The 57,671-nt window shown below is 68.0% G+C and carries 41 protein-coding genes (1 of these 41 running past the window's edge); 23 read left to right on the top strand and 18 right to left on the bottom strand.

Going from position 1 to position 57,671, the window contains the following annotated elements; translation table 11 throughout:
- A protein-coding gene (locus DIE22_RS11305; RefSeq protein ID WP_124605108.1) for a sugar efflux transporter crosses the window boundary here: on the top strand, window positions 1-916 show its 3' portion. The gene continues 380 nt to the left of window position 1, outside the view; the window shows 916 of its 1,296 coding nt (coding positions 381-1,296); its start codon lies beyond the left edge, outside the window; the stop codon is at window positions 914-916.
- Window positions 917-967: 51 nt separating this feature from the next.
- Here DIE22_RS11305 and DIE22_RS11300 read toward each other — a convergent pair whose 3' ends face one another.
- From DIE22_RS11300 to DIE22_RS11290, 3 genes are all read right to left on the bottom strand, one after another.
- The gene (locus DIE22_RS11300; protein ID WP_124605107.1) at window positions 968-2,128 is read right to left on the bottom strand and encodes an arabinogalactan endo-beta-1,4-galactanase; all 1,161 of its coding nucleotides are present in this window, start codon (window positions 2,126-2,128) and stop codon (window positions 968-970) included.
- A 311-nt stretch (window positions 2,129-2,439) separates the two neighbouring features.
- Complete coding sequence (locus tag DIE22_RS11295; protein WP_124605106.1) at window positions 2,440-3,528, bottom strand: aldose epimerase family protein; 1,089 nt, start codon at window positions 3,526-3,528, stop codon at window positions 2,440-2,442.
- 27 nt (window positions 3,529-3,555) lie between these two features.
- Window positions 3,556-4,749 carry a DNA-binding transcriptional regulator gene (locus DIE22_RS11290; RefSeq protein ID WP_124605105.1) on the bottom strand — a complete coding sequence of 398 codons (1,194 nt, stop codon included), beginning with the start codon at window positions 4,747-4,749 and terminating at the stop codon, window positions 3,556-3,558.
- A gap of 269 nt (window positions 4,750-5,018) precedes the next feature.
- Between DIE22_RS11290 and xylA the strand changes: the two genes are divergently transcribed.
- From xylA to DIE22_RS11265, 5 genes are all read left to right on the top strand, one after another.
- Window positions 5,019-6,341 (top strand): xylose isomerase, encoded by a 1,323-nt coding sequence (gene xylA, locus DIE22_RS11285; protein WP_124605104.1) that lies wholly within the window; start codon window positions 5,019-5,021, stop codon window positions 6,339-6,341.
- Window positions 6,342-6,345: 4 nt separating this feature from the next.
- Window positions 6,346-7,824 (top strand): xylulokinase, encoded by a 1,479-nt coding sequence (xylB, locus tag DIE22_RS11280; protein WP_124605103.1) that lies wholly within the window; start codon window positions 6,346-6,348, stop codon window positions 7,822-7,824.
- A 110-nt stretch (window positions 7,825-7,934) separates the two neighbouring features.
- Window positions 7,935-8,963: a D-xylose ABC transporter substrate-binding protein gene (gene xylF / locus DIE22_RS11275; RefSeq protein WP_124605102.1), complete on the top strand. Its 1,029-nt coding sequence runs from the start codon at window positions 7,935-7,937 to the stop codon at window positions 8,961-8,963.
- 70 nt (window positions 8,964-9,033) lie between these two features.
- Window positions 9,034-10,593 (top strand): D-xylose ABC transporter ATP-binding protein, encoded by a 1,560-nt coding sequence (gene xylG / locus DIE22_RS11270; protein WP_124605101.1) that lies wholly within the window; start codon window positions 9,034-9,036, stop codon window positions 10,591-10,593.
- On the top strand, window positions 10,590-11,789 hold the full coding sequence (locus DIE22_RS11265; protein WP_124497435.1) for a sugar ABC transporter permease: 1,200 nt from the start codon (window positions 10,590-10,592) through the stop codon (window positions 11,787-11,789). The genes xylG and DIE22_RS11265 overlap by 4 nt, the downstream gene beginning before the upstream one ends.
- A 64-nt stretch (window positions 11,790-11,853) precedes the next feature.
- Here DIE22_RS11265 and DIE22_RS11260 read toward each other — a convergent pair whose 3' ends face one another.
- A complete protein-coding gene (locus DIE22_RS11260) occupies window positions 11,854-12,756 on the bottom strand; it encodes a LysR family transcriptional regulator (protein WP_124605100.1) in 903 nt (300 codons plus the stop codon).
- Window positions 12,757-12,856: 100 nt separating this feature from the next.
- Between DIE22_RS11260 and DIE22_RS11255 the strand changes: the two genes are divergently transcribed.
- Window positions 12,857-13,732, top strand: coding sequence for an aldo/keto reductase family oxidoreductase (locus tag DIE22_RS11255; RefSeq protein WP_124605099.1), 876 nt, complete (start codon window positions 12,857-12,859; stop codon window positions 13,730-13,732).
- 104 nt (window positions 13,733-13,836) lie between these two features.
- Here DIE22_RS11255 and DIE22_RS38165 read toward each other — a convergent pair whose 3' ends face one another.
- The 9 genes from DIE22_RS38165 to DIE22_RS11215 all read right to left on the bottom strand — a co-directional run bounded on the left by DIE22_RS38165 (window position 13,837) and on the right by DIE22_RS11215 (window position 23,685).
- The gene (locus tag DIE22_RS38165; protein WP_185640597.1) at window positions 13,837-14,007 is read right to left on the bottom strand and encodes a hypothetical protein; all 171 of its coding nucleotides are present in this window, start codon (window positions 14,005-14,007) and stop codon (window positions 13,837-13,839) included.
- Between the two features lie 24 nt (window positions 14,008-14,031).
- A complete protein-coding gene (locus DIE22_RS11250; RefSeq protein ID WP_124605098.1) occupies window positions 14,032-14,229 on the bottom strand; it encodes a hypothetical protein in 198 nt (65 codons plus the stop codon).
- Window positions 14,230-14,342: 113 nt separating this feature from the next.
- Entirely contained in the window at window positions 14,343-16,301 is a 1,959-nt protein-coding gene (locus tag DIE22_RS11245) for a phosphatase PAP2 family protein (RefSeq protein WP_124605097.1), read from the bottom strand.
- A 139-nt stretch (window positions 16,302-16,440) separates the two neighbouring features.
- Window positions 16,441-17,961, bottom strand: coding sequence for a GGDEF domain-containing protein (locus DIE22_RS11240; RefSeq protein ID WP_124605096.1), 1,521 nt, complete (start codon window positions 17,959-17,961; stop codon window positions 16,441-16,443).
- A gap of 204 nt (window positions 17,962-18,165) precedes the next feature.
- Window positions 18,166-19,638, bottom strand: a complete 1,473-nt coding sequence (locus DIE22_RS11235; protein WP_124497440.1) for an NAD-dependent succinate-semialdehyde dehydrogenase — start codon at window positions 19,636-19,638, stop codon at window positions 18,166-18,168.
- Between the two features lie 108 nt (window positions 19,639-19,746).
- Window positions 19,747-20,238 carry an Lrp/AsnC family transcriptional regulator gene (locus DIE22_RS11230; RefSeq protein WP_006749694.1) on the bottom strand — a complete coding sequence of 164 codons (492 nt, stop codon included), beginning with the start codon at window positions 20,236-20,238 and terminating at the stop codon, window positions 19,747-19,749.
- Between the two features lie 85 nt (window positions 20,239-20,323).
- Entirely contained in the window at window positions 20,324-21,724 is a 1,401-nt protein-coding gene (locus tag DIE22_RS11225) for an aspartate aminotransferase family protein (RefSeq protein WP_124605095.1), read from the bottom strand.
- Window positions 21,725-21,885: 161 nt separating this feature from the next.
- Window positions 21,886-22,812, bottom strand: coding sequence for a glyoxylate/hydroxypyruvate reductase A (locus DIE22_RS11220; protein ID WP_124605094.1), 927 nt, complete (start codon window positions 22,810-22,812; stop codon window positions 21,886-21,888).
- A gap of 12 nt (window positions 22,813-22,824) precedes the next feature.
- Window positions 22,825-23,685: a GNAT family N-acetyltransferase gene (locus DIE22_RS11215; protein WP_124497443.1), complete on the bottom strand. Its 861-nt coding sequence runs from the start codon at window positions 23,683-23,685 to the stop codon at window positions 22,825-22,827.
- Between the two features lie 479 nt (window positions 23,686-24,164).
- On the opposite strand from DIE22_RS11215, the gene DIE22_RS11210 reads away from it, so the two are divergent.
- Complete coding sequence (locus tag DIE22_RS11210; protein WP_124497444.1) at window positions 24,165-24,833, top strand: haloacid dehalogenase type II; 669 nt, start codon at window positions 24,165-24,167, stop codon at window positions 24,831-24,833.
- Window positions 24,834-25,032: 199 nt separating this feature from the next.
- Complete coding sequence (locus DIE22_RS11205) at window positions 25,033-26,571, top strand: methyl-accepting chemotaxis protein (protein WP_124605093.1); 1,539 nt, start codon at window positions 25,033-25,035, stop codon at window positions 26,569-26,571.
- A gap of 118 nt (window positions 26,572-26,689) precedes the next feature.
- Here the strand turns inward: DIE22_RS11205 and DIE22_RS11200 are convergent, their stop codons facing one another.
- Window positions 26,690-26,902, bottom strand: a complete 213-nt coding sequence (locus tag DIE22_RS11200) for a hypothetical protein (protein WP_185640596.1) — start codon at window positions 26,900-26,902, stop codon at window positions 26,690-26,692.
- Window positions 26,903-27,224: 322 nt separating this feature from the next.
- Between DIE22_RS11200 and DIE22_RS11190 the strand changes: the two genes are divergently transcribed.
- The 10 genes from DIE22_RS11190 to DIE22_RS11145 all read left to right on the top strand — a co-directional run bounded on the left by DIE22_RS11190 (window position 27,225) and on the right by DIE22_RS11145 (window position 39,875).
- Window positions 27,225-28,808: an ABC transporter substrate-binding protein gene (locus tag DIE22_RS11190; RefSeq protein WP_124497447.1), complete on the top strand. Its 1,584-nt coding sequence runs from the start codon at window positions 27,225-27,227 to the stop codon at window positions 28,806-28,808.
- A 79-nt stretch (window positions 28,809-28,887) separates the two neighbouring features.
- The gene (locus tag DIE22_RS11185; RefSeq protein ID WP_124497448.1) at window positions 28,888-29,841 is read left to right on the top strand and encodes an ABC transporter permease; all 954 of its coding nucleotides are present in this window, start codon (window positions 28,888-28,890) and stop codon (window positions 29,839-29,841) included.
- Window positions 29,842-29,871: 30 nt separating this feature from the next.
- Entirely contained in the window at window positions 29,872-30,831 is a 960-nt protein-coding gene (locus tag DIE22_RS11180) for an ABC transporter permease (RefSeq protein ID WP_124605092.1), read from the top strand.
- Window positions 30,831-32,705 carry an ABC transporter ATP-binding protein gene (locus DIE22_RS11175; RefSeq protein WP_124605091.1) on the top strand — a complete coding sequence of 625 codons (1,875 nt, stop codon included), beginning with the start codon at window positions 30,831-30,833 and terminating at the stop codon, window positions 32,703-32,705. The genes DIE22_RS11180 and DIE22_RS11175 overlap by 1 nt, the downstream gene beginning before the upstream one ends.
- Window positions 32,706-32,903: 198 nt before the next feature.
- The gene (locus tag DIE22_RS11170) at window positions 32,904-34,181 is read left to right on the top strand and encodes an NAD(P)/FAD-dependent oxidoreductase (RefSeq protein WP_124605090.1); all 1,278 of its coding nucleotides are present in this window, start codon (window positions 32,904-32,906) and stop codon (window positions 34,179-34,181) included.
- 149 nt (window positions 34,182-34,330) lie between these two features.
- Entirely contained in the window at window positions 34,331-34,786 is a 456-nt protein-coding gene (locus tag DIE22_RS11165; protein WP_124497470.1) for a helix-turn-helix domain-containing protein, read from the top strand.
- A gap of 119 nt (window positions 34,787-34,905) precedes the next feature.
- Window positions 34,906-35,640, top strand: coding sequence for a cupin domain-containing protein (locus DIE22_RS11160; RefSeq protein WP_124497452.1), 735 nt, complete (start codon window positions 34,906-34,908; stop codon window positions 35,638-35,640).
- A 2-nt stretch (window positions 35,641-35,642) separates the two neighbouring features.
- Window positions 35,643-36,968: an NAD(P)/FAD-dependent oxidoreductase gene (locus tag DIE22_RS11155; RefSeq protein ID WP_124497453.1), complete on the top strand. Its 1,326-nt coding sequence runs from the start codon at window positions 35,643-35,645 to the stop codon at window positions 36,966-36,968.
- Window positions 36,969-37,152: 184 nt separating this feature from the next.
- Window positions 37,153-38,622, top strand: coding sequence for an aldehyde dehydrogenase family protein (locus DIE22_RS11150; protein ID WP_124605089.1), 1,470 nt, complete (start codon window positions 37,153-37,155; stop codon window positions 38,620-38,622).
- A gap of 65 nt (window positions 38,623-38,687) precedes the next feature.
- Window positions 38,688-39,875 carry a M20 aminoacylase family protein gene (locus DIE22_RS11145; RefSeq protein WP_124497471.1) on the top strand — a complete coding sequence of 396 codons (1,188 nt, stop codon included), beginning with the start codon at window positions 38,688-38,690 and terminating at the stop codon, window positions 39,873-39,875.
- A 48-nt stretch (window positions 39,876-39,923) separates the two neighbouring features.
- Here DIE22_RS11145 and DIE22_RS11140 read toward each other — a convergent pair whose 3' ends face one another.
- Window positions 39,924-42,143 (bottom strand): LamG-like jellyroll fold domain-containing protein, encoded by a 2,220-nt coding sequence (locus tag DIE22_RS11140; RefSeq protein ID WP_124497455.1) that lies wholly within the window; start codon window positions 42,141-42,143, stop codon window positions 39,924-39,926.
- Between the two features lie 422 nt (window positions 42,144-42,565).
- On the opposite strand from DIE22_RS11140, the gene DIE22_RS11135 reads away from it, so the two are divergent.
- Together DIE22_RS11135 and DIE22_RS11130 are read left to right on the top strand one after the other, a co-directional pair.
- Entirely contained in the window at window positions 42,566-44,173 is a 1,608-nt protein-coding gene (locus DIE22_RS11135) for a glycoside hydrolase family 28 protein (protein WP_260426650.1), read from the top strand.
- Between the two features lie 242 nt (window positions 44,174-44,415).
- Window positions 44,416-46,620, top strand: coding sequence for a TonB-dependent siderophore receptor (locus DIE22_RS11130; RefSeq protein WP_124605088.1), 2,205 nt, complete (start codon window positions 44,416-44,418; stop codon window positions 46,618-46,620).
- 24 nt (window positions 46,621-46,644) lie between these two features.
- Here DIE22_RS11130 and DIE22_RS11125 read toward each other — a convergent pair whose 3' ends face one another.
- Window positions 46,645-47,460, bottom strand: coding sequence for a response regulator (locus DIE22_RS11125; RefSeq protein WP_124605181.1), 816 nt, complete (start codon window positions 47,458-47,460; stop codon window positions 46,645-46,647).
- 1,018 nt (window positions 47,461-48,478) lie between these two features.
- Between DIE22_RS11125 and DIE22_RS11120 the strand changes: the two genes are divergently transcribed.
- Window positions 48,479-52,093, top strand: a complete 3,615-nt coding sequence (locus DIE22_RS11120; protein WP_124605087.1) for a YadA family autotransporter adhesin — start codon at window positions 48,479-48,481, stop codon at window positions 52,091-52,093.
- Window positions 52,094-52,213: 120 nt separating this feature from the next.
- On the opposite strand, the gene DIE22_RS11115 is transcribed toward DIE22_RS11120, so the two are convergent.
- Window positions 52,214-53,599, bottom strand: a complete 1,386-nt coding sequence (locus DIE22_RS11115; protein WP_124605086.1) for a TolC family outer membrane protein — start codon at window positions 53,597-53,599, stop codon at window positions 52,214-52,216.
- A gap of 7 nt (window positions 53,600-53,606) precedes the next feature.
- Window positions 53,607-56,780 carry a beta strand repeat-containing protein gene (locus DIE22_RS11110; protein WP_260426655.1) on the bottom strand — a complete coding sequence of 1,058 codons (3,174 nt, stop codon included), beginning with the start codon at window positions 56,778-56,780 and terminating at the stop codon, window positions 53,607-53,609.
- Here DIE22_RS11110 and DIE22_RS39300 point away from each other — a divergent pair.
- The coding region (locus DIE22_RS39300) for a hypothetical protein (protein ID WP_409410185.1) at window positions 56,752-57,671 on the top strand (920 nt) is incomplete at its 3' end. The genes DIE22_RS11110 and DIE22_RS39300 overlap by 29 nt on opposite strands.

Below are 57,671 nucleotides of genomic sequence, written 5' to 3'. Positions count from 1 at the left end.
GCAGATCTTTGCGTTCGCCCGCGCGGTGCTGCCGGTCGACGACGATGCGCAGCGCGAGCTCGCGTCGGCCGCGCTGCGCACGATGCTGTCGATTGCGTGGGTGTTCGGTCCCGCGCTCGGCGCGCTGATCCTCGCGCAGAGCGGCTTTACGGGGCTCTTTCTAGCGGCGTCCGCCGGCTTTGTCGGGTGCGCGGCGATCGTCGCGCGGATTCCGGAGCCTGCACAAAGGCCGGCGGCGGTTCATGTGAGTGCGGTCGAGCGCGCTGCGGCGCTGCCGGCCGATGCGGCGGCTGTCGTCGTCGCGTCGCGCGCGACCGTGCGGCGAACCCTCGTCGCGCTCACGCTGATGGGGCTTGCCGCGAACGCGACGATGATCGTGCTGCCGCTGTTCATCGTGCGCGGACTCGGCGGCACACCGACGAATGTCTCGGCCGCGCTGGGCCTTGCCGCGCTGCTCGAGATTCCGATGATGCTGTGGCTCGGCATCCGTTCGACGCGACTCGACAAGGCACGCTGGCTGACGGCGTGCGCGGCCGTGCATGCCGCGTATTTCATCGGGCTCGCGGCGGTGACACAGGTGGGCATGATCCTGCCGCTGCAACTGCTGAGCGCCTGCGTGGTCGCGATCACGTCGTGCCTCGGGTTGACGCGCGTCTGCGACCTGATGCCCACGCGCCCCGGCACCGCGACTGCGATGTTCTTCAGCACCGCGCGTGTCGGCTCGATCGCGTCGGGCGTGCTGTCGGGCGCGTGCGTCGACCTGTTCGGCTATCGCGCGACGTTCGCGGGGTGCTGCGGGCTTGCGCTCGTCGCATTCGCGCTGCTCGCCCGGGACGCGCGCGGCGAGCGGGGCGGTGCGCGTGATGCAAGCGGCACGACGGCGTCTGCCCGACGCCGCTTCGATACACCGCACTGACGCGGGATGCGCCGGTGCGGTGATGCCGTGATGGCGTGATGCCGGGATGGGTCAGCGCCGGCGGTACGCGTCGAGCGACGACAGCGCATTGCCGTGGAAGTCGAACAGCGTGTTGTTGTCCCACTGATCGCCTGCGCCGACCTTCCAGCCGACACCCGGCGTCGGGATCCATTCCGGCTCCCACCAGAACACGCCCTTGCCGCGCTTGCCGGGCACACCCTTCACGATATCGACGACCGCCGCGAGGAACTGCGCCTGGCCGGCAGGCGACGGCGGGAACGGGGTCGAGCCGGTGTTCGTCATCGCGTTCGGTTCCGAGTCGCCGTCGCTGGTGGTCCACGGATACGCGGTCTCGACGACGATCAGCTCCTTGTCGTAACGCACCGCGAGGTCGTTCGCGTTGTTGCGCAGGTCGTCGAGCGAGCCTTGCCACTGCGGGTAATACGACAGGCCGATCACGTCGAATGCGACGCCGCGCTGCGTCGCGCTGTCGAACCACCAGCGGCTTTTCGCGTTGTCGCCGCCGCTGTCGATATGCAGCATCACCTTGATGCGCGGATCGACGGCCTTCACCGCATCGCGGCCCGTCTTCAGCAGCTGCGCGAGGTTGTCCCACTGGTCGTAGCGGCCGAGCGGCCACAGCATGCCGCCCGTGATCTCGTTGCCGATCTGCACCCACTCGGGCCGCACGCCGGCGCGCTGCAGCTGGCGCAGCACGTCGGTCGTATAGGCCGACAACAGCGCGCAGGTGTCGGCGAGATTCTTGCCGGCCCACGCGTGCGGCGGGTATTGCTTGCCGGGATCGGCCCACCAGTCGCTGTAGTGGAAGTCGATCAGGATGCGCATGCCGAGCGCGGCCGCGCGTTTCGCGAGTGCAACGACATGGGCCGCATCGTTGTAGCCGGTCGCGGCGCTCTGGTTCGCGGGGAAGAAGTCCGGATTGCCGGGATCGTTCCAGACCTTGATGCGGATCGAGTCGACGCCATGCGCGTGCAGGATCTTCAGGCAGTCGCGCGGCTGCCCGCGCTCGAAGTACCGCGCGCCGTGCGCCTCGAGCTCCGGCAGCGTCGACACGTCGGCGCCCATCGCGAACGGCGCGCCGCCCGCGGTGCGCGCGACGCCTTGCGCGACGGCCGGCAGCGCACCGGTCAGGTCGACGCATGCGAGCGCCGCGGTCGAGACACTCCAGCGCAACATCGATCGTCTGTTCATTGTCATCCTCCATCCAGTGTCGGGCCCGGTCGATCGATCGCGAGATCGCGGGCCTCGGCGGTTTAAGCGCTTAAATTTTCGGCCTCGACATGAGGCCGGAACGAGCGTAGCGCAGCCGCCGATGCCTGCGCAAAGATCGCGTGCGTTGCCTACTATCTGGCGATGAGGCGTGCGGATGACGGAAGTCGAGGGGACCGGATTCGCTCGCGGTTCATGCGCCGGAGCCCGGCGTGAGGCGGCAATGATCGTGTGCGGCGGATGCGTGCCGACGGCATGCCGGAACGGCCGCGTGCAGGGCCCGCGGGGGGCCGCTACCCGCGCACGCCGACCCGATACCGCGTCGTCTGGCGATAGGTGTCGCCCGGGCCGAGGATCGTTTCGTCGCGCAACGTGTCCATGTTGACCTGGTTCGGAAAGAACCCGGCTTCGACGCACAGCGCCGCATGCTGCACGCACGACACACCGCCGCTGGCGCGCACGCCGTCCAGGTAGTTGCCCGTATAGAGCTGCAGCCCGCGCTGATCCGTCGACACGGCGAGCTCCCGGCCGCTTTCCGGATCGTAGATCGATGCGACGGGCCGCACGCCGCGCCCAGGGTCGCGCAGCACATAGCAGTGATCGAAGCCGCGTCCGCGCGCGAGCTGGGCATGCGGCCAGTCGAGGCGGGCGCCGATCGGCGCGCTCTGCCGAAAATCGAACGCGGTGCCCGTCACGTCGGCCGTGCCGGTCGGGATCAGCGCGTCGTCCACTTCGACGAATGCGTCGGCATCGATGTGCAGCAGATGGCCGCGCACGTCGCTGCCCGCGCGTCCGCTCAGGTTGAAGTAGCTGTGATTCGTCAGGTTCAGCGGAGTCGGCGCATCGGTGCGCGCCGCATAGTCGATCGTCAGCGTGCCGTCGTCGTCGAGCGTGTAGCGTACCTGGACGCTCACGTTGCCCGGGAATCCCGCATCGCCTTCCGGCGAATCGAGCCGCAGCGTCAGCCCGCCGCGCTCGTCGATCACGTCCCAGCGCGCGCGATGAAAGCCGCTCGCGCCGCCGTGCAGAAGGTTGCCGTTCTCGTTGCGGTCGAGCGGGTAGTCGATCCCGTCGAGCGTGAAGCGCGCCCCCGCGATCCGGTTCGCCCAGCGGCCGACCGTGGCACCGAGGTAGGCACCCGATTCGACGTACTCTGCCGGCGTGTCGTGGGCCAGCACGATATCGGCGAAGCGCCCGGTGCGATCGGGGGCGAGCCATGAGACGACGGTCGCGCCGAGATCGCTGACGACGACGCGCATCCCGTGCGCGTTGCGCAGCGTGTAGCGCCGCACCGGATCGCCGCCGGGCAGCGCGCCCCACGGCTCGGAGGCGATTCGGGCGACGTCGGCTGCCGGGCGGGAAGAGTCGGTATCGATATGCATGAGTGGGTTCGCTCGTGGGCGGTGAATTCAGTGGGCGGGCGTGGTGCGTTCCTGGTATTCGCGCGGGGTGCAGCCGAGCTCGCGGCGGAACACCGCATACATGTACTGCAGCGACGTGAAGCCGCAGCGGATCGCGACTTCCGCGCTCGACGCATTGCGGCTCGCAAGCAGCGCCTGGGCGGCCTCGAGCTTGTGACGCAGGATTTCCTGGTGCACGGTGCGCTGCAGTTCGCGCCGGAAGTGCTCTTCGAGCAGCGAGCGCGACACGCCGACATAGTCGGCGACCTGTTCGGTCTTGATCCCCTGGCACGCGTACTGGCGGATGAAATGCCGGGCGCGCATCACGTGCGGGCTCGCGAGCGGCTGGTGGCGGGTCGATTCGAGCACGTTGATGCCGACCGGCGGCACGAGGATGCGCTGCCCGGGAAAGCGCGCGCCGCGCAGCATCCGGTGCAGCAGGTGCGCGGCGGTGCGGCCCATTTCCTCGGTGCCCTGGATCACCGACGACAGCGGAATGCGCGTCAGCGTGCGCGTGAGCGGATCGTTGTCGATGCCGATGATGGCGACCTGTTCCGGCACCGCGATGCCGGCGATCAGGCACGCCTGCAGCAAGTGGCGCGCGCGCGCATCGGTGACCGCGATCACGCCGACGGGTTTCGGCAGCGCATGCAGCCAGCCGATCAGTTGCTCGATCGCGTGATTCCAGCCCGACGCGCTCGTCGACAGCCCGCGATAGATCGGCGCATCGAGCCCGTCCGCGCGTGCGAGCCGGTCGAACGCGAGCTCGCGCTGCTGCGCCCAGCGGTTCTCCTGCGCGACCGGCAGGCTGTACATCGCGAAATGCGCGAGCCCCGCGCCGATCAGGTGCGTGTACGCGAGCGACACGAGCTTCGGGTTGTCGGTCGCGATATAGGGGACGTCGTCAGGATACTGTGCGGGATCCTCGTACGACGAACCGACCGCGACGATCGGCAGCCGCGAACCGGCGAGCGCGTCGGCGACGGCCGGATCGTCGAAGTCCGCGATGATGCCGTCGCCGTCGAAGCGCTCGATGCCGGCGAGCCGGCAGCGGAAGTCGTCTTCGAGAAACAGGTCCCACACGACGCGCGTCGTGTGCAGGTACTGGCCGATGCCGCTGATGATCTCGCGGTCATAGACCTTGTTCGCGTTGAACAGCAGCGCGATGCGGTGCGGTGTCTGGGCGGAAGGGGCGCGGGTCATGTCGGTCTCGGGGCAAGCGCCGCCAGGGCGCCGTGCCGTTGTCTCCGGGCGCGCGCCCGGGGCGGCGGCGCGCGATCGTCTGGTGTCCGGCGATTGTAGGACGGAACGCGCGCCGCGCGAGCGCGGCTGGCAAGAAACATTAAGCGTGCTGCGCAATTTCGCAATTGCCGGCCGGCGGGCGCGCGGGCACGATCCAGCCAGATCGAATTCGGCCGCGTGCGTCGTCACGACGCGCGTTGCGCCGCAACAAGACCCCGCACGGAGACGCCATGTCGTATTTCGAACACATTCCCGCGATTCGCTACGAAGGTCCGCAGTCGGACAACCCGCTGGCTTACCACCATTACGATCCCGAGAAGCGCGTGCTTGGCAAGACGCTCGCCGAGCATCTTCGGATCGCCGTGTGCTACTGGCACACGTTCGTATGGCCGGGCCACGACATCTTCGGGCAGGGCGCGTTCCGGCGGCCGTGGCAGCAGCCGGGCGACGCGCTCGAGCGCGCGCGGATGAAGGCCGACGCGGCGTTCGAGTTCTTCACGAAGCTCGGCACGCCGTTCTATACGTTCCATGACACCGACGTCGCGCCGGAGGGCGACAGCCTGCGCGAGTACGCGGCCAATTTCGCACGGATGGTCGATTATCTCGGCGAACGCCAGCAGGCGAGCGGCGTGCGGCTGCTGTGGGGCACCGCGAACCTGTTCTCGCACCCGCGCTTCGCGGCCGGTGCCGCGACGAACCCGAACCCCGACGTGTTCGCGTGGGCCGCGACCCAGGTGTGCCATGCACTCGACGCGACGCACCGGCTCGGCGGCGAGAACTACGTGCTGTGGGGCGGCCGCGAAGGGTACGAGACGCTGCTCAATACCGACCTGAAGCGCGAGCGCGAGCAGTTCGCGCGCTTCCTGTCGATGGTCGTCGAGCACAAGCACCGGATCGGCTTCAACGGCGCGCTGCTGATCGAGCCGAAGCCGCAGGAGCCGACCAAGCACCAGTACGACTACGACGTCGCGACCGTGCATGGCTTTCTCGTGCAGTACGGACTGCAGAACGAGATCCGCGTGAACATCGAGGCGAACCACGCGACGCTTGCCGGTCACTCGTTCCATCACGAGATCGCGAACGCGTTCGCGCTCGGCGTGTTCGGCAGTGTCGACGCGAACCGCGGCGACGCGCAGAACGGCTGGGACACCGACCAGTTCCCGAACAGCGTCGAGGAGCTGACGCTCGCGTTCTACGAGATCCTGCGCCACGGCGGCTTCACCACCGGCGGGATGAATTTCGACGCGAAGGTGCGGCGCCAGAGCGTCGATCCGGAAGACCTGTTCCATGGCCACGTCGGCGCGATCGACGTGCTCGCGCTCGCGCTCGAGCGCGCGGCGGTGCTGGTCGAGAACGACCGGCTCGATGCACTGCGCCGGCAGCGCTATGCGCGGTGGGACGACGCATTTGGCCGCAAGATCCTGTCGGGCGGCTATACGCTGCAGTCGCTTGCGGACGATGCGCTCGCGCGCGGCGTGGACCCGCGGCATGCGAGCGGTGCGCAGGAGCGGCTCGAGAATATCGTGAACCAGGCGATCTACGGGCTGCGCTGACGCCATGTATATCGGACTCGATCTCGGCACGTCGGGCGTGAAGGCGGTACTGCTCGACCGCGACGGTGCGGTGCGGGCGAGCGCGAGCCGCCCGCTGACGGTGAGCCGGCCGCGGCCGCGCTGGTCCGAACAGGCGCCGCGCGACTGGTGGGATGCCGCCTGCGGCGCGCTCGCCGCGCTCGTCGCTGAAGCCCGCGCGGCCGGCATCGATCCGCGCGACATCCAGGCGCTGGGGCTGACCGGGCAGATGCACGGCGCGACGCTCATCGACGCGCATGGCGACGTGCTGCGTCCCGCGATCCTGTGGAACGACGGCCGCGCGGATGCGGAGTGCGTGGAACTCGAGCGGCTCGCGCCTGCGCTGCGTACCGTAGCCGGCAACGTCGCGATGCCGGGCTTCACGGCACCGAAGCTGCTTTGGGTGCGCCGTCACGAGCCCGACGTGTTCGCACGCATCGCGTACGTGCTGCTGCCGAAGGATTATCTGCGCTACCGGCTGACCGGTGCGTTTGCAACCGATCCGTCGGATGCCGCCGGCACGCTGTGGCTCGACGTCGCGAAGCGCGACTACGACGACACGCTGCTCGCCGCGTGCGGGCTGTCGCGCGCGCAGATGCCGACCGTGTTCGAGGGCAATCGCGTGACCGGCACGCTGCTGCCGGCCGTCGCGCGCGCGCTCGGACTGCGCGAGATTCCGGTGGTGGCCGGCGGCGGCGACAACGCGGCCGGCGCGGTGGGCGTCGGCATCGTGCGGCCCGGCGATGCGCTGCTGTCGCTCGGTACGTCGGGCGTGTATTTCGCGGTGTCGGACGGATTTCGCGCGAACCCGGAATCGGCGGTGCACAGCTTCTGTCATGCGTTGCCCGATACGTGGCACCTGATGTCGGTGATGCTGAACGCGGCCGGCTGCATCGACTTCACCGCGCAACTGACCGGTTACGACGGCGTCGCGGCGCTGCTCGCGGATGCCGACGCGAACGCGCGCGACAGCCGCCCGTGGTTCCTGCCGTACCTGAGCGGCGAGCGCACGCCGCACAACGATGTGAATGCGAAGGGCGTGTTCTACGGACTCACGCCCGACACGCAGCGCGCGGATCTCGCGAACGCGACGCTCGAAGGCGTCGGCTTCGCGCTGCTCGACGGCATCGACGCGCTGCATGCGGCCGGGCTCGCGCCCGACGACATCACGGTGATCGGTGGCGGTTCGCGCAGCGCGTACTGGACGCAGATGCTCGCCGACCTGAGCGGCCGCGCGCTGACGCTGCGCGCGGGCGGCGAGGTCGGCCCGGCGCTGGGCGCCGCGCGCCTTGTGCGTCTCGCGCTCGAACCGGATGCATCGCTCGACGACGTGTGCCCGCAGCCGCCGGTCGTCGCGGTGCGCGAGCCCGACTTCGCGCGGCACGCGTGGTATCGCGACGCGCGGCGTCCGACGTTTCGCGCGCTTTACCGCGCACTCGAACCGGTATTTGCAGCGGGTGCGTGACCGGCCGTGCGCCGGTGCGGTCCCGTGTTTTGCAGTGACTCGATGCGGGCGGCCCATTCCGGCGGCCGCCCGGCGTTCGTGAGGTGGTTCCATAATAAGGAGTGGAGACGATGAATTCCGTGACGCGTCGTACCGTATTGAGTTCCCTTGCCGGCGCCGCCGCGCTGGCGATCCTCGCGCTGGGCGCACCGCTCGCGCATGCGAGCAAGGACAAGCCCGAGATCGGCTTCTGCATCGACGACCTGCGCGTCGAGCGCTGGTCGCGCGATCGCGACTATTTCGTCGCGGCCGCGACGAAGCTCGGTGCGAAGGTGTCCGTGCAGTCGGCCGACGCGAGCGAGGCACGTCAGATTTCCCAGATCGAGAACCTGATCTCGCGCGGCGTGGACGTGATCGTGATCGTGCCGTTCAATTCGAAGACGCTCGGCAACGTCGTCGCCGAAGCGCGGAAGGCCGGCATCAAGGTCGTGTCGTACGACCGCCTGATCCTCGACGCGGACGTCGACGCGTACATCTCGTTCGACAACGAGAAGGTCGGCGAACTGCAGGCGCAGGGCGTGGTCGACGCGAAGCCGAAGGGCAACTTCTTCCTGCTCGGCGGCGCGCCGACCGACAACAACGCGAAGATGCTGCGCGAGGGCCAGCTGAAGGTGCTGAAGCCGGCGATCGACCGCGGCGACATCAAGGTCGTCGGCCAGCAATGGGTGCCCGAGTGGAGCGCGTCGACCGCGCTGCGGATCGTCGAGGACGCGCTGACCGCGAACAACAACCGGATCGACGCGATCGTCGCGTCGAACGACGGCACCGCGGGCGGCGCGATCCAGGCGCTCGCCGCGCAGCACCTGGCCGGCAAGGTGCCGGTGTCGGGGCAGGATGCGGATCTCGCGGCGGTCAAGCGCGTGATCGCCGGCACGCAGACGATGACCGTCTACAAGCCGCTGAAGCTGATCGCGAGCGAAGCCGCGAAGCTCGCGGTCGATCTCGGGAAGGGCACGAAGCCGGCGTTCAACGCGCAATACGACAACGGCAGGAAGAAGGTCGATACGGTGCTGCTGCAGCCGACGCTGCTGACCAAGCGCAACGTCGACGTCGTCGTCAAGGACGGCTTCTACACCCAGGCCCAGCTCGCAAGCCAGTGACGGCACGACGGGAACGACGCACGCGGCCGGCCCTGCGGCGGCCGCGTGCTCACTGCGAGGCGATGAACGTATGACCGAACCCTTGCTGACGATGCGCGGCATCGTCAAGGCATTCGACGGCGTGAAGGCGCTCGACGGAATCGACCTGAGCGTGCGCCCCGGCGAGTGCGTCGGCCTGTGCGGCGAAAACGGCGCCGGCAAGTCGACGTTGATGAAGGTGCTGTCGGGGGTCTACCCGCACGGCACGTGGGATGGCGAAATCCGCTGGGAAGGCGCGCCGCTCGTCGCGTCCGGCGTGCGCGACACCGAGCGTGCAGGCATCGTGATCATCCACCAGGAGCTGATGCTCGTGCCCGAGCTGTCGGTGGCGGAGAACATTTTTCTCGGCAACGAGATCACGTTGCCCGGCGGGCGCATGCACTACGCGGAGATGGTGCGGCGTTCTGAAGCGCTGCTGCGCGAGCTGCGCATCGACGCGATCAACGTCGCGCAGCCGGTGATGAACTACGGCGGCGGCCACCAGCAGCTGATCGAGATCGCGAAGGCGCTGAACAAGCAGGCGAAGCTGCTGATTCTCGACGAGCCGTCGTCGTCGCTGAGTGCGGCCGAGACACGCATCCTGCTCGACATCGTGCGCGACCTGAAGCGGCGCGGCGTCGCATGCGTGTACATCTCGCACAAGCTCGACGAAGTCGACGCGGTGTGCGACACCGTGACCGTGATCCGCGACGGCCGCCATGTCGCGACCGAGCCGATGCGCACGCTGAGCACCGACCGGATCATCGCGATGATGGTCGGGCGCGAGATCCGCAATCTGTATCCGCGCGAGCCGCACGAGATCGGCGACGTCGTGCTGGAGGCGCGCAACGTGACCTGCCACGACGTGGCGAACCCGCGCCGCAAGCGCGTCGACGACGTGTCGTTCAGCGTGCGGCGCGGCGAGATCCTCGGTGTCGCCGGGCTCGTCGGCGCGGGCCGCACCGAGCTGATGCAGGCGATCTTCGGCGCGTATCCGGGCGCGAGCACGGCGACCGTGCGGATGAACGGCCGGCCGCTCGCGATCCGCTCGCCGGCCGATGCGATTCGCGCCGGCATCGCGATGGTGCCGGAGGATCGCAAGCGCCACGGGATCGTGCCGCAGCTCGGCGTCGGCCACAACATCACGCTGTCGGTGCTGCGCCGTTTCGCCGCGCACGGGCGGATCGACGCGGCCGCCGAACTCGACGCGATCCGCACCGAGATGCAGCGGCTGTCGGTGCGTGCCGCGCATCCGTTCCTGCCGATCGCGAGCCTGTCCGGCGGCAACCAGCAGAAGGCGGTGCTCGCCAGGATGCTGCTGGCCGACCCGCAGGTGCTGATCCTCGACGAGCCGACCCGCGGCGTCGACGTCGGCGCGAAAGCGGAAATCTACCGCCTGATCTTTGCGCTCGCGAAGCGCGGCGTCGCGCTGATCGTCGTGTCGTCGGAGTTGCCGGAAGTGCTCGGGCTGGCCGATCGCGTGCTCGTGATCGGCGAAGGCGAGCTGCGCGGCGATTTCGTCAACGACGGTCTCACGCAGGAACAGATCCTCGGCGCCGCGCTGAAGCCCGCGCGGCGTCCGGCCGAACCCATTGCAGCGAGTGCGTCATGAATACCGAACTGTCTTCCTCTTCCGCCGTGCCGCCGGACGCCGACGCGCGCCGCGCGCACGGCCATCCGCTGCGCCAGGTCTTCGTGCGCTACAAGGTGCTCGCGCTGCTGTTCGCGGTCGCGGCGATCTGGGTGTTCTTCTCGGTGCTGACCGACGGGGCGTTCGTCACGCCGCGCAACGTGTCGAACCTGCTGCGGCAGATGTCGATTACCGGGATGCTCGCCTGCGGGATGGTGTTCGTGATCATCGCGGGCGAGATCGACCTGTCGGTCGGCTCGCTGCTCGGGCTGCTCGGCGGCGTCGCGGCGATCCTCGACGTCAATCGTCACTGGCCGGTCGCCGCGACGGTGCCGGCCGTGCTTGCGCTCGGCGTGCTGGTCGGGCTGTTCAACGGCTGGTGGTCGACTTACCGGCGCGTGCCGTCGTTCATCGTCGGGCTGGGCGGGATGCTCGCGTTCCGCGGCATCCTGCTCGGCGTGACGGGCGGCTCGACGATCGCGCCGGTGTCCGAGGGCTTCGTGTTCATCGGGCAGGGCTATCTGCCGCGCGCGGCCGGCGACGGCCTCGCGCTGCTGCTGTTCGCGCTCGTCGCGCTGCTGGTCATCCGGCAGCGCCGGACGCGGCACCGCTACCGGCTCGCGGTCGCGCCGCGGTGGCAGGACGTCGCGAAGGTCGTCGGCACCGGTGCCGTGCTGTTCGCGTTCGTCGCGACGCTCGATCGTTACGGCGGGATTCCCGTGCCCGTGCTGCTGCTGCTCGTGATGCTCGGCGCGTTCTCGTGGGTCGCGACACAGACCGTGTTCGGCCGGCGCATCTATGCAGTGGGTTCGAACCTGGAGGCGACGCGGCTGTCGGGCGTCGACACCGATCGCGTGAAGCTCGCGATCTTCGCGCTGATGGGGCTGATGTGCGCGTTCGCGGGCATCGTCAACACCGCGCGGCTCGCGGCCGGCTCGCCGTCGGCCGGCACGATGGGCGAGCTCGACGCGATCGCCGCGTGCTTCATCGGCGGCACGTCGATGCGCGGCGGGTCGGGCACCGTCTATGGCGCGCTGATCGGCGCGCTCGTGATGGCGAGCCTCGACAACGGGATGTCGATGCTCGACGTCGACGCGTACTGGCAGATGATCGTCAAGGGCGCGGTGCTGGTGCTGGCGGTGTGGATCGACGTGGTGTCGCGTTCGAACCGGCGGTGAGGGGCCGCGGGGGCCGCGCGGGCGTGATCGCCGCTGGTCGAGGGGACGGACGGCTCATGGCGTTCTACCCCGCATCCGCCCTGATGAAATCGACGAACGCCCGGAGCGGAGCCGGGACGAAACGCCGCCCCGGATAGTACAGGTACGGGCCGGAGAACGGCCGCCACCATTCGTCGAGCACGGGTTCGCGCGCGCCGCTCGCCAGGTGCGGACGCAGCCAGTCTTCGTAAAGATGCACGATGCCGAGCCCCGCACAGGCGGCATCCACGACGAGATCGACGGCGCCGCCGATCTGCACGACGAGCGGGCCCGACGGCTCCACGCGGACCACTTCGCCATTGCGCTCATACTCCCACGCCGGCATTGGGCCGCTCGCGAACCGGCCGCGCAGGCACGCGTGATCGAGCAGGTCGCGCGGATGGGCCGGCCGGCCGCGCCGCTCGAGATAGGCGGGCGCCGCGGCAGTGGCGAAGCGTTGCGAGCGCGGGCCGATGGGCACGGCGATCATGTCCTGTTCGAGGCGCTCGTCGTAACGGATGCCCGCGTCGCAGCCGGCCGCGAGGATATCGACGAAGCTTTCGTCGGCCACGACCTCGAGCCGTATCTCCGGATACGCGTCGAGAAAGCGCGGGACGATGGACGGCAGCACGAGCCGCGCCGCGCTCATCGGTACATTGAGCTTCAGCGTGCCGACCGGTCTCTCGCGAAACGTGTTCACCACGTCGAGCGCCGCCTCCACTTCGCCCAGCGCCGGCGCGAGCCGCGCGAGCAGACGCTCGCCGGCCTCGGTCGGCGACACGCTGCGCGTCGTGCGGTGCAGCAGCCGCACGCCGAGTTGCGCCTCCAGCCGGCGCACCGCTTCGCTCAGACCGGACGCGCTAGCGCCGATCGTTCGCGCACCTTCGCGAAAGCCCTTCGCCCGCGCCACTGCCACGAACGCGTTCAGATCGCCGAGATCGACTTGCATTGTTCGCCTTTTCGTACAGGTTGTGCGCATTATGACCGGTTATCGCGCAGCACAACGCGGCGTAACCTGCGATTCATTCGTTCGCTACAGGAGCAGGAGCATGTCCCCCATCGTTCAATCCGGCACGTATTCCGTCGCGGGCCGCCGCGTGCACCGCCTCGGCTATGGCGCGATGCAGCTGGCCGGCCCCGGCGTGTTCGGCCCGCCGAAGGATCGCGACGCGGCGCTCGCCGTGCTTCGCGAAGCCGTCGCATCGGGCGTCGACCACATCGACACCAGCGACTTTTACGGCCCGCACGTGACGAACCAGCTGATTCGCGACGCGTTGCATCCGTATCGTGACGATCTGCTGATCGTGACCAAGGTTGGCGCGACGCGTGGCCACGACGGTTCATGGCTGCCCGCATTCTCCGCCGGCGCGCTGGCGACCGCCGTGCACGACAACCTGCGCAACCTGGGTCTCGACGTGCTCGACGTGGTCAACCTGCGGGTCATGTTCGACACGCACGGCATGGCCGAAGGCTCGATCGAGGCGCCGCTGTCCGCGCTGGCGGAACTGCAGCGGCAGGGCCTCGTGCGGCACATCGGGCTGAGCAACGTGACGGCCGCGCAGATCGCCGAAGGGCGCCGGATCTGCGACATCGTCTGCGTGCAGAATCATTACAACCTCGCGTACCGCGACGACGATGACCTGATCGATGCGCTTGCACGTGACGGCATCGCCTACGTGCCGTACTTTCCGCTGGGCGGCTTCAGTCCGTTGCAGTCTTCCACGCTGGACGCGGTCGCCGCGCGGCTCGGCGCGACGCCGATGCAGACCGCGCTCGCGTGGCTGCTGAGGCGCGCGCCGAACATCCTGCTGATACCGGGGACGTCGTCGGTCGCGCATCTGCGCGAGAATCTGGCCGCGGGTGCGCTGGTGTTGCCGGAGGACGCCGTGCGTGAGCTCGACGGTGTCGCGTCCGCTCGCGGCTGAGGCCAGGCGTCCGGCTCGGCCTGGGCGCCGCTTGTCTGCCGGTGTCGCTCGTGAGCCGGTGTGAAACGGTGTCTGTCCCGGATACCGCGGCCGGCGCGATCGCGCTACGACCGGTCGCGGTTGCGTGCGCGCGTCGCGCCCGTGATCACCGCGATGCCGAACAGGATGACGGCGACGATCTCGATGATGTGCTGCGACACGTGCAGCGTCGTCAATCCCCAGGCCACGCCGCCGATGAAAATGATCCATCCGACCAGGTAGATAAGCAGGGTCATCGTTCCTCTCCTTGCGGTTCGGGTTCATCGCGCGGACTGCGGTCGCGCGGCGGGCGGCGTTTCGTTGTACCCGTGCCGCCAGGTGCCGTGCCAGCCGTCATGGCGCCAGCCCGCGATGCCGATGTGGATGTCGCCTGATTGGCCCGTCACGTCGATGCCCGAATACCTGTAGGTCCACAGGTATTCGATGCGGCGAGCAAGGCATGTGCCACCGCGCGGCACGAACCTTGCTCCGCCGGCGCATCAAGTGACGCACCGGACATGCCGCGATGCGTCCGGGCTTCCGGTGCGACAGGCGGGGCGCGCGCAGCCCGCGCGACCCGCAACACGCGAGATCACGACGCCGACAACCTCACCGACATCCCCGTCGCCGTATAAACCGGCGTCGCCTTGAACCCGTCGACCGTCACCGTCGAGAACTTCGCCGCGGCCGCCGCGCCGTCGATCAGCGCGATGGTGTCGCCGGCCTTCGGCGCATAGCCGTTCACGAACTTCACGTGCAGCGTGCCGCCGGCGACGGTAAGCGGGCCGCCGACGCGCAGGCGTCCGCCGCCGTTGCCGTCGATGTCGAGTTCGAGCGTCGTGTTGTCGAGCTGCGTGTAGCGGGTTGCGATCGTGACGGGTGCGCCTGCCGCAATCCTCACACTACCACCCGAACCGACATACACGTCGCCGTTGCCGAACGCCGTCGCCGACGCCGCCGCGAGCGTGCCGCCGCTGACCTGCGTGCCGCCCGCATAGCTGTTGTTGCCCGCGAGCGTCAGCGTGCCGGTGCCTTGCAGCGTCAGCTTGCCGGCGCCGGCGATATCGTTGCGCCACTGGTCGGCCGCGTTGAGCCCACCCTGCGACGCGTTCATCGATACGACCACGTTGCCGTTGAACGCACCGTAGCCGTCGGCCGCGGCGAACAGGTTCAGGCGGCCCCAGCCTTCCGCATCGTCCATCACCGGGTAGCCGGACGAAATTTCGGTGGTCTTCAGCACGACGCGCCGCTGATCCGCGCTCAGGTACGGGAAGCGCGTCTGCAGCAGGATCTCGGCGCCCTTCGGCACGACGGGCGGTGCGTCGGTCGACTCGATCGCGCCGAAGCCGAACGTCAGGCGTCGCATGAAGGCCGTCTTGTTGGCCGTGTAATCCGCGAACCGGTCGGTGGCCGTCGTGCCCGAGTGCGCGAAGGCGGCGAACGTCGTGTCGGTCGTCCCCGTGAGCTGCTGCAGCGCCTGGTGGGCCTGGCCGTACGCGGCCTGCGCGTCGCTCGCATAGGCGGTCAGGTTCGCCGCGCTGACGGCCAGCGCGAGCATGCGGCCGCCGATCACGTCGAGCGGCGAGTGCATGCCGGCGACGATCCGGTTCTCGCCCAGTTCGAGGCCGCGGCTGACCATCTCCTGGAAGCGCTCCGGCACGAGCCACGCCATCGTCATCGCATCGCGGAACGCTTCGGCCGAGTGGCCGCTGATGAAGCCGCCGTCGGTCGCCGGCGTCGTGCTTTCCGCCGGAACGAGCGTCGGCGCGACGACGACGCTCGCGCTCCAGCGATAGGGCCGCGCGTACTTGTAGAAGCGCTTCGCGGGCTCGGTCGACGCGTTGTTGCCCATTTCGTTGAGCAGGTCGACGACCTTGCCGAAATTCGTGTTCGTGCTGCTGCCGACGCCGGTGTTGTTGCCGGAATCGTTGTACAGCACCGTCGTCGCGTCGGCGGGCACGCTGGTGATGCTGGTCGTCTGCTGCGCGGCCGTGCGCCACGCGTCGGTGAGCGGGCCCATGCCGTCGGTCACGCTGTAGCCCTTGCCGCGCCGGTCGTCGAAGTAGGCGGCGTCGGCCTGCTGCTGCGTGCGCGCGGTCGTTGCGTTGATCACATATTGGACATTGGCCGCCAGCACCGTGTCGTTCAGGATCGTGCCGCACGGCGTGCCGCTGCCGGGCAGACCCGAGCAGGTCGACGCCGTGATCGCCGGAAAGGCGCCGTTGGCCGGCGCGTTCACGCCCGCATCGACGAGCATCGTCGACGGCTGCCACAGGTCGAGAAAGCGGCTCACCACGCGCACCGCGGCGTTGGTCGACAACGTCGCATAGCGCGCGTCGCCGCGCTGGTTGGTCGCGACGTTGTCGACGAAGGCCGGCACGCTCGGCACGGGCGCGCTGTCGACGAAGCCCGGGTCGGCCGGCGGCGCCGGAACGGCCGCGAGGGTCGTCGGGGTCGACGCTGCATCGTCGCCGCCGCCGCACGCGGCGAGGACGATCGCACTCGAGAGCGCTGCGACGTGCAGCGGGAAACGGCTTCGTGACGCGAACATGCAAGACTCCATCCTGAGTATCGAAGATGGCGGATTGTCGTGGGTGATCGTGACGCAGCCGTTAAGGATTTGTTTCGGGTCGTGCTCGATGCGCCCGAATGCTCACTATCGGGTGAATTCGTGATGCTGAACGTAACGGTCACGCCGGCTCGGCGAACGATTCCGCGCCGGCGCGGCACACGCGGTTTCTGCCGTGGCGCTTGGCCTCATAGAGCGCGAGGTCGGCCTGATGCGACAGCGCCTGCACGGACGCCGGCCGGGCGCGATGGCCGGTCGCGCAGCCGATGCTGACCGTAAACGCGGGCACCGTCTCGGCGACCCCGTCGAGCCGGTTGCATTCCACCGCGCGGCGAATCGCTTCCGCGACCTTCGCGGCGCCGCTTTCGTCGGTATCGGGCAACAGCACGACGAATTCCTCGCCGCCGTAACGTGCGGCGAGATCGCCGCGCCGCCGCGTATGCGTGCGGATGCATTCGGCGAGAAACCGCAGCGCGGTGTCGCCTTGCGCGTGGCCGTACCGGTCGTTGTACTGCTTGAAGTGATCGGCGTCGATGAACAGCACCGACAGGCTGCCGTCGCTGCCGCGCTGCAGCCGTTCCCATTCGTCGGCGAGCGCGGCATCGAGCGCGCGACGGTTGTGCAGGCCCGTCAACGGATCGGTGCGCGTCATGTCGGTGAGCAGCGTCTGCTTGCGCAGGTTGTCCCGCAGCGCGAATGCGAGCAGCCACACCACCGCGCAGAACAGCGCGCCGATGACGGACGCCGATACCCCGACCGTCCACGTCAGGCGCGTGATGCCGGCCAGCACGTCGTCCTCGGCCGGCGCGACGACGGCGATCAGCGGCGTCCCCGGCACCCGCTGGTACGTGTACAGCCGCACCGTGCCGTCGATGCTCGAGCGCGCGGCATAGAAGCCCGATTCCTGGCTCACCATCCGGTCGAACGACTTCGACCGGCGCAGATGGACCATCTGGTGATCGCTCAACGGCGGGTTTCGCGCGAGGATCGTCCCGTCCGCGCGCAGGATCGCGCTGACGCCGTGCGGCCCGACGTTCAGGCGGGAAAGAAGCCGATCGAAGTAGGCGAGGTCGATGGCGACCACCGCGATGCCGTTGAACGTGTGATCCGGCCGTTCGATGCGCCGCGACAAGGCGATCGATTCCTTGCCGGCGCGTGAACGCGCGCGGTACGCCTCGGATACGTAGAGGCCGACGTTGTCCGCGTCGCGATGGACCTTGAAGTAGTCGCGATCGCTGAAGTCCCAGTTGTGGGTCGGGCCGCAACAGCCGTCGATCAGCCGGCCGTACCGGTCCGTCACGCCCATGCCGGTCACGTATTGCGCGGCCGTGCGCTCGAACAGCACGTCGTGACGCAGGCCGGCGTCCATGCGCGAGACGGCGGGGTTGACGAGATCGGCGGCGAGCGACACGAGCGCGTTGTTGGACGTTTCGACGGTGCGCGCGATCTCGCTGACCAGAACGGCCGCGACGTTGCGCGACGTCTCGTGCGCATGTTCGACGACTTCGTTTCGCGCGGCCCACAGCGTCGCCGCGCTGATGCCGAGCGCCGCGAGCGACATCAGCGTGCCCAGCACGCCGACGATCAGGTGGTGGCGGCCGGCCCAGTCGGCAATTTTCTCGATCGAAGTGGATGCAGGCATTGCTCGCGCTCGTGCGGGAAGCCGGCTGCGGGTGCAGCGGCGCTGGTCAAATCCGGGTTAACGGCAGGGTTGCCCGGAAATCGAGGCCGGCATGCGAACAGAGGGCAGCACGAATGGCGCAAACGTGTGCGGGCGGAGCGCACCGGCAGCGACGCGCCCCGCGACGACTGCGCAACAGCGGCCGATGAAGGCCGCCGCGCGGCTTCAGTCGAGCCCGCCCTGGCACAGGTACTTGATCGACAGGTAGTCGTCGAGGCCGTAGCGCGAGCCTTCGCGGCCGTAGCCCGATTCCTTCACGCCGCCGAACGGCGCGGCCTCGCTCGCGAGCGCGCCCTCGTTGATGCCGACGATGCCCGTTTCGAGCCGCGCCGACACGCGCGCGATGCGGCGGATGTCCTGCGTGTAGAAATACGCGGCGAGCCCGAACGGCGTGTCGTTCGCGGCGTCGACGGCTTCGTCTTCCGTGTCGAACGGAAACAGTGCGGCGACCGGGCCGAAGGTTTCCTCGCAGGTCAGCTGCATGTCGGCAGTGGCGCCGGCGAGCACCGTCGGCGCGTAGTAGTTCGGCCCGAGTTCGGGCAGGCGCTTGCCGCCCGCGAGCACGCGTGCGCCGCGCTCGATGGCGTCGCCGACGTGGCGCGCGATCTTGTCGACCGCGCGCGCGTTGATCATCGGGCCGATCTGCGCGGCCGGGTCGGTCGCCGGCGCGACCTTTAGCGCGGCAACGCGCGCGGCGAGCTTCGCGGCGAATGCATCGTAGACGCCCGCCTGTACGTATACGCGGTTCGGCGACACGCAGGTCTGGCCGCCGTTGCGGAACTTGGCGGCCATCAGCCCGTCGACCGCGGCGTCGAGCTCGGCATCGTCGAACACGATGAACGGCGCATTGCCGCCGAGTTCCAGCGACAGCTTCTTCAGCGTCGCCGCCGATTCGCGTGCGAGCAGCTTGCCGACGGGCGTCGATCCGGTGAACGTGATCTTGCGCACGCGGCCGTCGGCGAGCCAGTCGGCCACCGCATCGATGCCGCGTTCGCGCGACGCGGCGATCAGGTTCAGCACGCCGGGCGGCACGCCGGCCTCCTGCGCGAGGAACGCGAGCGCGAGCGCGGTGAGCGGCGTGTCCTCCGCCGGCTTCGCGACGACGGTGCAGCCGGCCGCGAGTGCGGGCGCGATCTTGCGCGCGATCATCGCGAGCGGGAAATTCCACGGCGTGACCGCGGCGACGATGCCGATGGGCTCCTTGACCGCGCTCAGCCGCTTGCCGCGCTGCTGCTGCGGAATCAGGTCGCCGTAGGTGCGCGTCGCTTCCTCGGCGAACCACAGCACGTACGAAGCGCCGTAGGCGACTTCGCCGCGCGCTTCCGCGAGCGGCTTGCCCTGTTCGCGCGCCATCAGCTTCGCGAGATCGTCGGTGTGCGCGACGATCGCCGCGTGCCACGCACGCAGGATCGCGGCGCGTTCGCGAGCAGGCATCGCGCGCCATGCGGGCAGCGCGCGTGCTGCCGCGTCGGTCGCGGCGCGCGCGTCGGCGGCGCCGCTGTCGGGTGCATGGGCAACGATCTCGAGCGTCGCCGGATCGGTGACGTCGAAGCGACGGCCGTCGAGCGCATCGCGCCACGTGCCGTCGATCAGGTTGGCGGTGCGCATGAGTTCGGTGCGGGACAGCGTAAGCGGCATGACAGGTCCTTGGATGAATGGGGTCGGTGACGTGCGCGGCGGCGCGGGCGCGCGACTACCCCGCGCGGACAGCGTGCTGCCGCGTTCGCGGGTGCCGCGCGCCGGCCGTCAGTGACGTTCGCCGAACAGCGATTCGAGCGGGTAGTGCCGTTTGACGAACGGCGACTTGATGATCACGTAGCTGAAATACTTCTCGATGCCGATGTTCTGCTCGAGCAGCCCTTCGACGATCGTCTGGTAATGGCTCACGCTGCGCGTGATGAACTTCAGCAGATAGTCGTAGCCGCCGCTCGCGAGGTGGCACTCGACGATCTCGTCGACATTGCGGATCGCGGCGACGAAACGGTCGAAGTCCTCGCGCCGGTGGTCGGCCAGCGTGACCTCGGTAAACACGACCTGCACGTCGCCGAGTTTCTCGAGCTGGATGTGCGCGCCGTAGCCGCCGATGTAGCCGGCCTTCTCGAGCCGCTTCACGCGGATCAGGCAGGGGCTGGGCGACAGCCCGACCGCATCGGCCAGCTCGACGTTGGTCATGCGGCCGCGCTTCTGCAACTGGGAGAGGATGCGCAGGTCGATGCGATCCAGCTTGCTGTCCGTCATGTTCACGTGAGAGGGAAAAAATGGAATGTCCGGTTACTTTAGAGTCGAACGATGGCCGCCACAAGCCCGGCTTTCCCTTGGCCCGTCATGCCGGCTGCGCGTGCGCGGCGTCGAGCGCGCGCTGCACGCCCGCGTCGGCCAGCACGTCGTCGAGCGTCTTGCGCACGCGTTCGAACATCAGGTCGAACTCGCCCGCGGTGAAGCTCAGCGCCGGCGCGAAGCCGAGCACGCCGTCGCCGAATGCGCGGAATATCACGCCGTTCGCGTACGCGGCCGCCGCGATCTTGTCGGGCACGTTCAGCGCCGGGTCGAAGCGCGTCTTGTGCGCCTTGTCGGCAACCAGTTCGAGCGCGCCGAGCAGGCCGGCCGAGCGCGCATCGCCGACGAGCGGATGCGCGCGCAGCGCGTCGAGCCCGGCCGCGAAGCGCGGCGCCAGCGCCTGGCCGTTCGCGAGCAGCCCGCCTTCGTGGTACAGCTTCAGCACCTCGAGACCGATCGCCGCGCTCACCGGGTGCGCGGAATACGTATAGCCGTGGCCGACCGCGGCCGACTCGGTGCGGCTGCCCGCGATCCCTTCGTAGACTTCGTCGGACATCAGCACCGCGCCCATCGGCGCATAGCCGGCGGTCAAACCCTTCGCGACGGTCATCAGGTCCGGATCGACCTGCTCGGTCTCGCACGCGAACAGCGGGCCCGTGCGGCCGAAGCCGGTGATCACCTCGTCGGCGACGAACAGGATGCCGAGGCGCCGGCATGCGTCGCGCATCGCCTTCAGCCAGCCGGCCGGCGGCACGATCACGCCGCCCGAGCCCTGCACGGGCTCGCAGAAGAACGCGGCGACGTTGTCCGCGCCGAGCTCGGCGACTTTCGCCTCGAGTGCGGCGACCGACGCGGCGATCAGCGCCTGCGGATCGTCGCCGAGCGGATGGCGATACGGGTAGGGCGACGGAATATGGTGCTGGTCCGCGCGCGGCAGGTCGAAATGGCGGTGGAACGCGGGCAGCGCGGTGAGCCCGGCGCCGATCGACGACGAGCCGTGATAGCCGCGCTCGAGCGCGATCATCTGCTTCTTCGACGGGCGGCCGGTCGCGTTGAAATAGTGCGTGATGAAGCGCACCGCGGAGTCGACGGCGTCCGAGCCGCCAAGCGTGAAGTACACGTGGTTCAGCGACGGCGGCGCGAGCGCCGCGAGCCGTTCGGCGAGCTCGATCGCGGGCTGCGAGCCGAAATGGAAATAGCCGGTCGCGTAGGGCAGCTTCGTCATCTGCTCGGCGGCGGCCTTCACGATGCTGTCGCGGCCGTAGCCGACGTTGACGCACCACAGGCCCGAGAACGCATCGAGCAGCGTGTGGCCGTCGGCGTCGCGCAGGAACACGCCGTCCGCGGATTCGAGCACGGTGACGCCGCGTGCCTCGTGCACGCGGTAGTTGACGACGGGGTGGATCAGGTGTTGACGATCGGCTTCGATCAGCGCGGCTTGGTTCATGGCAGTGCGGGACTCTCGTCGGGTGTCAGCGGTGAGTTCATGCTAACGGGCGAGAAATCCGCGCGCGCCTTCAATTTTCCGCCTGAAACGTATGGCCGCGGCGTTTGCACGGGGCGCTTCGGCATTTTCTGCTGCGCGCCCTGCCGGGCCGGGCGCGCGCGTCAGTAGCCGCGCGCGCGATCGACGATGCCGATCATCGGCTGTCCCGCGCGATGGCGCGCGAGGTTCTCGAGCACGGCGTCGACCGCGGTGTCGGGCCGCGTCGCGCTCGCGATGTGCGGCGTGATGCGAATGCGCGGATGCGTCCAGAACGGGTGGCCGGCCGGTAGCGGTTCAGGGTCCGTCACGTCGAGGATCGCGCTGTCGAGCCGCCCGCAGTCGAGCGCGGCGAGCAGCGCGGCCGCATCGAGCTGCGGGCCGCGCCCGACCTGCACGAGCGCTGCGCCGGCCGGCAGTGCGTCGAACACGCGCGCGCCGAGCAGCCCGCGGGTGCTGTCGGTGAGCGGCAGCAGGCAGATCAGGATGTCGGTGCGGGCCAGGAACGCATCGAGCGCCGCGTCGCCCGCGTAGCAGTCGACGCCGTCGAGCGTGCGCGGCGTGCGGCTCCAGCCGGCGCACGGGAAGCCGAAGCGCCGCAGCGTGTCGAGCACGGCCTGGCCGAGCGTGCCGAGCCCGAGCACGCCGACGCGCCGCGACGCGGCCGCGCGCACCGGCTTCTCGCGCCACACCTGCGCGCGCTGTTGCGCCGCATAGTCGAACAGGTCGCGGTGGATCGTCAGCACGGCCTGCGTCACATACTCGACCATGCCTTCGACGATGCCGCGCTCGATCATCCGCACGACCGGAATGTGCGCGGGCACGCGCGACAGGTCGAACTGATCGATGCCGGCGCCCACCGAAAACACGATCTCGAGGTTCGGCAGCAGCGTGGCCGGATCGTCCGGCGGCTGCCACGCGGCGAGGTAGCGCACCGCGCGCGGATCGCCGATGTCCGGCCAGATCCGGAACGTGAGGTCAGGCGCCTGTTGCGCGAAGCGCTGCGCCCATTGCGCGCCGCGCACGGGATCGGCCTTGTACAGGAAGCTCATCGTGCGTGCCGTTCAGCCCAGCGCCTGGTTGACGATCGCGAACGCACGCAGCGCGGGGTCGCGCGCGGGCGCCGCACCGCGTGCCATCGCGACGACGGTATCGACGCGCGGCAGGCCGAGCCCCTGCAGCCAGTCCGACAGCCCGCTGTCGCCCGGCACGTCGAGCCGCACGAACATGCCTTCGTGCAGCGCGAGCCAGTGGCTGATGAGTGCCTGCGCGCGCAGCGCGTCCGGTGCGATCACGGGGCCGATCGCATGACCGCGGCCGAAGCGGCGGAACAGCGCGAAGCCGAGCAGTTCGCCGTCGCGGTCGAGCGCGATCCCGTTCGCGACGTCGAGCAGCGCATCGATCACCGCGCCGCGCGCGTAGCCTGCCGCGCGCGACGCCAGCGCCGCGAGGCGCGGTCCGTCGTTCGTGCCGAGCGGGCGCAGGCGCTCGCCCGGCGGCAGCGAGATCAGCGGCGGCTGGAACGCGGCGCCCTGGTGCTGGTCGATCGTGCCGATCGCCTGGAAGCCGAATTTCACATAGAGCGGTTCGCCGGACGGCGTCGCATGGAGGAATATCGTGCGCGCGCCGAAGCTGTCGACGACGCGTGCGAGCAGTTCGCGGCCGATGCCGCGGCCCTGGCGCTCGGGCGACACGATCACCATGCCGAGCGATGCGTGCGAGTCGTCGAAGCGCCAGCCGAGCGCGGTGCCGACGATGCCGGCTTCGTCTTCGGCGACGAAGCCGCCGCCGAGCTGGAGCGCGAAGCGCCAGTCGTCGAGGCGGTGCGGCCACTTGACCGCTTCCGACAGCCGGTGTGCGGCGGGCAGGTCGGTTTCGGCGAACGGGCGATAGATAAGCGTGCTGGAAGAGTTGAGGTCGGCCACGCCGGACTCCGGATGGGTAGGAATGACGTATCGACTCTGCCAGCGACACCGCGGCGCGGATAGGACGATTCGCCTGTTTTCCGGCGGCGGCGACCGCGCGCGAGAGATCGACGCAAACCCGCTCGATCGGCGCGCACGAACGCGCGCATCGTGCCGGCGCGGCCGGTCATCGCGGCAGCTTCTGCCGCATGAACGACAGTACGATGGAAGCAGGGTGGCGCGCCGCTCGCTGCCACGTTGCACCGCGTGGCGGCCGTGCCGGGCACGCGCGTCGCGGTGTCGCGAGACCCGTCGGCCGGTCGGAGCGCACCGCACGGAATCGCACCGCAGATCGTGCCGTGCAGCGCGCCCAACACGCGGTGATTCTGCGTTTTGACCGGCGCCGAACGATGTGCGAAGGACTTTTTGCCCTGATTCAATTTCGTACAACCCAGCCCGTCCCCGGCCCTGCCGGGGCTTCACACCGACAGGACGTCACCATGATCCAGTTTGAACCGAAGTTCATCACGTTCGATTGCTACGGCACGCTGACCCGCTTCCGGATGGCGGAAATGGCGCGCGAGGTCTACGCGGACCGGCTGTCGCCGGTCGCGCTCGAGGAATTTGTGCGCGCGTTCGCCGCCTATCGGCTCGACGAGGTGCTTGGCGCATGGAAGCCGTACCGCGACGTCGTCGTCAACGCGATCCGGCGCACCTGTGCGCGAATCGGCGTGAAGTTCGACGAAGCCGAGGCCGAGCGCTTCTATCTGGCCGTGCCGACCTGGGGCCCGCACCCGGACGTGCCGGCGGGACTGTCGCGGCTGGCCAGCAAATACAAGCTCGTGATCCTGTCGAACGCGTCGGACGACCAGATCATGAGCAACGTCGACAAGCTCGGCGCGCCGTTCCATGCGGTGTTCACCGCGCAGCAGGCGCAGTCGTACAAGCCGCGCATGCAGGGCTTCGAATACATGTTCGGTAAGCTCGGCTGCAAGCCGGAGGACGTGCTGCACGTGTCGTCCAGCCTGCGCTACGACCTGATGACGGCCGAGGACCTCGGCATCAAGCACAAGGCGTTCGTGAACCGCGGTCACGAGCCGGGCACGCCGTTCTACAACTACTACGAGGTGTCCGACATCGGCCATCTCGCGACGCAGCTCGGGCTGTAGGCGCCGCTCGCGGGCATGTGCCGCGCGCCGTGCGGGCATGCCCGGCGGAATCCACGGAGGGCGACTGCGATGGCCGCTTTCCCGTCGCGCGTTCGATCAGCGCACGAACCGAGGGTAATTACCGAGACTGAGCCGTTCAAGGCGGGGCCGCTCCAGGTCGATATATGTACCGAATGGTTAATATCGAGAGGCCCTCCGCATGAAGTTGTCCACGAAACTGCTGATGCTTGTCGCCGCGGCGCTGCTCGGCGTCGTATTGCTTGCCGTGATGTCGCTGCACACGCTGCGCGATGCGTTGATCGACAGCCGTCGCGAAGAGATCGTCATTCTTCTGACGAAGGCCGAGCACCTGGTCGATTCGTACCGCGCGTTGCAGGCAAACGGCACGCTCACCCGGGATCAGGCGCAGCAGCAGGCCAAGGCCGCGCTGTCGGCGCTCAATGCGAACTCGACGAGCTACTACTGGGTCACGACGGCCGACGGCGTCAACCTCGTGCATCCGAACGCGAAGTTCGTCGGCACCCGCGCCAAGGGCAACCGCACGACCAGCGGCATGACCGACAGCGAGGCGTACCGCGCCGGGATGGCGGCGGCGCATTTCGCGCTCGTCGACGTGCTGGTCAAGCGCAGCCCGGACGCGGACGTGGAGCCGAAGCTTCAGGGCGTGGTCGCCATTCCGGATTGGGACTGGTGGATCGGCACCGGATTCTTCTACGACGACATCAACGCGGCGTTTACCCGGCTCGCACTGGTGCTCGGCGCTATCACGCTCGTCATCGCCGCGGCGCTCGCGGCGATCGCGTGGGGTGTGCTGCGCAGCGTCCGGCTCACGCTCGGCGGCGAGCCCGCGCATGCGACCGAGATGGCGGCCCGCATCGCAGCCGGCGAACTCGACGTGCAGTTCGATACGACGAACGCCGCGCCGGGAAGCCTGCTCGTCGCGCTCGGCGACATGAAGGCACGGCTGACCGAGACCATCGCCGAGATCCAGACCACGACCCACTCGATTGCCGTCGGCACCGGCGAGATCGCGCAAGGCAATCTGGACCTGTCGCAGCGCACCGAGGAGCAGGCCGCGTCGCTGCAGGAAACGGCCGCCAGCATGGAGCAGATCACGTCGACGGTCAAACAGAATGCCGACAATGCGCGTCAGGCGAATGCGCTCGTGACCCACGCCAAGGAGGCGACCGAACTCGGCGGTGCCGCCGTGCAGGAGGTCGTCGAAACGATGCGGCAGATTTCGGACGGGTCGGTGCGGATCGCCGACATTACCGTCGTGATCGAAAGCATCGCGTTCCAGACGAACATTCTCGCGCTCAACGCCGCGGTCGAAGCGGCGCGCGCGGGCGAGGAAGGGCGCGGGTTCGCCGTCGTCGCGTCGGAGGTCCGCTCGCTCGCGCAACGCAGCGCGGCGGCGGCGAAGGACATCAAGGGATTGATCGCGACATCGGTCGAGCGAGTGGGCAGCGGCGGCCGGCTCGTCGAGGCAGCGGGGGCGCGCATGACGGAGATCGTCCGGTCGATCGACCGGGTGGCCGACATCATGGGCGAGGTTTCCGCGGCATCCGCCGAGCAAAGCACCGGCATCGAACAGATCGGCCTGGCGGTCGCGCAAATGGACGAAGTCACCCAGCAGAACGCCGCGCTCGTGGAGCAGGCTGCCGCTGCCGCGTCGTCGCTCGACGAGCAGGCGGCGCGGTTGCGGGCCGCCGTATCGGTGTTCCGGCTGGGCGCCTGACGGCCGGCGGCACGAAACGATCACGCAGCGCAAGCGCTGCGTCTCGCACGCCTGCTGCGGCCCTTTGTCATTCGCGGCGACGCATGGTGTATCGCCCGCGCCGAATTCGGTCGCGTCTTCACCGTCCGGCACCAACGTGCCGGCGCCGGCCACGGACATGCATCACCTCCGCCACCACCTCCTTCACCTTGCGCCGGCAAGTGCCCGGCGCGCATTCGGACGCGCCGGTATCGACCGCCTCACGGCCGCGGATCCCGGCGTCGCGGCCCGCGGTGCGCCAGCGTTCGGGTAAGTCGACGTCGACGGCGCGGACAATCTTCTGAACTTTCATGCGGCAGTCCTGGATGGCGTGCGGCGGCGTGCGCGGCACCGGACGGCGGCGCCCTGTCGCCCGCCCGCGCCGCATTCGATCGGGACATTCCGCTCGTTTCGACCGCCGCCGGGGCACGCAGCAAATCATGCTGCGCAGGCTACCCAAAACGGTCGAATCGTATCGTGCAGCCGCCCCGAATCGCGACAACCCGCATTTTGGCGATGCTTAAATGAACTCCATGTGCACGACGTCGAATTCGCCACCAGCAGGCGGGCGCGGCGGGTTTCTCGAACCACGCTGGATTCCACGACCCCACTTTCCACAGTCAGGAGCAGTTCGGATGAGCGACGATATCGACAACGGCGGCAAGGGCGGCATCACGCGCCGCGACATGATGCGGGTCATGGCGGCGAGCGGCATGATGGCCGTCGGTGGCGGCGGCCTGCTGACCGGCATGCAATCCGCGTTCGCCGCGCCCGCGCCGAAGCGCGGCGGCAAGATCCGGGTCGCGAACGAATCGAGTTCGACGGCCGATACGCTCGATCCGGCCAAGGGCTCGACGGGTGCGGACTACATCCGCTTCTTCATGTTCTACAGCGGTCTCACGCAGCTGGATCAGAGCCTCACGCCGCAGATGAATCTGGCCGAGTCGCTGCAGACGACCGACGCGAAGACGTGGATCATCAAGCTGCGCAAGGGCGTCACGTTCCACGACGGGAAACCGGTCGGCCCGGCCGACGTGGTGTATTCGCTGATGCGCCACAAGAACCCGGCCACCGCATCGAAGGTCAAGACGCTCGCCGACCAGTTCGCCGATGCGAAGGCGAGCGGCCCGGACGAAGTCACGCTCACGCTCGCCAGCGCGAACGCCGACCTGCCGGTGATTCTCGCGACGCCGCAGCTCGTGATCGTCAAGGACGGCACGACCGACTTCGCGACCGGCATCGGCTGCGGCCCGTACAAGCTCAAGTCGTTCAAGCCGGGCGTGTCGACCGTCGGCGTGCGCAACGACAGCTACTTCAAGCCGGGGATGCCGTACCTCGACGAGATCGAGCTGATCGGCATCAGCGACAGCGCCGCGCGCCTGAACGCGCTGCTGTCCGGCGACGTGCACCTGATCAACGCGATCGATCCGCGCTCGACGCAGCGGGTCGCATCCACGCCGGGCTACGCGCTGAAGGAAACCAAGTCGGGGCTCTATACCGACCTGATCATGCGCAGCGACAACCCGATCACCGCGAACCCGGATTTCGTCGAAGGCATGAAGTACCTGTTCGATCGCGAGCAGATCCGCTCGGCGGTGTTCCGCGGCTACGCGGTGATCGGCAACGACCAGCCGATTCCGCCCGGACATCGCTACTTCAACGCATCGCTGCCGCAGCGGCCGCACGATCCGGACAAGGCGAAGTTCCTGTTCCAGAAGGCGGGCGCGCTGGGCGCCGCGCTGCCGCCGATCTATGCGACGTCGGATGCGAACGGCTCGATCGAGATGGCCGTGCTGATGCAGCAGGCCGGCCAGAAAATCGGACTGAACCTGCAGGTAAACCGCGTGTCGGCCGACGGCTACTGGTCGAACCACTGGATGAAGCACCCGCTCGGGTTCGGCAACATCAACCCGCGCTCGAGCGCCGACGTGCTGTTCACGCAGTTCTTCAAGTCGGATGCGCCGTGGAATGAATCGGGCTGGAAGAACGCGAAGTTCGACCAGCTGCTGCTCGCCGCGCGTTCGGAGACCGACGACGCGAAGCGCAAGCAGATGTATGGCGAGATGCAGGTGCTCGTCGCGCAGCAGTGCAGGATCGGCATCCCGGCCTTCATCAGCTTCCTCGACGGATACGACAAGCGGCTCGCGGGCCTCGGTTCGATCCCGACCGGCGGGATGATGGGCTTCATGTTCGCCGAGCACGTGTGGTGGAACGCCTGACGCCGTTACGTGCCGATGCCGCGCGACCGGGGCGGGCAGCCGCTCCGGTCGCGCGCGACCTTTCCCGGAGTGCCGCGTCATGAATCGAATCCTGCTCGGGCTGGTCGGCCGGCGCATCGCGGTCACCGCGCTGACGCTGCTGATCGTGTCCGCGATCATCTTCACCATCACGAACCTGCTGCCGGGCGACGCCGCGCAGGCCGCGCTCGGCCAGTCGGCGACGCCGGAGACGGTTGCCGCGCTGCGCCAGCAGTTCGGTCTCGACATGCCGGCGCACGTGCGCTACCTGCACTGGCTCGCAGGGTTGCTGCACGGCGATTTCGGCCGCTCGCTGTCCGGCGACATGCCGGTATCCGAAATGATCGGCGGACGCCTGCCGAAATCGCTCGCGCTCGCGGCGATCACGACCGCCGTGTCGGTGCCGATCGCGCTGCTGCTCGGCATACTCGCGGCCGTCAAGCGCGAGTCGGTGGTCGACCGCGTGATCAGCCTCGGCACGCTGTCGCTCGTCGCGACGCCGGAATTCCTGATCGCGACGGTCGCCGTGCTCGTGCTGGCCGTGAAGCTGCACTGGCTGTCCGCGCTGTCGTACAGCGGCCCGATCGAAAGCCTGCACGATTTCCTGCGTGCGTATGCGATGCCGGTGCTGACGCTGTGCGCGGTCGTGATCGCGCAGATGGCACGGATGACCCGGGCCGCGGTGATCGAGCAGCTGAGCGCATCGTATGTCGAGATGGCCGTGCTCAAGGGCGCGAGCCCCGCGCGCGTCGTGCTGCGCCATGCGCTGCCGAACGCGATCGGGCCGATCGCCAATGCGGTCGCGTTGAGCCTGTCGTATCTGCTCGGCGGCGTGATCGTCGTCGAGACGATCTTCAACTATCCGGGGCTCGCGAGCCTGATGGTCGATGCCGTCGGCAACCGCGATTTCCCGCTGGTCCAGGCGTGCACGCTGATCTTCTGCGTCGCCTACCTGACGCTCGTGCTGTTCGCCGACCTGTGCTCGATCGTGTCGAACCCGCGACTGCGGACCTGAACGTCCCGTCCTTCTTCCGAGATGCCGCCCATGCACCCGACCGAACCCGTACAACGCAGCAGTGCGTTGCCGCCGTCAGGCGATCAGCAACCACCGTGGGGCGGCGCGCCGCCGCCCGCCGCGCCGGCCCCCGACCAGCCGCGCAAGCGCCGCGCCGCGCGCGTGCAACTGACGACGGGCGGCCGCGTCGGCCTGTCGATGGTCGCCCTGATGCTGTTCATCGCCGTGTTCGCGCCGCTGCTCGCGCCGCACGACGTCGGCGCGATCGTGACGCCGGACGTGTTCGCGCCGTTCAGCGTGAAGCTGCCGTTCGGCTCGGACTTCCTCGGCCGCGACATGCTGAGCCGGATCCTGTACGGCACGCGGCTGACCGTGCTGCTCGCGCTTGCGGCGGTGCTGCTCGCCGCGTTGACCGGCACGACGCTCGGGCTGCTCGCGACCGTGTCGGGCCGCGCGGTCGACGAGACGATGAGCCGGCTGCTCGATGCGCTCACGTCGATTCCGTCGAAGATGTTCGCGCTGATGTTCGTCGCCGCGTTCGGCTCGTCGCTGCCGCTCCTGGTCCTCACCGCCGCGGTGAGCTACATGCCGGGCTCGTACCGGATCGCGCGCGCGCTGGCGGTCAACATCAGCACGCTCGAATTCGTGCAGGTCGCGCGCGCACGCGGCGAGAGCGCGCTGTACATCGCCTGCGTCGAGATGCTGCCGAACATGATCCACCCGATGCTCGCCGACACCGGGCTGCGCTTCACGTTCGTCGTGCTGCTGCTGAGCGGCCTGAGCTTTCTCGGGCTCGGCGTGCAGCCGCCGTATGCGGACCTCGGCTCGCTGGTGCGCGAGAACATCGCCAGCCTCGGCGACGGCTCGGCCGTCGCGATCATGCCCGCGGTCGCGATCGCGATCCTGACGGTGGGCGTCAACCTGTTGATCGACGGCCTGCCGCATCGCGGCCGCCGCAAGGGCGCGGCCGCGGCCGCGGGAGAACACTGATGCGAGATGAATCGACTCCGCTCGTCGAGGTGCGCGGGCTGCGCGTGGTCGGCGGCCGGCCGGGCGGCGCGGAAACGACGATCGTCCACGGCGTCGACTTCGACATCCGGCGCGGCGAGGTGCTCGCGCTGATCGGCGAGTCCGGCTCCGGCAAGACGACGATCGCGCTGTCGCTGATGGGCCATGCGCGCACCGGCTGCCGGATCGCCAGCGGCTCGGTGAAGCTCGGCGGCACGGACGTGTGCACGCTGTCCGCGCAGGCGCTGACCGCATTGCGCGGCCGCCGCGTCGCGTATATCGCGCAGAGCGCGGCCGCCGCGTTCAACCCGTCGCGCACGATCCTCGACCAGGTCATCGAGAGCGCGCTGATCCACAAGACGCTGACGAAGCGCGACGCGCAGGCGAAGGCGGTCGAGCTGTTCCGCGCGCTCGCGCTGCCCGAGCCGGAAACGATCGGCAAGCGCTATCCGCACCAGGTATCGGGCGGCCAGCTGCAGCGGCTGATGGCCGCGATGGCGCTGATCACCGATCCGGAGCTGGTGATCCTCGACGAGCCGACCACCGCGCTCGACGTGACCACGCAGATCGACGTGCTGCAGGCGTTCAAGAGCGTGATCCGGCGCTACGGGATGAGTGCGGTGTACGTATCGCACGATCTGGCGGTGGTCGCGCAGATGGCCGACCGGATCGTCGTGCTGAGCGACGGCGTGATCCGCGAGGCGGGCGATACCGAACAGATCCTGCATGCGCCGGCGCACCCGTACACGCAAAGCCTGATCGCGGCCGTCACGCCGGCCGATGCCGAACGCGATGCAAAGGCGGCGAGCGCCGCACCGGCGCCGTTGCTCGACGTGCGCGGCGCGATCGCCGGCTACGGCGGCCGGACCGCGAAGGGCTGGCCCGCGAAGGTGATCCTGCACGAAGTGGACCTGTGCATCGGGCGCGGGCAGACGGTCGGCGTGATCGGTGAATCCGGCTCCGGCAAGACGACGCTCGCGAAGGTGATCGCGGGCCTCGTGCCCGCGACGGGCGGGCAGATCCTGCTCGACGGCGAGCCGCTCGCGCTCGACATCGGCAAGCGCACCAAGGAGCAGCACCGCCGCGTGCAGATCGTGTTCCAGAACGCCGATACCGCGCTCAATCCGGTGCATACCGTCGAGCGCACGCTGGCGCGGCCGCTCGCGTTCTATCACGGGATCAAGGGCGCGCGTGCGCGGCAGCGCGTCGCGGAACTGCTCGAACTCGTGCGGTTGCCGCAGGCGGTGGCCGCGCGGCGCACCGGCGAGCTGTCCGGCGGGCAGAAGCAGCGCGTGAACCTCGCGCGCGCGCTCGCGGCCGAGCCCGACCTGATCCTGTGCGACGAGGTGACGTCGGCGCTCGACACCGTGGTCGGCGCCGCGATCATGGATTTGCTGCGCGACCTGCAGGCGAAGCTCGGCGTGTCGTACGTGTTCATTACGCACGACATCGCGAAGGTGCGCGCGATCAGCGACGACATCGTCGTGCTGTATGCGGGCCGTCGCGTCGAGACGGGCAGCCGCGATGCGCTGTGCGCGCCGCCTTACCACCCGTATTCGCACCTGCTCGTGTCGTCCGCGCCGGAGCTGCGCGCGGGCTGGCTCGACGATGCGGCCGAGCGCTGCCACCGGCCGCTGGTGCCGATCGGCGCGAGCGCCGACGATGCCGGGCTGTGTCCGTTCCTGTCGCGCTGCGCGATGCGGGTGGACGGCGTGTGCAACCGGACGGCGCCCGCGCTGCGCACGCTCGAGAACGGCGCGCAGGTGCTGTGCCATCGCAGCGAGGAAGACCTCGCACGCTTCCAGGCGGAGCCGGTGCAGGCCGGCGTCGCGCCGGTGCAGCCGGTGCGTCTGTAGCGCGCGGCACGCGACGCGTGCATCGCGCGTGCCGCGGCAGCGGACGTCCCGCATAGTCTGCTGCGGCGGTCGCGCAAAACGGCGATTTGTGCGCGCGCGGCGCGTGAATACGCGGCAACTGCGCTTTTTGACGGTGATTAAATGATTTGCAATGGACGGCCGCTGCGCGCCGTCGCCGGAATGCACAAGAAGGATCCGATGAAACTGGAATCGTACTGGCTGGATACCCGCCCCGCGTTTCGCGCCGGCAGCGAAGGGCCCGTCGAAGGGCGCGTGGACGTGGTCGTGATCGGCGGCGGCTTCACCGGGTTGTCGGCGGCGCTCGCGCTCGCGCAACGCGGCGTATCGGTGGTCGTGCTCGAAGCCGCGCAGGTCGCGGGAGAAGCGTCGGGCCGCAACGGCGGCCAGTGCAATACCGGCGTCGCGCAGGACTATGCGTCGCTTGCCGCGCGAATCGGCATCGAGCAGGCGAAACGGTTCTATCGCGCGTACGAAAGCGCGGTGAAGAGCGTCGAGACGATCGTCGCCGAGCACGCGATCGACTGCGACTTCCGGCGTGCGGGCAAGCTGAAGCTCGCCGCGAAGCCGCGGCATTTCGCGGGGCTCGCCAGGACGTTCGACGCGTTGCGGCACGACGTCGATCCGGACATCGAATTGATCGAACCGTCGCGGATCCGCGATGAAGTCGCGTCCGACGGTTTCCACGGCGGCCTGTTGCAGCGCAATGGCGCGCAGATGCACATGGGCAAGTTCGGCGTCGGGCTCGCGCACGCAGCCGTGCGTGCGGGCGCGCGCATCTACGAACACGCGGCCGTCACGCAGCTCGAGCGGCTCGACGGCGAGCGCCACACGATCATCTGCACGCGCGGCACGATCGTCGCCGACCGCGTGCTGGTCGCGACCGGCGCATCGCAGCAGGGGCCGTTCGCGTGGTTCCGGCGGCGCATCGCGCCGGTCGGCAGCTTCATCGTCGTTACCGAGCCGCTGCCCGACGCGCAGTTGAACCGGCTGTTCCCGCACCGCCGTGCATACGTGACGTCGCGCCAGATCGGCAATTACTTCCGTGTGACGCCCGACAACCGGCTGCTGTTCGGCGGCCGCGCGCGCTTCGCGATGTCGAGCCCGAACTCCGATGCGAAAAGCGGCGACATCCTGCGCGCGGGCATGGCCGGCTATTTCCCGGAGCTGGCCAACGTGCGGCTCGATTACTGCTGGGGCGGGCTGGTCGACATCACCGCCGACCGGCTGCCGCGCGCGGGCCAGCACGACGGACTGTATTACTCGATGGGCTACAGCGGCCACGGCGTGCAGATGTCCGTGCACATGGGTCGCGTGATGGCCGACGTGCTGTACGGCGCGGCCGCGTCGAATCCGTGGCGCGAGCTCGACTGGCCGGCCATGCCCGGCCATTTCGGGCACGCGTGGTTCTTGCCGATCGTCGGCGCGTATTACCGGGTGCAGGATTTCCTGCACTGAAGCCAGCGCCCCGGAGGATTCGATATGAAAGTGCATGGTGTTGGGCCGCTCGCCGTCCGCGCGACCGATACGTCGATCGAGCCGTTCCCGATCTCGGGCTTCGCCGCGCCGGCCGTTATCGTGCAGGCGGCGGCATGAGGGCGGAGATCATGGCCGTCCCGTTCCACGACCCGCTCGAGGGCGCGACGCCCCGCACGCCTCGTGTCGCGCGGCCCGTATCGACGGCGATCGGCGACGTGCTGCGCACGATCGACGCGTCGTTCGCGCAGCCGCTGAACCTCGACACGCTCGCGGCGGTGGCCGGGTTGAGCGTGTCGCGCTTCACCGCGCGCTTTCGCAGCGAAACCGGATTGTCGCCGCACCGGTATCTATGCCTCGTGCGTGTGCGGCGTGCGCAGGACTTGCTGCGTGCCGGTCTCGCGCCGTCGGTCGTCGCGACCGACGTCGGCTTTTTCGATCAGAGCCATCTGTGCCGGCATTTCCGGCGGGTGCTCGGGATCACGCCGCGCGACTACGTGGACACCCGGTCGGGCGGCGCGCCGGCGCGAAGGTCGTCGGCGCGCACGCGCGGCGAACGCCGCGAAGTGTCGTGTCACGCCGCGTAGGCGACAAGCGCGGGCGGGGTGCCCGCCCGTGGGTTTCCGGCTCGACGCCGGCGAACGACGCTTTCCGATATCGCGCGACGGTGTTCGACCGGGCCGCCGCGCACTGTACAGGAGCAGGAATGACTGCAGCTTTCGTGTTGCACCGTGCCGACGGCACACTTTCTTCAACCGCGTTCCGCAAGCGGGCGTTCGGCGAGCGCGATCCTTTCGCGCGACATCGGGAGATGGCGTGGGAAGGGCCCGACGCGATGGCCGCGGGGCGTATCGGCTTCGTCGGCGAACTCGACGTGGCGAGCTTTCCGCATATCGAAACCATCGTGGTCGTCGAAGGCGAGCTGACGCTCGAAGCGGCCGGGGCCGCGCCGCTCGTGCTCGGCCCGCGCGAGGGGGCGGTGATCGGCGGCGGCACCGCGCTTCGCATCACCGCGCAAGCGCCCGTGCTGTTGACATTCTGCGCCGCCGCGTGCACGAAACCGACGAAGCCGGGTCTCTTTCCGCTGCGTGCCGACGCGGACTTCAAGCCGTCGTCGTCGCTGCCCGCAGAGGTGCTGCTCGGGCCCGCGCCGCAATGCCGCAGCGACAACGTGTTCATCGACGACGGCGCCGAGTGCTGCGCGGGCACGTGGGATTCGACACCCTATCACCGCATCATTCGCCCGCATCGCGTGAACGAGTTCATGCTGCTGCTGGCCGGCAGCGTACGGTTTGCCGCACCCGACGGCAGCGTGCTGTCGCTCGGCGCCGGCGACGCGCTGTTCGTGCCGCGCGGCGCATCGATCGGGTGGGAAAGCAGCGAACGCGTGGCGAAGTTCTACGTCGTGCAAAACGTCCAAGCATCCACCGACCGAGACTGAACATGTCCCCTCCGCTGCGCCATATAGAAACTTCGCCCACGCCGCCGGCTTCGGCCGACGTCGTCGTGATCGGCGGCGGCATCATCGGCGTCTTCACCGCCTACTATCTCGCCCGGCGCGGGATGTCGGTGGCGCTGGTCGAGAAGGGCCGAATCGGCGCCGAGCAGTCGAGCCGCAACTGGGGCTGGTGCCGGCAGCAGAACCGCGACGCGCGCGAGCTGCCGATGGCGAGCAAGAGCATCGATCTGTGGGAACGATTCGCCGCCGAAACCGGCGAGGACACGGGCTTTCATCGCTGCGGGCTGCTTTATCTGAGCAATGACGAGGCCGAGCTGTCGCGCTGGGCCAGTTGGGGCGACTTCGCGAAGACCGCCGGCGTGACGACGACCATGCTCGACAGCAAGCAGGCCGGCGAGCGCGGGCACGCCACCGGGCGGTCGTGGAAAGGCGGCGTGTTCTCGCCGAGCGACGGCACGGCCGATCCGGGCAAGGCCGCGCCGGCCGTGGCCGCCGCACTGATGAAGCTCGGCGGCAGCGTCCACCAGCACTGCGCCGCGCGCGGGATCGAACTCGAGGGCGGGCGCGTCGGCGGCGTCGTCACGGAGGCGGGCGTCATCAAGACCAGGACGGTCGTGCTCGCGGGCGGCGCGTGGGCGTCGTCGTTCTGCCGCCAGCTCGGCATCCGTTTTCCGCAGGCGTCGATCCGTCAGTCGATCCTGAGCGTGTCGCCCGTCGAGCATCCGCTGCCGGATGCGCTGTATACGTCCGGCGTGTCCGTTACGCGCCGTTGCGACGGCCGCTACGCACTGGCGATCAGCGGCCGCGCGCGCGTGGACCTGACGCCGCAGTTCCTGCGCTTCGCGCCGCAATTCGTGCCGATGTTCGCGAAGCGCTGGCGCAATCTTCTGCCGGGCGGCCTCGAAGGGGTGCGCGGCGGCCATGAAACGCTGAAGCGCTGGCGCCTCGATGCGCCGACGCCGATGGAGGCGGTACGCATTCTGGACCCGAAGCCCGACATGCCGACGGTCGCCGAAACGTACCGCCGTGCGGTCGAACTGCTGCCCGAACTTCGCGAAGCGACGATCACGCACGCATGGGCCGGGTACGTCGACAGCACGCCGGACGGCGTGCCGGGCATCGGCGAAGTGCCGGGCGTACCGGGATTGATCCTGGCGGCAGGCTTTTCCGGGCACGGCTTCGGCATCGGCCCCGGTGCCGGTCACCTGATCGCGGATCTCGCCACGGGCGCGCAGCCGATCGTGGACCCGGTACCGTATCGGCCGGGCCGGTTCGTCGATTCCGCATGGGGCAAGGTTGCCGATTTCTAGTTTGAGGCCGTCTCGTGCACGACGGTGGCGGCCTCTGGGCGACGCGCTTCGGTCCGGAACATCGGACGAACGGAGCGGGCCGAACCCGTGACGGCAGAAGGCCGCCGTGCTGTCCCGGCCACGTCGGCAAACGATGGTTTCCGCCGTCCGTCGGCGCATGGTATCGAATCAAGGACACCTTACAATGCATTCACCCGTCAATTCGCCGGTGCGTCACCTGCTGGAAGCCGGAAGGCTGGATCGCTTCTTCATCGACGGCGACTGGGTCTTGCCCGACGGCGGCGACCGGTTCGCGGTCGTCTGCCCGTCCACTGAAGACACGCTGTGCGACATCCCGCTCGGCAATGCACGCGACGCCGACCGCGCGGTGCAGGCCGCGCGCCATGCTTTCGAGCGCTGGGCGGCGACTTCGCCGCAGCAACGCGCCGCGCTGCTCGACCGCGTGCATGCGTTGATGCTGGAGCGCGCCGAGCGGTTCGCGGTGGCGCTCGCGCTGGAAATGGGCGCGCCGATCAGCTACGCACGCGGCGCCCATGTGCCGCTCGCGGCCGAACATATCCGGGTCGCGCGCGACAACCTGGCCGGCTATCCGTTCCGGACGCAGCGCGGGACGACCGCGATCGTGCGCGAGCCGATCGGCGTATGCGCGCTGATCACGCCGTGGAACTGGCCGATCTATCAGATCACGGCGAAGGTCGGACCGGCGCTCGCCGCAGGCTGCACGGTGGTGCTGAAGCCGAGCGAGCTGTCGCCGCTCAGCGCGTTGCTGTTCGCGGAAGTGATCGCGGAGGCCGGCGTACCCGCGGGCGTATTCAACCTGGTGAGCGGCAGCGGAACGGAAGTGGGCGCGGCGCTTGCCTCCCACCCGCAGGTCGACATGGTGTCGATCACCGGGTCGACACGTGCCGGCGTGCTGGTTGCGCAAGCGGCGGCGCCGACCGTCAAGCGCGTCGCGCAGGAGCTTGGCGGCAAGTCGCCGAACCTGGTGTTGCCCGATGCCGACCTGCCGCGCGCCATCGGGCCGGGCGTTGCCGCCGCGTTCCGGAACATGGGCCAGTCGTGCAGCGCGCCGACCCGTCTGATCGTGCCGCGCAGCGTGCTGGGCGCGGTCGAGGAACTCGCCGTCGCGGCAGCACAACGCCTGGTCGTGGGCGATCCGTTCGACGATGCGACGACGCACGGCCCACTGGCCAATCGCGCGCAGTTCGGTCGGGTCGCGCAGATGATCGATGCGGGCATCGACGAACGCGCGAAGCTGATCGCCGGCGGCCCCGGGCGGCCCGCCGGATTCGACCGTGGCTTTTATGCGCGGCCGACCGTCTTTTCCGACGTCCGCACCGACATGACGATCGCGCAGCAGGAGATCTTCGGTCCGGTCCTCGCGATCCTGCCTTACGACACCGTCGACGAAGCCGTCGCGATCGCGAACGACACGGTCTACGGGCTTGGCGCGCATGTGCAGGGCACCGACAAGGAGCGCGTGCGCGCGGTGGCCGCGCGTATCCGGTCGGGGCAGGTGCATCTGAACTACCCGGCGTGGGATCCCCAGGCGCCGTTCGGCGGGTACAAGCAGTCGGGCAACGGTCGCGAGTACGGGATCGAGGGGATGGAAGAGTACATGGAGGTCAAGTCGATCGTGGGGTTTTATGATTGACGCAGTCGCTGCGCGAGATGCAGCAGTCCTGGTCTGAACCGGTTTGCCTTGTAAGGGTGTCGAACGTGGAAAACCCCATCATCCCCGAGACGTCGTTGGAAACGCATCGCGCCCACTGGGCGGCATTGCGCCGCGACCTGCATGCGCATCCCGAGTTGCGGTTCGAGGAACACCGCACGGCCGACGTCGTCGCCCGCGAGCTCGAGGCGCTCGGCTATGCGGTGTCGCGCGGGCTGGGCGGCACGGGCGTCGTCGCGAGCCTGCCCGGTGCGGATCCGGGCCGGGGAATCGTGCTGCGCGCCGATCTGGATGCGTTGCCGATCCACGAAGCCAACGACTTCGCGCATGCATCGTGCGCGCAAGGGGTCATGCATGCGTGCGGGCATGACGGGCATACCGTCATGTTGCTCGGGGCCGCGCGCATCCTGAAGGCATTGCCGCGGTTGCCGGGCACGGTTCATTTCGTGTTTCAGCCCGGAGAAGAGGGCGGCGCGGGGGCGCGCAAGATGATCGACGACGGGCTGTTCGAGCAATGCCCGACGGAAGCGGTATTCGGCATGCACAACTGGCCCGGCTTGCCTGCCGGGCATTTCGGGTTGCGCACCGGCCCGATCATGGCTGCGGGCTCCCGGTTCAGGATCACGGTAACCGGCAAGGGCGCGCATGCGGCGCAGCCGCATCTGGGCATCGATCCCGTCCCGCTCGCATGCTCGATGGTGCTGCAATGCCAGACCATCGCCGCGCGGCACAAGGACCCCGTGGATCCCGCCGTCATTTCCGTCTGCATGTTCCATGCGGGAACGACGGACAACGTCATTCCGGACAGCGCCGAGCTGCGCGGGACGATTCGTACGCTGTCGTCGGCCTTGCAGCAACAGCTGCAGCGCGACGTCCGGCTCATGTGCGAGGGGCTGGCCCGCGCCCATGGCGCGCAAGTCGACGTCGAGTTCTTCCAGTACTACCCGGCGACGGTCAACACGCCGGCCGAGACGGCGCTCTGCGAAGCGGTGATTCGCGAGACGTTCGGCGACGAACACCTGTACCGCGATGTGCCGCCGAACATGACGTCCGAAGACTTCGGCTTCATGCTGGAGGAGCGCCCCGGGGCGTACGTGCTGATCGGCAACGCACCGGCCGGCGTGGCCGCGCAGGCCCTGCATCACCCGAAATACGATTTCAACGACGACATCATTCCGGCAGGGGTCCGCTATTGGGTCGCCCTGGCACAGCATTACTTCAGGGGTGCGCCGTGATCTTGCCGGTGCGGCGGGCGGGCCGCCGCACCGCACACCCGGCAAGCATCACGCCCCCTGCGCGAGCGCCTTCACCTGTTCGGCCGACATCGCGCCGCGATGGATGCGGAACTCGTCGATCGTGCCGTTGAAGAACGGATCGCCCGGATACTGCGAACGTCCGAGCCAGTTCTGCGCGGTGTTCCCGATCCGCCAGGGCGCGAAGATGACGTCGTTGGCCGAGCCGATCGCGTTGCCGTTCAGATAGAGCGTCGCGGTCTCGGCCGCGAGCGTGACGGCGACGTGCGCCCATTGTCCCGCCGGCAGTGCCGCGTTGCCGTCGATCGTGCGCTCGCCATGTCCGCCGTTGGTCGTGATCGCGAAGCGCATCGTCCCGCGTGGGCTTGTCGGCGTGACGAACAGATAGCGTCCGGTGCCCGAGCCGAAATCGAAGATGCGCGCCCATGTCTGGCCGCCGCGCCAGTTCACCCACGCCGCGATCGTGATATCCGACACGTCGGCGACGATGTCGTTCGGCAGTGCGACGTAGCCGCTGGAGCCGTCGAGCGACACGGCGTTGCCGATCTTTCCCGTGACGCGCGATGCGCCGCCGGCGAGCGTGCCCGCATGCCCGTTGCCGCTGGTGTCCGCCGCAGTCGCGCCGTCCGTCTCGTCGAAGGTGAGCAGCGTATGCAGTTGCAGTGCCGTTGACGCGGCGGCTTCCGCCGAATTCGCGGATTCGCCGGATGCGGTCTGCGCACTGATCGTGTAGTACCAGACGCCCGCCGTGGGGCTGTCCGTGCAGGTCAGCGAATCGGCGATGCCGCTTGCAACGGTCGTGTACGGGCCGCCCGGAACGGACGCACGCTTGACGTTGTAGCTTGTCGCATTGGCGACGCCCCACCAGGACAGCACGACCTGTCCGGCCGCCGGCCACGCGGTCAGTCCGCTCGGCGCCGTGGCGGGCGCAACGGGGTCGCGTGTGCACGTCAGCGTGCCGTAGCCGAGCTGGTCGTAACCGCCGCTCGCTTCGCCATAGTTGCCGCCGCCGCCCTCGGGCTGGATCGCGCGGGCGAACTTCGCGGACCACGGCGCGGCCAGCCCCTTGCGGTTCACGTAGTGGTTGTAGACGAGCGCCCAGCACGGACGGATCGTCCCCTGGCTGGCGGTCGAGAACTGTGTTTGCGTCACGTCGACGTTCGCGTAGGGCACATACGGCACCGGGAGGAACGTGCCGTCCGGCTGCACGAGGTTCGCCTTCGCGACGTATTCGGCGCCCGCGAGAAAACGGTTGTTGTCGTGGCCGTACAGGTCGATGCCCTGGTTCCACGCCATTTCGCAGATCGCGCCGCCGAGCGCGATGCCGAGCGTGTTGTGCCCCTGGTCGCGGCCCGACTCCTGCCATTGGCCGAGATGGCCGGGATGCAGGTAGTAGACGGCCTGCGCGATCGCGCCGTTGCCGGGCCCGTCGATGAAGTAGTTGACGGCTGCGTCGAACTTCGCGTGGTCGTCGCACAGCACGCCGATCGCCATCATCGATGCGATGTTGCACAGATCCCAATTGGCCCAGTAGTGCGTGATGTCCGTGCCGTTGTGCTGACTCAGGAAGGCTGCGTTGATCGGGTAGAACTTGTCGGCCATCATCGCCTGGAACGCGGCGAAGTCGGCCGCGGCCCAGCCGGGATAGGTGCGCATGATTTCGCCCGCGTTCGCGAATTCGTAGCCGTAGATGCCGGCCGCGAGATCGACGTTCGAGTCGCCCGCGAGGCTCTGCAGCGTCGACGACCACGCGTTCATGATCTCCACGGCCTTGTTCGCATACGCATACGCGGTATTGCCCGAGATCTTCCAGCGCAGCGCGCATGCATAGGCGGCCGCGATGTCCTTGTACAGCACCGGATAGTTCTGCGTGCCGGTACCGCCGCGCGTGACGACGGCCTGCGGGCGCGGCGACCACGACAGCTGCGCATGACTGTTCGCGATCAGCGTGTTCCAGCCCTCGAGCCACGGCGACGCGGCGGCCGCGACCTTCTGCGCCATCCGCTCGAAATCCGCTTGTGTATGCAGCAGGCCCGGATGCGCGAACGCCGCGTTCGTGGCAATGGCCGGGGTGCCTGTCGCCACGCGCGCGAGCGCACGGTTGCCGGCTGCGGCGACAGCGGTGCCGGTCGCGCTCTCGCTTGCCCCCGTCCCGCCGCATGCGGAAAGCGCGAGCGCGCCCATGCTGTAAAGGAACGTGCGCCGGGAAATGCGCGCGCCGGATTCAAGCCGAAGCTGCGAGTCGTTCATGTTGCGTTCGTTCCTTCCGTGACGGGACCCAGCTGAAAAGAGGCAGCGCCCATGCGAAATCAGTCATCGCATGACGACGCGGATTGTACTGGAAGGATCGGCGTTTTTCGATGACAGGTTCGTACCGGTGCGACATATTTTTCGGATAACGATTGTAATGATTTTGTTGATTAACATGATAAGAAAGAGGAAAGAAATGGCGATTGATACGTTTGCGAGATATGATCGTCCCCGGCGGGCGGGTTGGGAACTTTTAAGGGGTGCAAAGCGATAGATTCCCACTATTTAATAGTGTTGTCATACGACCGATGACATGAAAAGGGTTTCAAATCGCGTTGCCCGCCCGCGGGCCGCAGCAGCCTCATGCCGGTGAAGCCACACCGGTATCGCTCGACGAACGAAAAGAACCGGAGAACAACACGATGACGCGCAGGATCGCAGGTCTGGACAAACGGTTGGCACGACACGCGGCGTGGGTCGCGTCGCTCTCGACGCTTGCTTGCGCGGGCGTGGCGACGATGCCGGCCGCTGTCGCGGCGACGACGGTCGGCACGCAGTGGGGCACTGTCAGCGAACCGTCGCTGCCGGCGAGCATCTGCGGCACGGTTGCCGCGCAACTCACGCCGGTCGGCGGTTCGGTCGACACGCTCGACGCGACGGCGTCGACTGCCGAGCACGATACGACACGCATCCAGAACGCGATCGCGCAATGCGCGGCCGGCTCCGCCGTGCACCTGACGGCCGGCGCGAACGGCGAGACCGCGTTCATCAGCGGGCCGCTGACGCTCAAATCGGGCGTGACGCTGTGGATCGACAAGGGCGTCACGCTGTTCGCGTCGCGCAATCCCGCGCTATACGACAACGGCGTCGGCACGTGCGGCACCGCCACCTCCAGCAGCAAGAAATCGTGCAACCCGTTCATCAGCGCATCCGGCACCGCGAACGCGGCGATCGTCGGCGATGGCGTGATCGACGGGCGCGGCGGCAGCGTGCTGACGAGCGGGCCGAATGCGGGCCTGCGCACGTGGTGGGACGTCGCGTACCAGAACAAGACGCAAGGCCTGAACCAGCAGAACCCGCGGCTGCTGGAAGTGAAGGGCGGCAGCCACTTCACGCTGTACCGCATCACGCTGCAGAACTCGCCGAACTTCCACGTCGTGACGAACGGCGTGACCGGCGTCACCGTATGGGGGCTCAAGATCGTCACGCCGAGCGCGGTGTATGCGAGGAGCGGCTACGCGTGCCCGACCGGCACGCAGCCGAACGAGACGACGCCCGCCACCTGCTTCACGCCCGATACGGTCAAGAATACCGACGGCTTCGATCCCGGGCAGTCGAGCCAGGTGCTGCTCGCCTACTCGTACATCAGCACCGGCGACGATCACGTCGCGGTGAAGTCGAGCGCGTCGCCCGGCGTGAAGCAGGTCACGATCGCGCACAACCATTTCTACTACGGCCACGGCATGTCGATCGGCAGCGAAACGAATGCCGGCGTGTCGGACGTCGACGTGCGCGACCTGACGATGGACGGCTTCGACAGCCCGAACGGCAACGGCCTGCGGATCAAGTCGGATGCATCGCGCGGCGGCCTCGTCGACAACGTGCGTTTCCGCCAGGTGTGCATGCGAAACGTTGCGCGACCGCTCGTGTTCGATCCGTTCTACAGCTCGTCGACCGGCACGCTTTATCCGGATTTCACGAACATCACGGTGCAGGACTTCCATTTCACCGGCAGCGCGAAGTTCGGCGGCGGCAAGGTCACGTTCTCGGGCTATGAAGCGAACGGGCAACACTTTCCGCTCGGCATCGCGCTGAACGGCGTCGTGTTCGACGGCACGCAGCCGACGTTCGAGAAGGACACCGCGACGCATTACACGCTCGGGCCGGGCGCGGTGAGTTTCTCCGGCTCGATCGTCACGTCGACGTCGAGCGACGTGACGGTGACGGGCACGCCGGGCACGTCCACGCCATACGACTGCAGCGCCGCGTTCACGACGCTGAAGTCCGTCGCGCCGACCTCGCCGATCTGATCGGGCGGGCCCGCGCGCCATGCGGGCGGATCGCGTGGCGCGCGGCGAACGATCTTGCGCCCGCGCGCATTTTTCCAAAGACCGCGCGACCGTCGGCCGATATCATTCAGGCGCTCGAACACGACACGATCGATCGACGCGCACCGACTCGTGCGCGGCGGGCCCGCCAGGCCGCCAGGCCTCACGACGAAACATGACCGGGCGCGCAGCGCCGGCGCAGCACGACGGAGAGTAGCGAAACGATGGGAACGGCAACAGGTTCGGTGCGACGCGCAATCGCGATCGCGGCCGGGGGAGCGTTGTGCGCGGCGGCCGCTGGCGGCGCGCACGCGCAGGCATCGAAGGCGCAGGCATCGAATGCGACAGCCACGCCGCCGGCCGATGCGGCGGCGATGCTGCCGAAGATCGACGTGACGGGCCAGGCCGGCCGCGCGTCGCTCGGGCTGGTCGGGTTGCGCACCGCGACCGCGACCAGGACCGACACGCCGGTCGCCGAGATTCCGCAGACGACCAACGTCGTGACCGCGCAGCAGATCGAGATGACCGGGGCGACCGACCTGAACCAGGCGTTGCGCTACGTGCCGGGATTTGCGACGTTCGGCGCCGATACCCGCACCGACTGGTATGCAGCGCTGCGCGGCTTCACGCCGACGCTGTACGTCGACGGCGTGCCGGCGCCGAACACGGCGGTCATCGCGAACTGGCGCGTCGATCCTTACACGATCGACTCGATCGCCGTGCTGCGCGGGCCGACGTCGGTGCTGTATGGCGCGGGCGAGCCGGGCGCGCTCGTCGACGCGCACACGAAGCTCGCCGACGGCGAGCGCATCCGTGAAGCCGGCGTGCAGATCGGCGACCATGCGCGCAAGCAAACCATGCTCGACATCGGCGACACGCTCGATCCGGACGGCAGGTATGCGTATCGCTTCGTCGGCGTCGCGCGCGACGGCAATGCCGTGACCGGCCCGAACGCCGATCGGCGCGTCGCGGTGGCGCCGTCGTTTCGCTGGCGGCCGACGGCCGACACGTCGCTGACGGTGTCCGCTTCGTTCCTGCAGGATCACGGCGACATTTCGTCGAACTTCCTCCCGGCCTCGGGCACGGTATTGCCGAACCCGAACGGGCGCCTGTCGCAGGACATCTATATGGGCGACCCGGCGTTCAACGACTACCGGAAGAAACAATGGTCGCTCGGCTATGCGCTCGAGCATCGCGTGAATTCGATCTGGACGCTGCATCAGGACGTGCGCTGGTCGCGGCTGTCGCTCGACGACGCGACGGTGTTCGGCAACGGCCTCGTGCCCGGCAGCACGATGAACATGATGCGGTTCGCCGGGCTGTTCCAGTTGAACTACAGCCGGCTCGACATCGACAATCGCGCGCAGGCGCGCTTCGCCACCGGCCCGCTCGAGCACACGCTGCTGCTCGGCCTGCAGTTCGACCGGCAGACGACGACCAACAGCGTGTGGCTTGCGCTCGCGCCGTCGCTCAACCTGTACCACCCGGTCTATCGCCCCGTGACGGCCGCGATCTTCTCCGGGCGGACGTCGCTCGGGCATGTCGATCAATACACGGCGATGAATGCGTTCGGTGCGTACGCGCAGGACCAGATCCGCTGGAACCGCTGGACGCTGACGCTCGGTGGCCGCGAGGACCGCGTGAACGCGCGCTTCGACGACCGGGCGGCCCGCACGGGCACGCAGCAGGACGTCAGTGCATTTTCCGGGCGCGTCGGGCTCACCTATCAGGGCGACGCGGGACTCTCGCCCTACGTGAGCCATTCGACGTCGTTCGACCCGGTGATCGGCGTGCGGATGGCCGGCGGCGGCCTGCCGAAACCAACGCGCGGCACGCAGACCGAAGCCGGGCTGCGCTGGCAGCCGCCCGGCCGGAACCTGATGCTCACCGCGGCCGTGTACCAGATCGACCAGACCAACGTCGTGACGCCGGCGCCGCCGAATCTCGACCCGACCGGTACGTCGTCCGTGCAGACCGGCAAGGTGCGTTCGCGCGGCATCGAACTGAGCGCGCTCGGGAAGGTGACACGCGAGCTGTCGATCGTCGCGTCGTACGTCTATCAGGACGTCAAGAACGTGCAGGCGAACGATGCATCGCTGAACAACTGGCCGGTGTCCGTGCCGCTGCCGCGGCAGATGGCGTCGCTGTGGACGGACTGGACCTGGCACACCGGCGCGCTGTCGGGCCTCGGGATCGGCGCCGGGGTGCGCTACCAGAGCGCGTCGGCCGGTGCGCCGGACAACTCGCTGACGGTGCCGAGCACCACGCTGTACGATCTGGCGATGCACTACGAACTGCGTCACTGGCGATTCGCGCTGAATGTCGCGAACCTGTTCGACCGGCGCTACGTCAGCGGCTGCACGTCGTACGCGGTGTGCGTGTTCGGCAACGAGCGGACGGTGCTGGCGAGCGCGAAATACAACTGGTAGCCGCAGCCGCCATGCCGGTCGCGACTACGCATCGCGCTGCGGTTCCCGGGCGCCATCACGCCCGGCCGCATGGCGCTGTCGCCGCCATTCGGTCGGCGTGATGCCGAACCGTTCGCGAAACGCGGTGGCGAAATTCGCCGGCGTGGAAAAGCCGATCTCCTTCGCGATGCTCGCAATGCTGAGCGACGTCGTATCCAGCAGATCCTGCGCGATCCGCAGGCGCTCGTGCCGCAGATATTCGAACACCGTTTGCCCGAGTCTGTCGCGAAACGCGCGTGAGAGCCGCTTCTCGTGCGTGCCGACCGCGCGAGCCAGTTGCTCGACCGTCGGCGGGTCGTTCAGCGTGCGCGACAGATGGCGAATGGCCGCGCGCACGATGATGTCGTCGTCCTTGCCGGTCGCGAACGGATCGTGCGCGGCCGGCACATCCTTCGGCAATGGCCGTTCCGTCCGCGCGAGCTGCACGCGTATTCGCGCGAGGACTTCGGCTGGTTCGAACGGCTTCACCACATAATCGACGCCGCCGATTTCGAGCCCTTCGACGCGCTCGTGCAACTCGCCGGCCACCGTCAGGAAAATGACGGGGATCGCGCTCGTCAGCGGATCGGCCGCAAGCCGCCGGCACGCGGTGAAACCGTCCATGCGCGGCATCCGGACATCCATCAGGACCAGATCGGGCACGAGTGCCTGCGCGCGCTGGCACGCCTGCACGCCGTCGAATGCGATGCTGATCCGGCATCCGGTGCTGCGCAGGATGTCGATCAGCAAACGGAGCTGGTCGGGCTGATCGTCGACGATCAGGATATGGGCATTGTTCAATGCGGCGATCGATGGCGACATCGGGTACCTGTTCAGGGAAGGCTGCGGGCAGCGTTCCTGCGCGGGGGCGATTCCGGTTCGGGAAAATCGTCGGAAGCCGCGACATGACTTCACGAAAACGCATGGCACGCTCGCATCGACAAGCGGACTTCGCCGGACTGCACGGCAGGCAGTATGTCGGCGCATGACTCGGCGTTGTTTCTTTTGATCACTGAGCCGATAAAGGGGCGGATGATTGCCGCTGCCGGAATCGATGCGAGCGGAATTGTAGGGGGATATTCCGATTCTCGCTAGAGTGGCGATCTCTATTATTTGGATGCAAGTCGGGGCTGGTGTTGAATCGATTTTGGTTTCTTTGAGATTTTTTGCGAAATTGCTTTTAATCCCGGTGCGCTCCAGCAAAGTGTTCGTCCGTCCGGGAAAACATTTTTATTAAGTGTGGCAATACGAAATCGTTTGCGCGATGGGTGTTTTTAATCTAACTCATTGAAAATACTGGATTTTGCAATCTATAAACAATGCCGCCTTCTCTAATGCCGGGGCGTGTCCCATAATTCGTCAGAACTTTGGATGACGGATGGATTCGACGGGTTGGGCATCCGGAAAACCATGGCGGACGTTGCAGGATTCGAGTCCGGTGCATCAATTGACGTGTGCGCGGACGAGTATTCGGCACGACGTTCCTCGCATCCGCATTATCGACGCGAACGAAACCGCGTTCGTTGAAAAGCGATCGCGACGCAATTCGTTCGCGTGCGGCAGATGAAATAAAAGAGACGGGGTTGGTCGCGCCTCGCGCGACATCCAGTTCGGAATGTCAATGACAGCGGGTTGACTCGCGAGAATCAGCCGGGGGTGCGCTCGCCCATGGCTATCACTTCGCATTCCTAATGTTCTGATCGATTGAACGGCGCGCGCCGTTGATGGAGCGCTGCGCCTGGGGCAGCACGTTCCGCACCGAAGTCGCATTTGAAGTCGAAGCCGTGAGTAAACGTAAGTAGTCCGTATTCAAACCAGAAGCCACAAAACGGAGCAAAAAATGCAGAGGAACCAGATTTCGGCGCTCGTCGCCGCGATGTTCGCAAGCGCAGGTGTGCTGGTCGCGGGGGCCGCGCACGCGGACAACTTCGTCGATCGAGGCAACCCGGACAACGCGCTGAACGGGCAATGCATCGACGGCACGAACCCGTTGTGTGTCGCGACGAAGAGCGGGACATACGTCGCGACGAGCAGCACCAACTTCACGTCCGGCACGAATGCGAAGGCCGGCTCCAGCGGCATCGCGATCGGCGACCAGTCGAATGCGGGCAGCCAGGGCGGCTCCGGCAGCGGCGGCGGAATTGCGATCGGCGTCGGCGCGCAGGCGCTCGCGAACTCGGCCACGGCGATCGGCACGGTAGCCGTCGCGCAAGGCAATACGGCGCTCGCGATGGGGCGTCAGTCTGCCGCGATCGGCGATTACTCGATGGCACTCGGCAACGTTGCCGATGCGCATGGCACGAGCTCGATCGCACTCGGCCACTCGGCGCTGGCCAGCGGCGATCGCTCGATTGCGATCGGCGGCGCGAATCCGACCACGAGCGACGGCGTGTCGAACGGTGCATCCTACGATGCCGCGACGCAGACGCGGGCGGGCGGCACGCAGTCCGTCGCGATCGGTGCCGGCGCACAAACGAACGACAACAACCAGGTCGCGATCGGCTCGGGCAGCGTCGGCGCGAACAACGGCGGTACGCCGGTATTCGGCGGCACGGCTGCACCGGTTGGCGGTGCGGTCTCGTTCGGCTCGCTCGGCCACGAGCGCCAGATCAGGAACGTCGCGGCGGGCGCGGCCGATACGGACGCCGTGAACGTCCAGCAGCTGAAGAACGTGAACAGCACGCTCAGCACGGGCATCGCCAACGTCGACGCACGTGTGACGTCGGTCGGCGATACGCTGTCGACGTCGATCGCGAACGTCGACCAGCGCGTGACCAGCGTCGGCAACAGCCTCAGCACGAGCATCGTGACGGCGACGCAGAACGTCGTCAAATACACCGACGATTCGCATGCCGCGATCGCGCTCGACGGCGGCAACGGCACGACGATCAGCGGTGTCGCGGCCGGTGTCGCCGATACGGACGCGGTCAACGTCGGCCAGCTGAAGGGCAGCGTCGCACCGCTGCAGACGTCGCTGTCGACGGCCGCCGCGAACATCACGAACCTGCGGAATGACGTGACCGGCCTTGGCGCGTCGCTGAGCACGGCCGCGTCGAACATCGGCGGCCTGCAGGCGGCCGATGCGCGCAATGTGAAGTACGATGGCCCGAGCGGCTTCGACTCGGTCACGTTCGCCGGTCCGAACGGCACGACGCTGCACAACGTCGCGGACGGCAAGGAGGCGCACGACGCGGTCAACGTCGGGCAATTGGGCAGCGGCTTCGCGTCGCTCAGCACGAGCGTGACCAACAGCGTCAGCACGACGATCGGCAACCTGAGCACGTCGATCACGAACCAGATCGGCAACGCGACGAAGAACGCGGTGCAGTACGACGACGATGCGCATGGCGGCGTCACGCTCGGCGGCCAGGGCGCGCCGGCACCCGTCGGCCTGCACAACGTCGCGGACGGCGTCGCCGCGAGCGACGCGGTGAACGTCGGCCAGCTCGGCAAGGCGACCGACACGCTGAACCAGTCGATCGCCAACGTCGGCAACAGCGTGACGAAGCTCGGCGACCAGGTGACGACGAACACCGGCAATATCGCGGCGCTGCAGCAGGATGCGCTGCAATGGAACGCGAGCCTCGGCACCTACGACGCGAGCCACGGCGGCAACGGCCCGCAACGCATCGGCAACCTCGCTGCCGGCCAGAACGGCACCGACGCGGTCAACGTCGACCAGCTGAAAGCGGCGGTTCACGACGGCACGAGCCAGCTCGACGCGCTCGCCGTGAAGTACGACGACGCCAGCAAGCGGCAGGTCTCGCTAGGCGCGGGCAACGGCGGGACGCCGGTGCGCGTGACCAACGTCGCGGAAGGCGGCGTGTCGCCCGGCAGCACGGATGCGGTAAACGGCGCGCAGTTGCGCCGTACGATCGACGGTACGGCAGCCGCGCTCGGCGGCGGTGCGACCGCGAATACGGATGGCTCGATCACGGCGCCGTCCTACAAGGTCGGTGGCGGCTCGTTCAACAACGTCGGCGACGCGCTGACGAACCTCGATGGCCGCGTCGGCAGCAATACGACGACGCTCGAGAACCACGAAACGCGGATCGGCAACGCCGAAACCAACATTGCAGGCAATACCACCGCGATCACCGGGTTGCAGAAGGATGCGCTGCAGTTCGACCCGACGCTCGGCGCCTACAGCGCCGCACGCGGCGGCGCGCCGACGAAGCTGACCAGCGTCGCCGACGGCAACGTCGCCGCCGCCAGCACGGACGCGGTGAACGGCGGCCAGTTGTACGGCGCGAAGTCCGACCTCGAGCAGCAGATCACGCAGGTGTCGAACCAGACGGGCGAGGCCGTGAAGAACGTCGTCAAGTACGACGTCGACGGCAACGGCAATCGGCTGAATTCGGTGTCGCTGATCGGCGGCAACCCGAACGCGTCGGTCGTGCTGAAGAACGTCGCGGCCGGTACCGACGATACGGATGCGGTGAACGTGAAGCAGCTGAAGTCGGTGCAGTCGAACCTCGACCAGCTCGGCGCGCTCGCGGTGCAGTACGACGATGCGTCGAAGGGCTCGATCACGCTCGGCGGCGCGGGCGGCACGCGCATCACCAACGTGAAGGCTGGCACGCTCGGCGCGACCAGCACGGATGCGGTGAACGGCTCGCAGCTCTACGCGACCAACCAGCAGGTGTCGAAGAACACGACCGATATCGCGAACCTGCAGGACAACGTGACCAACATCGCGAACGGCAAGGCCGGGCTCGTGCAGCAGCAGGACCCGAACGGCACGATCACGGTCGGCAAGGACTCGGGCGGCACCCGCGTGGACTTCTCCGGCACGGCGGGCGACCGCGTGCTGACCGGTGTCGCGGCGGGTGTGAACGCCAACGACGCGGTCAACATGGCGCAGTTCAACGACGCGCTGAAGACCGCGGCGGCGAACGACAAGGTCCGCGCGGCGGCGACGGACGCGAACTCGACGTGGATCGCGCGTGCCGATGCGGGTTCGATCGGCTCGACGGCGACGGCAACCGGCAAGAATGCGGTGGCGGTCGGCCAGGGTTCGGTTGCGGATCGCGACAATTCGTTCTCGGTCGGCGCGAAGGGCAGCGAGCGTCAGATTACGAATGTGGCGGCCGGCACGGCGCCGACCGACGCGGTGAACGTGCAGCAGCTGAACGACAACCTCAATGCCGCGTCGACGCAGGCGAAAGGCTACACCGACCAGCGGATCGGGCAGGTGTACAACGCGTTCAACGACCTGAAGAAGGACATGTACGGCGGCGTGGCGTCGGCGATGGCGGTGGCCGGCTTGCCGCAGCCGACGGGGGCCGGGCGCTCGATGGTGTCGGCGGCGACCTCGAACTATCACGGGCAGCAAGGGTTCGCGGCCGGGTATTCGTACGTGACGGAGAGCAATCGCTGGGTCGTCAAGGCATCGGTGACGGGCAATGCGCGGTCGGATTTCGGCGCGGTGGTCGGGGCGGGTTATCAGTTCTGACGCAGCGCGAAGCCGGTTGAACGTCGGGGGGCGGGGCATGCGGACGAGGCGCGACGCGTCCCGCACCTTCGACGACTACGGGGCCCCGCGGACGGCATGCCGACCGCGGGGCCCTGTCATTCATTTGCCGGGACCGGTTGCGCGCCGGTCGAAGGCCACCGCCGGCTGCACGACGCCGGCGCCCCACGCCTGCGCCGGCCGTGCGACGTGAAGCGTGTCGAGCAACTGCCCCATCCCGGCGAACACGCGGTATGCGCTCGCCACTTCCGCATACTGGCCGCTGATGTAATCGATGCGCGCGCTGTAATACTCGTTCTCCGCGTTGAGCAGGTCGAGCAGCGAACGTTGACCGATGCCGAACTGCAACAGGTACGCTTCGCGCGTCGACGCGCTGGAATCGACGTACTGCTTGAGCACGACCAGCCGGTCGCGTGCGGTGACGTACGCGTTGTAGGCGTGCGATTCGCTTTCCGCGATCTCGAGGCGCGTGCGGTTCCGGTCTTCCTCTGCTTCCCGGATCTGCGCATGCGCTTCGCCGATTCGAGCCTTGTCGGCGCCGCCCTGGAACAGGTTGTAGCGCAGCCGCAGCATCACGCGGCGGTCGTTCGTCGGACCGAGCACGCCGTCACGGTCATGGCTCGCGCTGAGTTCCAGGTCGACGCGCGGCCATAGTGCGGCCTTCGCCACGTCATATTGCGCATTGGCCTGGGCGACGTCCGCATCGGCGGCTCCGAGGGACGGGTGGTTCGCCAGCGCCGTATCCAGGGCGAATCGTTCCGTCTGCGGCAGCGCGGCTTCCGGCGCGACCGGCTTGACGAGCACATCCGGTGGCACGCCCACCAGCCGGGCGTAGGCCACTTCGGCGTCTTTCAGGTTGCTTTGCTCGGACCGCAAGTTGTCCTGGGCGAGCGCCAGCCGGCTTTCCGCCTGGTAAAGATCGGCGCGTCGGCCGACGCCGCGGTCGCTGCGCAGCTGGATCTGATCGTGGATCCGGCGGTGGGATTCCAGATTGTCGGTGGCGGCGGCGACCGTTTCCTGGCGCCGCAGGACTTCCAGGTACGCGCCCACCACGCGTAGTGCCACATCCTCCGACGTGGACGCGACGCGATTCGCGGACGAGTCGATGCGTGCCCGCTGCCGGGCCACTTCGCTCCGGACCGCGAAACCGTCGAACAGCATTTGCGACAACGTGACGCTGGCCGTCCGGTGCGTGAATGTCGTCCGGTTCAGACCGAGCAGACGCGTTTCGACATCGTCGCGCTGCTCCTTGCCGATCGCCGCGTCGACGTCCACGCGAGGCAGGTAGCCGGCCCGCGCGTGCTTCAGGCCCTGATCCGCCGCTTCGCGGTTGTATGTCGTGGCAAGGACCTCGGGGTTGGTCCGGATCGCCTGCTCGACCGCTTCCTGCAGGCTTTGCGCGGCGGCGGGCGCGGCGGCGGGCGCGGCGGTGCCCGCGAGCGCCGACGCGAATGCGAGCACGGCAAGCAGAGGACGCATTTTGTTCATGATCGGCTCAAACCTCCTGCACGTGGGGCAGCGGCGGCGGGACGTAAGTGATTACGGTGCCGCTGCCCTGATCGTGTGCGAGCTGGAAGCTGCCGCCCGACAGATTGACCTGAAGCGCGACCTGCGCGGTGTGGGTGCCGTCGCTGACCGTGAGCGTGCCGCCCGTTCCCGCGTCGTTGGCCGTGAAGCTCAGCGTCGTGTGATCGCCGAACAGCACGTCGGTCAGGTCGAGCGCGTCGCCGGCGCCGAAACCGCTGACCGTACCGGTGAAGCCGGCGGACTGATCCAGCTTGAGCGTCCCCGCGGCGCCGTCGGCGAACGTCGTGTTTTCCGCGGACGCGCCGCCGAACTCGAGCGTCGCGGCGCCGCTGATCGTCGCGCTGCCGGCGCCCGTCACGTCGCCGTGGATCGTCAGGTTGCCGTTGTTGGCCCACAGGTTGCCCGTATTGGTCACCGCGCTTTCGATCACGAGGCCGCCGCTGCCCGTGGCTTCGAGCGTGCCGGCATTGGCGACGGCGTGCGTGCCCGTGTCGATGACGAGCGCGTTGGCGCCGTCGGCGACGATCGTTCCTTCGTTGACGAGCGTCAGTTGGCCGGCGCCGAGCTGGCCGGCGCCCGCGATCGTGTTGTCGACGTTCACGAGCGTTGCATCAGGCGTGCTGCCGAACACGACATTGTGGCTGTCGTCGGACAGCGTCACGTGTCCGCCGCCTTCCAGCGTCGCGCTCTTCGCGAGGATTTCGAAGCGGGTGATGTCGCCGGTCGAACCGAGTGCGATCGTGCCCGTGTTCTCCACGGTCCCGCCGATCGGCAGCATCGCACCGTCGTTCACCGTCATGATGCCGGCGTTCTGCACGACCGGTTCCTGGTCGAACACGAAGTTGTTGCTGGTGAGGTCGGCCGAATGAATGCCCGTCACCGTGATGGTCGCGCCGTCGCCCAGTGTGAGCACCGCATTGCCGTTGGCGTCGTCTGCCAAATGCGCCTGGACGTCGCTGAAGTTTGCGATGCCCGTGAAGCCCACGAGATCGATCTTGTCGGCGGCGAGGTCGAACGTGTGCAGCGTGTCGTTGCCGATCGGCTGCGAGAGGACGAACAGGTCGTGGCCGGCGGATCCCGTCAGCTGGTCGTCGCCCGACCACGCGAAGATCGGTGCGTTGGCCGCGTACGCTTCGACGTTGTCCGCGATCGTGGCGGCTGCGTGACTGCCGTCCGCGGCCGTCCAGGTTTCGGTCACCGTGAGCACGGTGGCGCCGGTGAAGGAGGTGGGCGGCGTGACGGTGAGCGCGCCGAGGTCGTTCGTCGGCACGAGCCATGCACCGTTGCCGAGGTCGGTGCCGGCATTCAGCGTCCAGCCGGACGGGATGCCGGCGATCGTCACCGCGAGATCGGACGCGTGGCCGGACGGATCGGCGAGCGCCAGGTTGATTTCCGATCCGGCGAACCCGGCGGGCGCCACGTGGGTGGACGAGCGCGAGTTGCCCGCCGTGTCCCACTCGGTCACGGTGACGGAGTCCTTGTTGAGATTGAGGCTCTGTTGCGAGAGGGTCCAGGTTCCGGCGGTTTGCTGCGTGGCGGTGTAATCGGCATTGGTCGTGTTGTCGTGGACCAGGACCTTCCACACGTCGGACGTGTCGGTGGTGGTGGTCAGCGTGTGGCCGGCGAATTGCCATGACAGCGTCGACGGCGCGGTGGTGTCGAGCGTGAAGCTGAAGCTCGTGGCGTTCGAGATATTGCCCGCGATGTCGATCTGACGGACTTGCACGTTGTTCACGCCTTCGACGGCGCTGAAGCTGGTGTTCCAATGCGAGCCGTTGTCGACGCTGTACTGCACGGTGGCGCCGGTTTCGATGCCTGAGACGTTCAGCGTGCCGATGTTGGTGATGTGGTCGGTGGTGCTGCTGCCGGAGTCGGTGGTCAGCGCAACGCCGGGTGCAGCGGCTGACGTATCGAGCGTGAAGCTGAAGGACGTGGTCGAGGACGTGTTGCCTGCGACGTCGATCTGCCGAACCTGCACATTGTTCAATCCTTCGACGGCGCTGAAGTTCGTGCTCCAATGCGAGCCGTTGTCGACGCTGTATTGCACGGTGGCGCCGGTTTCGATGCCTGAGACGTTCAGCGTGCCGACGTTGGTGATGTGGTCGGTGGTGCTGCTGCCGGAGTCGGTGGTCAGCGCAACGCCGGGTGCAGCGGCTGACGTATCGAGCGTGAAGCTGAAGGACGTGGGTGCCGATGTATTGCCGGCGACATCGATCTGCCGAACCTGCACATTGTTCAACCCTTCGACGGCGCTGAAGCTGGTGTTCCAATGCGAACCGTTGTCGACGCTGTATTGCACGGTGGCGCCGGTTTCGATGCCAGTGACGTCGAGCGTACCGACGTTGGTGATGTGGTCGGTGGCGCTGCTACCGGAATCGGTGGTCAGTGCAACGCCGGGTGCAGCGGCCGAAGTATCGAGCGTGAAGCTGAAGGACGTGGGCGCCGATGTGTTGCCCGCAATATCGGTTTGCCGGACCTGTACGTCATTCGTGCCATCGACGGCGTTGAAACTGGTGTTCCAGGTATGGCCGCCGTCCGTCGAGTATTCGACGATGGCGCCGGTTTCGACACTAGTGAGATTCAGCGTACCAACATTGGTGATGTGATCTGTGGCGCTGCTACCGGAATCGGTGGTCAGCGCAACGCCGGGTGCAGCAGCCGAGGTATCGAGTGTGAAACCGAAAGACGTGGCCGACGATATGTTGCCCGCGACGTCGATCTGTCGGACTTGCACGTTGTTCACGCCTTCGACGGCGCTGAAGCTGGTGCTCCAATGCGAACCGTTGTCGACGCTGTACTGCACGATGGCGCCGGTTTCGATGCCAGTGACGTTGAGCGTGCCGACGTTAGAGATGTGGTCGGTGGCGCTGCTGCCGGAATCGGTCGTCAGCGCGACGCTGGGCGCAGCCGCCGAGGTGTCGAGCGTGAAGCTGAGCGAAGTCGGGTCCGACGTGTTGCCTGCGATATCGGTCTGCCGGACCTGTACGTCGTTCACGCCTTCGACGGCGTTGAAGCTGGTGTTCCAGGTATGGCCGCCGTCGGTCGAGTATTCGACAACTGCGCCAGTTTCGACACCGGTGAGATTCAACGTGCCGACGTTGGTGATGTGGTCGGTGGAACTGCTGCCGGAATCGGTGGTCAACGCGATACCGGGCGCAGTGGCCGAGGTATCGAGCGTGAAGCTGAACGAGGTCGGATTCGACGTGTTGCCTGCGACGTCGGTTTGCCGAACCTGTACGTCGTTCGTGCCTTCGACGGCGTTGAAGCTGGTGTTCCAGGTATGGCCGCCGTCGGTCGAGTATTCGATAACTGCGCCAGTTTCAACGCCGGATACGTTGAGTGTGCCGACATTGGTGACGTGGTCGGTGGCGCTGCTGCCGGAATCGGTGGTCAACGCAACGCCGGGTGCAGCGGCCGAGGTGTCGAGCGTGAAGCTGAGCGAAGTCGGGTTCGACGTGTTGCCTGCGACGTCGGTTTGCCGAACCTGTATATCGTTCGTGCCTTCGACGGCGTTGAAGCTGGTGTTCCAAGTATGGCCGCCGTCGGTCGAGTATTCGATAACTGCGCCAGTCTCAACTCCGGATACGTTGAGTGTGCCGACATTGGTGATGTGGTCAGCGGCGCTGCTGCCGGAGTCGGTCGTCAACGCAACACCGGGCGCGGCGGACGAGGTGTCGAGCGTGAAGCTGAGCGAAGTCGGGTTCGACGTGTTGCCTGCGACATCGGTCTGCCGAACCTGTACGTCATTCACGCCTTCGACGGCGTTGAAGCTGGTGTTCCAGGTATGGCCGCCGTCGGTCGAGTATTCGACAACTGCACCAGTTTCAACGCCGGATACGTTGAGTGTGCCGACATTGGTGATGTGGTCGGCGGCGCTGCTGCCGGAGTCGGTGGTCAACGCAACGCCGGGCGCAGCAGCCGAGGTATCGAGCGTGAAGCTGAGCGAAGTCGGATCGGACGTGTTGCCTGCGACATCGGTCTGCCGAACCTGTACGTCATTCACGCCTTCGACGGCGTTGAAGCTGGTGTTCCA

Source organism: Burkholderia sp. Bp9142, from assembly GCF_003853415.1.
Lineage (GTDB): Bacteria > Pseudomonadota > Gammaproteobacteria > Burkholderiales > Burkholderiaceae > Burkholderia.
Note: the sequence above shows the minus strand (reverse complement) of the source record. Positions and strands in the feature narration are given on the sequence as shown.

Coding starts and splice junctions, on each gene's coding strand:
- DIE22_RS11150 (WP_124605089.1), top strand. CDS start 37,153: ATGCATTCACCCGTCAATTCGCCGGTGCGTCACCTGCTGGAAGCCGGA.
- xylG (WP_124605101.1), top strand. CDS start 9,034: ATGACCGAACCCTTGCTGACGATGCGCGGCATCGTCAAGGCATTCGAC.
- DIE22_RS11245 (WP_124605097.1), bottom strand. CDS start 16,301: ATGTTCGCGTCACGAAGCCGTTTCCCGCTGCACGTCGCAGCGCTCTCG.
- DIE22_RS11120 (WP_124605087.1), top strand. CDS start 48,479: ATGCAGAGGAACCAGATTTCGGCGCTCGTCGCCGCGATGTTCGCAAGC.
- DIE22_RS11180 (WP_124605092.1), top strand. CDS start 29,872: ATGCACCCGACCGAACCCGTACAACGCAGCAGTGCGTTGCCGCCGTCA.
- DIE22_RS11230 (WP_006749694.1), bottom strand. CDS start 20,238: ATGACGGACAGCAAGCTGGATCGCATCGACCTGCGCATCCTCTCCCAG.
- DIE22_RS11135 (WP_260426650.1), top strand. CDS start 42,566: ATGACGCGCAGGATCGCAGGTCTGGACAAACGGTTGGCACGACACGCG.
- DIE22_RS11265 (WP_124497435.1), top strand. CDS start 10,590: ATGAATACCGAACTGTCTTCCTCTTCCGCCGTGCCGCCGGACGCCGAC.
- DIE22_RS38165 (WP_185640597.1), bottom strand. CDS start 14,007: ATGACCCTGCTTATCTACCTGGTCGGATGGATCATTTTCATCGGCGGC.
- DIE22_RS11190 (WP_124497447.1), top strand. CDS start 27,225: ATGAGCGACGATATCGACAACGGCGGCAAGGGCGGCATCACGCGCCGC.
- DIE22_RS11205 (WP_124605093.1), top strand. CDS start 25,033: ATGAAGTTGTCCACGAAACTGCTGATGCTTGTCGCCGCGGCGCTGCTC.
- DIE22_RS11115 (WP_124605086.1), bottom strand. CDS start 53,599: ATGAACAAAATGCGTCCTCTGCTTGCCGTGCTCGCATTCGCGTCGGCG.
- xylA (WP_124605104.1), top strand. CDS start 5,019: ATGTCGTATTTCGAACACATTCCCGCGATTCGCTACGAAGGTCCGCAG.
- DIE22_RS11185 (WP_124497448.1), top strand. CDS start 28,888: ATGAATCGAATCCTGCTCGGGCTGGTCGGCCGGCGCATCGCGGTCACC.
- DIE22_RS11170 (WP_124605090.1), top strand. CDS start 32,904: ATGAAACTGGAATCGTACTGGCTGGATACCCGCCCCGCGTTTCGCGCC.
- DIE22_RS11225 (WP_124605095.1), bottom strand. CDS start 21,724: ATGAACCAAGCCGCGCTGATCGAAGCCGATCGTCAACACCTGATCCAC.
- DIE22_RS11140 (WP_124497455.1), bottom strand. CDS start 42,143: ATGAACGACTCGCAGCTTCGGCTTGAATCCGGCGCGCGCATTTCCCGG.
- DIE22_RS11175 (WP_124605091.1), top strand. CDS start 30,831: ATGCGAGATGAATCGACTCCGCTCGTCGAGGTGCGCGGGCTGCGCGTG.
- DIE22_RS11295 (WP_124605106.1), bottom strand. CDS start 3,528: ATGCATATCGATACCGACTCTTCCCGCCCGGCAGCCGACGTCGCCCGA.
- DIE22_RS11235 (WP_124497440.1), bottom strand. CDS start 19,638: ATGCCGCTTACGCTGTCCCGCACCGAACTCATGCGCACCGCCAACCTG.
- DIE22_RS11290 (WP_124605105.1), bottom strand. CDS start 4,749: ATGACCCGCGCCCCTTCCGCCCAGACACCGCACCGCATCGCGCTGCTG.
- DIE22_RS11260 (WP_124605100.1), bottom strand. CDS start 12,756: ATGCAAGTCGATCTCGGCGATCTGAACGCGTTCGTGGCAGTGGCGCGG.
- DIE22_RS11300 (WP_124605107.1), bottom strand. CDS start 2,128: ATGAACAGACGATCGATGTTGCGCTGGAGTGTCTCGACCGCGGCGCTC.
- DIE22_RS11160 (WP_124497452.1), top strand. CDS start 34,906: ATGACTGCAGCTTTCGTGTTGCACCGTGCCGACGGCACACTTTCTTCA.
- DIE22_RS11155 (WP_124497453.1), top strand. CDS start 35,643: ATGTCCCCTCCGCTGCGCCATATAGAAACTTCGCCCACGCCGCCGGCT.
- DIE22_RS11125 (WP_124605181.1), bottom strand. CDS start 47,460: ATGTCGCCATCGATCGCCGCATTGAACAATGCCCATATCCTGATCGTC.
- DIE22_RS11220 (WP_124605094.1), bottom strand. CDS start 22,812: ATGAGCTTCCTGTACAAGGCCGATCCCGTGCGCGGCGCGCAATGGGCG.
- DIE22_RS11165 (WP_124497470.1), top strand. CDS start 34,331: ATGGCCGTCCCGTTCCACGACCCGCTCGAGGGCGCGACGCCCCGCACG.
- DIE22_RS11130 (WP_124605088.1), top strand. CDS start 44,416: ATGGGAACGGCAACAGGTTCGGTGCGACGCGCAATCGCGATCGCGGCC.
- DIE22_RS11255 (WP_124605099.1), top strand. CDS start 12,857: ATGTCCCCCATCGTTCAATCCGGCACGTATTCCGTCGCGGGCCGCCGC.
- DIE22_RS11210 (WP_124497444.1), top strand. CDS start 24,165: ATGATCCAGTTTGAACCGAAGTTCATCACGTTCGATTGCTACGGCACG.
- DIE22_RS11200 (WP_185640596.1), bottom strand. CDS start 26,902: ATGAAAGTTCAGAAGATTGTCCGCGCCGTCGACGTCGACTTACCCGAA.
- xylF (WP_124605102.1), top strand. CDS start 7,935: ATGAATTCCGTGACGCGTCGTACCGTATTGAGTTCCCTTGCCGGCGCC.
- xylB (WP_124605103.1), top strand. CDS start 6,346: ATGTATATCGGACTCGATCTCGGCACGTCGGGCGTGAAGGCGGTACTG.
- DIE22_RS11240 (WP_124605096.1), bottom strand. CDS start 17,961: ATGCCTGCATCCACTTCGATCGAGAAAATTGCCGACTGGGCCGGCCGC.